Annotated in this window: 50 protein-coding genes (1 of these 50 cut by a window edge); 31 read left to right on the forward strand and 19 right to left on the reverse strand. The window is 66.1% G+C overall.

Annotated elements, in window-relative coordinates; genetic code table 11:
• A partial coding sequence (locus tag QTI33_RS27670; RefSeq protein WP_286509616.1) for a M35 family metallo-endopeptidase occupies nucleotides 1-509 on the forward strand: 509 nt, incomplete at its 5' end.
• Nucleotides 510-911, forward strand: a complete 402-nt coding sequence (locus QTI33_RS27675) for a hypothetical protein (RefSeq protein ID WP_286509617.1) — start codon at nucleotides 510-512, stop codon at nucleotides 909-911.
• Between the two features lie 76 nt (nucleotides 912-987).
• Here QTI33_RS27675 and argC read toward each other — a convergent pair whose 3' ends face one another.
• A complete protein-coding gene (gene argC, locus QTI33_RS27680) occupies nucleotides 988-1,911 on the reverse strand; it encodes an N-acetyl-gamma-glutamyl-phosphate reductase (protein WP_286509618.1) in 924 nt (307 codons plus the stop codon).
• 179 nt (nucleotides 1,912-2,090) lie between these two features.
• Here argC and sucC point away from each other — a divergent pair, with 179 nt between their 5' ends.
• The 16 genes from sucC (at nucleotide 2,091) to QTI33_RS27760 (ending at nucleotide 19,580) form a co-directional block, all read left to right on the forward strand.
• Nucleotides 2,091-3,254 carry an ADP-forming succinate--CoA ligase subunit beta gene (gene sucC / locus QTI33_RS27685; RefSeq protein WP_286509619.1) on the forward strand — a complete coding sequence of 388 codons (1,164 nt, stop codon included), beginning with the start codon at nucleotides 2,091-2,093 and terminating at the stop codon, nucleotides 3,252-3,254.
• 10 nt (nucleotides 3,255-3,264) lie between these two features.
• Nucleotides 3,265-4,158 (forward strand): succinate--CoA ligase subunit alpha, encoded by an 894-nt coding sequence (sucD, locus tag QTI33_RS27690; protein ID WP_286509620.1) that lies wholly within the window; start codon nucleotides 3,265-3,267, stop codon nucleotides 4,156-4,158.
• Between the two features lie 95 nt (nucleotides 4,159-4,253).
• The gene (locus QTI33_RS27695; RefSeq protein WP_286509622.1) at nucleotides 4,254-4,934 is read left to right on the forward strand and encodes a TerC family protein; all 681 of its coding nucleotides are present in this window, start codon (nucleotides 4,254-4,256) and stop codon (nucleotides 4,932-4,934) included.
• A gap of 29 nt (nucleotides 4,935-4,963) precedes the next feature.
• Nucleotides 4,964-5,773 carry a Stp1/IreP family PP2C-type Ser/Thr phosphatase gene (locus QTI33_RS27700; protein WP_286509623.1) on the forward strand — a complete coding sequence of 270 codons (810 nt, stop codon included), beginning with the start codon at nucleotides 4,964-4,966 and terminating at the stop codon, nucleotides 5,771-5,773.
• Between the two features lie 68 nt (nucleotides 5,774-5,841).
• Entirely contained in the window at nucleotides 5,842-6,498 is a 657-nt protein-coding gene (locus QTI33_RS27705; RefSeq protein WP_286509624.1) for an FHA domain-containing protein, read from the forward strand.
• A 45-nt stretch (nucleotides 6,499-6,543) separates the two neighbouring features.
• A complete protein-coding gene (locus QTI33_RS27710; RefSeq protein ID WP_286509625.1) occupies nucleotides 6,544-8,811 on the forward strand; it encodes a CHASE2 domain-containing protein in 2,268 nt (755 codons plus the stop codon).
• A gap of 36 nt (nucleotides 8,812-8,847) precedes the next feature.
• Complete coding sequence (locus tag QTI33_RS27715) at nucleotides 8,848-9,660, forward strand: MBL fold metallo-hydrolase (RefSeq protein WP_286509626.1); 813 nt, start codon at nucleotides 8,848-8,850, stop codon at nucleotides 9,658-9,660.
• 50 nt (nucleotides 9,661-9,710) lie between these two features.
• Complete coding sequence (locus QTI33_RS27720; RefSeq protein WP_286509628.1) at nucleotides 9,711-10,004, forward strand: helix-turn-helix domain-containing protein; 294 nt, start codon at nucleotides 9,711-9,713, stop codon at nucleotides 10,002-10,004.
• Between the two features lies 1 nt (nucleotide 10,005).
• A complete protein-coding gene (locus tag QTI33_RS27725) occupies nucleotides 10,006-11,250 on the forward strand; it encodes a type II toxin-antitoxin system HipA family toxin (protein WP_286509629.1) in 1,245 nt (414 codons plus the stop codon).
• 233 nt (nucleotides 11,251-11,483) lie between these two features.
• Nucleotides 11,484-11,924 carry a pilin gene (locus QTI33_RS27730; RefSeq protein ID WP_353506363.1) on the forward strand — a complete coding sequence of 147 codons (441 nt, stop codon included), beginning with the start codon at nucleotides 11,484-11,486 and terminating at the stop codon, nucleotides 11,922-11,924.
• 117 nt (nucleotides 11,925-12,041) lie between these two features.
• Nucleotides 12,042-14,006 (forward strand): tetratricopeptide repeat protein, encoded by a 1,965-nt coding sequence (locus tag QTI33_RS27735; protein ID WP_286509631.1) that lies wholly within the window; start codon nucleotides 12,042-12,044, stop codon nucleotides 14,004-14,006.
• 23 nt (nucleotides 14,007-14,029) lie between these two features.
• Nucleotides 14,030-15,007 carry a glycosyltransferase family 2 protein gene (locus tag QTI33_RS27740; protein ID WP_286509632.1) on the forward strand — a complete coding sequence of 326 codons (978 nt, stop codon included), beginning with the start codon at nucleotides 14,030-14,032 and terminating at the stop codon, nucleotides 15,005-15,007.
• A 62-nt stretch (nucleotides 15,008-15,069) separates the two neighbouring features.
• The gene (locus QTI33_RS27745; RefSeq protein ID WP_286509633.1) at nucleotides 15,070-16,392 is read left to right on the forward strand and encodes a lipopolysaccharide biosynthesis protein; all 1,323 of its coding nucleotides are present in this window, start codon (nucleotides 15,070-15,072) and stop codon (nucleotides 16,390-16,392) included.
• 126 nt (nucleotides 16,393-16,518) lie between these two features.
• A complete protein-coding gene (locus QTI33_RS27750) occupies nucleotides 16,519-17,517 on the forward strand; it encodes a glycosyltransferase family 4 protein (protein WP_286509634.1) in 999 nt (332 codons plus the stop codon).
• A 16-nt stretch (nucleotides 17,518-17,533) separates the two neighbouring features.
• On the forward strand, nucleotides 17,534-18,442 hold the full coding sequence (locus QTI33_RS27755) for a glycosyltransferase family 2 protein (RefSeq protein ID WP_286509636.1): 909 nt from the start codon (nucleotides 17,534-17,536) through the stop codon (nucleotides 18,440-18,442).
• Nucleotides 18,443-18,446: 4 nt separating this feature from the next.
• The gene (locus QTI33_RS27760) at nucleotides 18,447-19,580 is read left to right on the forward strand and encodes a glycosyltransferase family 4 protein (protein WP_286509637.1); all 1,134 of its coding nucleotides are present in this window, start codon (nucleotides 18,447-18,449) and stop codon (nucleotides 19,578-19,580) included.
• Between the two features lie 3 nt (nucleotides 19,581-19,583).
• Here QTI33_RS27760 and QTI33_RS27765 read toward each other — a convergent pair whose 3' ends face one another.
• The gene (locus QTI33_RS27765; RefSeq protein ID WP_286509638.1) at nucleotides 19,584-21,491 is read right to left on the reverse strand and encodes an ArnT family glycosyltransferase; all 1,908 of its coding nucleotides are present in this window, start codon (nucleotides 21,489-21,491) and stop codon (nucleotides 19,584-19,586) included.
• A 65-nt stretch (nucleotides 21,492-21,556) separates the two neighbouring features.
• Here QTI33_RS27765 and QTI33_RS27770 point away from each other — a divergent pair, with 65 nt between their 5' ends.
• Nucleotides 21,557-22,417 (forward strand): class I SAM-dependent methyltransferase, encoded by an 861-nt coding sequence (locus QTI33_RS27770; RefSeq protein ID WP_286509639.1) that lies wholly within the window; start codon nucleotides 21,557-21,559, stop codon nucleotides 22,415-22,417.
• A 1-nt stretch (nucleotide 22,418) separates the two neighbouring features.
• Here QTI33_RS27770 and QTI33_RS27775 read toward each other — a convergent pair whose 3' ends face one another.
• On the reverse strand, nucleotides 22,419-23,510 hold the full coding sequence (locus QTI33_RS27775; RefSeq protein ID WP_286509640.1) for a glycosyltransferase family 4 protein: 1,092 nt from the start codon (nucleotides 23,508-23,510) through the stop codon (nucleotides 22,419-22,421).
• Nucleotides 23,511-23,632: 122 nt separating this feature from the next.
• Between QTI33_RS27775 and QTI33_RS27780 the strand changes: the two genes are divergently transcribed.
• A complete protein-coding gene (locus tag QTI33_RS27780; RefSeq protein WP_286509641.1) occupies nucleotides 23,633-24,916 on the forward strand; it encodes a nucleotide sugar dehydrogenase in 1,284 nt (427 codons plus the stop codon).
• A 292-nt stretch (nucleotides 24,917-25,208) separates the two neighbouring features.
• Nucleotides 25,209-25,529 (forward strand): hypothetical protein, encoded by a 321-nt coding sequence (locus QTI33_RS27785; RefSeq protein ID WP_286509642.1) that lies wholly within the window; start codon nucleotides 25,209-25,211, stop codon nucleotides 25,527-25,529.
• Nucleotides 25,530-25,729: 200 nt separating this feature from the next.
• Here QTI33_RS27785 and QTI33_RS27790 read toward each other — a convergent pair whose 3' ends face one another.
• From QTI33_RS27790 to QTI33_RS27820, 7 genes are read right to left on the reverse strand one after another with little or no spacing between them, the layout of a single operon-like run.
• Nucleotides 25,730-26,509 (reverse strand): energy transducer TonB, encoded by a 780-nt coding sequence (locus QTI33_RS27790; protein ID WP_286509643.1) that lies wholly within the window; start codon nucleotides 26,507-26,509, stop codon nucleotides 25,730-25,732.
• 7 nt (nucleotides 26,510-26,516) lie between these two features.
• Nucleotides 26,517-30,485, reverse strand: a complete 3,969-nt coding sequence (locus tag QTI33_RS27795) for a pilus assembly protein (protein ID WP_286509644.1) — start codon at nucleotides 30,483-30,485, stop codon at nucleotides 26,517-26,519.
• Between the two features lie 45 nt (nucleotides 30,486-30,530).
• Nucleotides 30,531-31,241: a pilus assembly protein PilX gene (locus tag QTI33_RS27800; RefSeq protein ID WP_286509645.1), complete on the reverse strand. Its 711-nt coding sequence runs from the start codon at nucleotides 31,239-31,241 to the stop codon at nucleotides 30,531-30,533.
• Nucleotides 31,242-31,256: 15 nt separating this feature from the next.
• Nucleotides 31,257-32,393 (reverse strand): PilW family protein, encoded by a 1,137-nt coding sequence (locus QTI33_RS27805; RefSeq protein ID WP_286509646.1) that lies wholly within the window; start codon nucleotides 32,391-32,393, stop codon nucleotides 31,257-31,259.
• A 1-nt stretch (nucleotide 32,394) separates the two neighbouring features.
• On the reverse strand, nucleotides 32,395-32,838 hold the full coding sequence (locus QTI33_RS27810; protein WP_286509647.1) for a type IV pilus modification PilV family protein: 444 nt from the start codon (nucleotides 32,836-32,838) through the stop codon (nucleotides 32,395-32,397).
• 14 nt (nucleotides 32,839-32,852) lie between these two features.
• Entirely contained in the window at nucleotides 32,853-33,440 is a 588-nt protein-coding gene (locus tag QTI33_RS27815; protein ID WP_286509648.1) for a GspH/FimT family pseudopilin, read from the reverse strand.
• A 20-nt stretch (nucleotides 33,441-33,460) separates the two neighbouring features.
• A complete protein-coding gene (locus QTI33_RS27820) occupies nucleotides 33,461-33,964 on the reverse strand; it encodes a type IV pilin protein (RefSeq protein ID WP_286509649.1) in 504 nt (167 codons plus the stop codon).
• A 162-nt stretch (nucleotides 33,965-34,126) separates the two neighbouring features.
• On the opposite strand from QTI33_RS27820, the gene QTI33_RS27825 reads away from it, so the two are divergent.
• On the forward strand, nucleotides 34,127-35,785 hold the full coding sequence (locus QTI33_RS27825) for a PglL family O-oligosaccharyltransferase (RefSeq protein ID WP_286509651.1): 1,659 nt from the start codon (nucleotides 34,127-34,129) through the stop codon (nucleotides 35,783-35,785).
• Nucleotides 35,786-35,787: 2 nt separating this feature from the next.
• On the opposite strand, the gene moaC is transcribed toward QTI33_RS27825, so the two are convergent.
• The gene (moaC, locus tag QTI33_RS27830) at nucleotides 35,788-36,267 is read right to left on the reverse strand and encodes a cyclic pyranopterin monophosphate synthase MoaC (RefSeq protein ID WP_286509652.1); all 480 of its coding nucleotides are present in this window, start codon (nucleotides 36,265-36,267) and stop codon (nucleotides 35,788-35,790) included.
• 55 nt (nucleotides 36,268-36,322) lie between these two features.
• On the opposite strand from moaC, the gene QTI33_RS27835 reads away from it, so the two are divergent.
• Entirely contained in the window at nucleotides 36,323-37,903 is a 1,581-nt protein-coding gene (locus QTI33_RS27835) for a M48 family metalloprotease (RefSeq protein WP_286509653.1), read from the forward strand.
• A 21-nt stretch (nucleotides 37,904-37,924) separates the two neighbouring features.
• Here QTI33_RS27835 and QTI33_RS27840 read toward each other — a convergent pair whose 3' ends face one another.
• The 3 genes from QTI33_RS27840 to QTI33_RS27850 are packed head-to-tail and all read right to left on the reverse strand — an operon-like array spanning nucleotide 37,925 to nucleotide 39,558.
• Nucleotides 37,925-38,281, reverse strand: a complete 357-nt coding sequence (locus QTI33_RS27840; protein ID WP_286509654.1) for a phage holin family protein — start codon at nucleotides 38,279-38,281, stop codon at nucleotides 37,925-37,927.
• A gap of 18 nt (nucleotides 38,282-38,299) precedes the next feature.
• On the reverse strand, nucleotides 38,300-38,764 hold the full coding sequence (locus QTI33_RS27845) for a hypothetical protein (RefSeq protein ID WP_286509655.1): 465 nt from the start codon (nucleotides 38,762-38,764) through the stop codon (nucleotides 38,300-38,302).
• 56 nt (nucleotides 38,765-38,820) lie between these two features.
• Nucleotides 38,821-39,558 (reverse strand): TerC family protein, encoded by a 738-nt coding sequence (locus QTI33_RS27850; RefSeq protein ID WP_286509656.1) that lies wholly within the window; start codon nucleotides 39,556-39,558, stop codon nucleotides 38,821-38,823.
• Nucleotides 39,559-39,974: 416 nt separating this feature from the next.
• On the opposite strand from QTI33_RS27850, the gene QTI33_RS27855 reads away from it, so the two are divergent.
• Together QTI33_RS27855 and QTI33_RS27860 are read left to right on the forward strand one after the other, a co-directional pair.
• On the forward strand, nucleotides 39,975-40,433 hold the full coding sequence (locus QTI33_RS27855) for a DUF3717 domain-containing protein (RefSeq protein WP_286509657.1): 459 nt from the start codon (nucleotides 39,975-39,977) through the stop codon (nucleotides 40,431-40,433).
• Nucleotides 40,434-40,443: 10 nt separating this feature from the next.
• Nucleotides 40,444-40,743, forward strand: coding sequence for a DUF2007 domain-containing protein (locus QTI33_RS27860; protein ID WP_286509658.1), 300 nt, complete (start codon nucleotides 40,444-40,446; stop codon nucleotides 40,741-40,743).
• Here the strand turns inward: QTI33_RS27860 and QTI33_RS27865 are convergent.
• Together QTI33_RS27865 and purB are read right to left on the reverse strand one after the other, a co-directional pair.
• Nucleotides 40,740-41,300, reverse strand: coding sequence for a YaeQ family protein (locus QTI33_RS27865; protein ID WP_286509659.1), 561 nt, complete (start codon nucleotides 41,298-41,300; stop codon nucleotides 40,740-40,742). The two genes, QTI33_RS27860 and QTI33_RS27865, sit on opposite strands and share 4 nt — an antisense overlap.
• A complete protein-coding gene (gene purB / locus QTI33_RS27870) occupies nucleotides 41,300-42,679 on the reverse strand; it encodes an adenylosuccinate lyase (RefSeq protein WP_286509660.1) in 1,380 nt (459 codons plus the stop codon). Before purB ends, QTI33_RS27865 begins: the two co-directional genes overlap by 1 nt.
• 122 nt (nucleotides 42,680-42,801) lie before the next feature.
• On the opposite strand from purB, the gene QTI33_RS27875 reads away from it, so the two are divergent.
• A complete protein-coding gene (locus QTI33_RS27875) occupies nucleotides 42,802-43,413 on the forward strand; it encodes a glutathione S-transferase N-terminal domain-containing protein (RefSeq protein ID WP_286509661.1) in 612 nt (203 codons plus the stop codon).
• 367 nt (nucleotides 43,414-43,780) lie between these two features.
• Here QTI33_RS27875 and QTI33_RS27880 read toward each other — a convergent pair whose 3' ends face one another.
• Nucleotides 43,781-44,404: a glutathione peroxidase gene (locus QTI33_RS27880; protein WP_286509806.1), complete on the reverse strand. Its 624-nt coding sequence runs from the start codon at nucleotides 44,402-44,404 to the stop codon at nucleotides 43,781-43,783.
• Nucleotides 44,405-44,532: 128 nt separating this feature from the next.
• Between QTI33_RS27880 and QTI33_RS27885 the strand changes: the two genes are divergently transcribed.
• A complete protein-coding gene (locus tag QTI33_RS27885; protein WP_286509662.1) occupies nucleotides 44,533-45,390 on the forward strand; it encodes a ferritin family protein in 858 nt (285 codons plus the stop codon).
• A gap of 2 nt (nucleotides 45,391-45,392) precedes the next feature.
• Here the strand turns inward: QTI33_RS27885 and QTI33_RS27890 are convergent, their stop codons facing one another.
• Nucleotides 45,393-46,385 (reverse strand): septal ring lytic transglycosylase RlpA family protein, encoded by a 993-nt coding sequence (locus tag QTI33_RS27890; protein WP_286509664.1) that lies wholly within the window; start codon nucleotides 46,383-46,385, stop codon nucleotides 45,393-45,395.
• The gene (gene glnE / locus QTI33_RS27895) at nucleotides 46,378-49,161 is read right to left on the reverse strand and encodes a bifunctional [glutamate--ammonia ligase]-adenylyl-L-tyrosine phosphorylase/[glutamate--ammonia-ligase] adenylyltransferase (protein ID WP_286509665.1); all 2,784 of its coding nucleotides are present in this window, start codon (nucleotides 49,159-49,161) and stop codon (nucleotides 46,378-46,380) included. Before glnE ends, QTI33_RS27890 begins: the two co-directional genes overlap by 8 nt.
• 25 nt (nucleotides 49,162-49,186) lie before the next feature.
• Here glnE and QTI33_RS27900 point away from each other — a divergent pair, with 25 nt between their 5' ends.
• The 4 genes from QTI33_RS27900 to QTI33_RS27915 form a co-directional block, all read left to right on the forward strand.
• Nucleotides 49,187-53,251 (forward strand): YhdP family protein, encoded by a 4,065-nt coding sequence (locus tag QTI33_RS27900; RefSeq protein ID WP_286509666.1) that lies wholly within the window; start codon nucleotides 49,187-49,189, stop codon nucleotides 53,249-53,251.
• Between the two features lie 21 nt (nucleotides 53,252-53,272).
• Nucleotides 53,273-54,088, forward strand: a complete 816-nt coding sequence (locus QTI33_RS27905) for a carbon-nitrogen hydrolase family protein (protein WP_286509667.1) — start codon at nucleotides 53,273-53,275, stop codon at nucleotides 54,086-54,088.
• 115 nt (nucleotides 54,089-54,203) lie between these two features.
• Entirely contained in the window at nucleotides 54,204-56,144 is a 1,941-nt protein-coding gene (locus QTI33_RS27910) for a two-component system sensor histidine kinase NtrB (protein ID WP_286509807.1), read from the forward strand.
• An 11-nt stretch (nucleotides 56,145-56,155) separates the two neighbouring features.
• Nucleotides 56,156-56,413 carry the 5' end (the start) of a response regulator transcription factor gene (locus tag QTI33_RS27915; protein ID WP_286509668.1) on the forward strand. The gene runs 369 nt beyond the window's last position, so only the first 258 of its 627 coding nucleotides appear in the window; it begins with the start codon at nucleotides 56,156-56,158; its stop codon lies off the right edge, out of view.

Below are 56,413 nucleotides of genomic sequence, written 5' to 3' on the forward strand. Positions count from 1 at the left end.
CCTGCGTTTGCGCTATGAGACCACTGGATGAATCCGTGGCGCCTGATGACGACCACACGGCCGCGTGTTCTGCATACCAGCGATCAAAGCCGTTTACACACGGCCTCGGCCCATTCCGGATCGAGCAAGGGCTGTGGAGGATGAAGGGCGTCTTGAGCGTGCTCAAGTGCGGCGACTTTCTGCCGAGAACAGCGTCCGTTGCAGAGACATTGGGTTGTGTTGTGGATGAGAGTGATTCAGGCGTGGTAGCTGCGGTCTGTCAGGTTCCGGGCCTTCACAAGATCATGATTTCGCGTGCTTTTCTCGGCTTGAGGAAGAGTTCGTCGTCCATGGATTCAAGGGTGTCCACACTGATCCATGAGCTTGCCCATATGCCCGATGTCCTCCATACGAAGGGGCCCGGAGAGGTTTACTTCTTTCATCGCGCGCTCATGCTGGCTCGTGTGTCGCCACAGGATGCCTTGCGAAACAGCGACAACGTCGCGGGCTATGTCATGGACGCCGAATAGATGAAAGCCCTGATACTTCTTCTGGCTGTCCTGGGAATCAGCCATGCCCACGCCTGTTCACCTGGACAGAACATCGACGTTCACTTCGATCGGGATTCCTGGGAGCTCAAGTCATCGCAAGTCTTGCGTCTCGCCGAGTGGGATATCCAGAACCGGCTCAGGTATCCGAATCACGATTTCCTGCAAATTGCGGGTATCGCCCAGGCAGAAGAGACAAATCCGAAGAAACTCGCCGCGCAGCGCGCCGAGATCGTGGCCGACTTCTTTCGGCGAACGAATTACGCCAAGGCGGAGATCATCGTCGGCAGCCACGTCTATGTAGACAAGCCAACTCTCGGCGAGAGCTTCCAGCGTACCGAGCTGATGATGGCGCCCTTGCCTCCTCACGCATGTTCGAAATGATGGAAACGCGCAAAGAGCATGGCCGCTTCGCTTGCGCGTCGACTGCCCTGGGAGCCAACAGGCAAAGCCAGCCGATTCACATTCCCAGCATCAGCTTGAGGTTCTGCACCGCCGCGCCGCTCGCGCCCTTGCCCAGGTTATCGAGCCGGGCGATGACCACCGCATGCCGGTGGTCTTCGTTCGGGTACACGCGCAGCTCCAACTGGTTGGTGTCGTTGAGCGCCAGCGGGTCGATCTTGCCGTCGGCCGTCGGCGGCAGCACCTTCACGAACTGCTCCGGCGTGTTGCTCTTCGCGTAGTGGGCCGCCAGCGCGTCGTGCAGATGGGCGGCGCTCGGGCGGTCGGGCAGGTCGTCCAGGTGCAGCGGCAGCTGCACCAGCATGCCCTGCTTGAAGTTGCCCACCGAGGGGATGAAGACCGGGCGGCGGGTCAGGCCGGTGTACTTCATGATCTCGGGAATGTGCTTGTGCTTGAGCCCCAGCGCGTAGGTCTCGAACAGCGGCGCCTCGCCCTTTTCGTAGGCCTCGATCATGGTTCGGCCGCCACCCGAATAGCCGCTGACCGAGGGCAGGGCAATCGGGAAGTCAGGCGGCAGCAGTCCGGCGTCGACCAGCGGGCGCACGATCGCGATCGCGCCGGTGGCGTAGCAGCCGGGGTTGGCCACGCGCTCGGCCTGGGCGACCGCGTCCGCGTGGCCTGCCACCAGCTCCGGGAAGCCGAACACCCAGCCGGGCGCCGTGCGATGCGCGGTCGAGGCGTCGATGATCTTCGGGCGGCGGCCGTCGAGCTGATCGATCAGCGCCACCGATTCGCGCGCCGCGTCGTCATGCAGGCACAGCACCACCAGGTCGACGCCGGCCATCAGTTCGCGCTTGGCGGCCACGTCCTTTCGCAGCTCGGGCGCGATGCTCACGAGCTCGATTTGCGGCATCGTCTGGAGCCGCTCGCGGATCTGGAGGCCGGTGGTTCCGGCTTCGCCATCGATGAAGACCTTGGGCATAGGGGGCCTCGTGTGCCTTGGGAGTAAATACGTATTGACCACAAAGTGGGGTCAATTGTTGGTGCGGCGCACCATGATACAGTCCCCTGCTGTCCGCCGCCCCCGCCGCCAGGCGCCGTGGCCCGTGGACAGCAACCACATTCTCCCGATCTCAACCCCTCGTTCCGAGAGACACCCTCATGAAGATTCACGAGTACCAAGGCAAGGAAATTCTTGCCAAGTTCGGCGTGCCCGTGCCCCGCGGCATCCCGGCGTACACAGTTCAGGAGGCGGTCGAGGCCGCCCAGAAGCTCGGCGGCCCGGTCTGGGTCGTCAAGGCCCAGATCCACGCGGGTGGTCGCGGCAAGGGCGGCGGCGTCAAGGTCGCCAAGTCGATCGAGGACGTCAAGAAGCTGGCCGGCGACATCCTGGGCATGCAGCTCAAGACGCACCAGACCGGCCCCGAAGGCCAGAAGGTCCGTCGCCTCTACATCGAGGACGGCGCCGACATCCAGAAGGAATACTACGTCTCGGCCGTGACCGACCGCGCCACCCAGAAGGTGGCCTTCATCGCCTCGAGCGAAGGCGGCATGGACATCGAGGAAGTGGCCCACTCCACGCCCGAGAAGATCGTCACCGAGTTCATCGACCCGCTGACCGGCCTCGGCGACGCCCAGGCCAAGAAGATCGCGGACGCGATCGGCATCCCGGCCGACTCCACCGCCCAGGCCGTGGACGTCTTCAAGAAGCTCTACACCTGCTACATGGAAACGGACGCCTCGCTGGTCGAGATCAACCCGCTCAACCGTGACAGCAAGGGCAACATCATGGCGCTCGACGCCAAGTTCAACTTCGACAGCAACGCGCTGTTCCGCCACCCCGAGATCGTCGCCCTGCGCGACCTCGACGAGGAAGACGCGGCCGAAGTCGAAGCCAGCAAGTTCGACCTCGCCTACATCAGCCTGGACGGCAACATCGGCTGCCTGGTGAACGGCGCCGGCCTGGCCATGGCGACCATGGACACCATCAAGCTGTTCGGCGGCGAGCCGGCCAACTTCCTCGACGTGGGCGGCGGCGCCACCCCCGAGAAGGTGACCGAGGCCTTCAAGATCATGCTGAAGAACAAGAACGTCGAGGCCATCCTGGTCAACATCTTCGGCGGCATCATGAAGTGCGACACCATCGCCACCGGCGTGATCGCAGCCTGCAAGGCCGTGAACCTGCAAGTGCCGCTGGTGGTGCGCATGAAGGGCACCAACGAAGTCGAAGGCAAGAAGCTGCTGGCCGATTCGGGCCTGCCGATCATCAGCGCCGACACGATGGCGGAAGCCGCTCAGAAGGTCGTTGCGGCCGTCGCCAAGTAAGGAACAAGTCATGTCGATCTACATCAACAAAGACACCAAGGTCATCACGCAAGGCATCACCGGCAAGACCGGCCAGTTCCACACGGAAAAGTGCCAGGAATACGCGAACGGCAAGAACTGCTTCGTGGCCGGCGTGAACCCGAAGAAGGCCGGCGAGTCGATCTTCAACATCCCGATCTACGCCTCGGTCAAGGAAGCGGCTTCGCAGACCGGCGCCACCGTGTCGGTGATCTACGTGCCGCCGGCCGGCGCCGCCGCCGCCATCTGGGAAGCCGTCGAGGCCGACCTCGACATGGCGATCTGCATCACCGAAGGCATTCCGGTGCGCGACATGCTCGAAGTGCGCAACAAGATGCGCGCCAAGGAAGCCGCCGGCGGCAAGAAGACGCTGCTGCTGGGCCCCAACTGCCCCGGCCTGATCACGCCCGACGAGATCAAGATCGGCATCATGCCCGGCCACATCCACCGCAAGGGCCGCATCGGCGTGGTCAGCCGCTCCGGCACGCTGACCTATGAAGCCGTGGCCCAGCTCACCGAGATCGGCCTCGGCCAGTCGAGCGCAGTCGGCATCGGCGGCGACCCGATCAACGGCCTGAAGCACATCGACGTCATGAAGGCCTTCAACGAAGACCCCGACACCGACGCCGTCATCATGATCGGCGAGATCGGCGGCCCCGACGAAGCCGAGGCGGCCCGCTGGTGCAAGGACAACATGAAGAAGCCGATCGTCGGTTTCATCGCCGGCGTCACGGCACCCCCCGGCAAGCGCATGGGCCACGCCGGTGCGCTGATCTCCGGCGGCGCCGACACGGCCGATGCCAAGCTGGCGATCATGGAAGAGAGCGGCTTCACGGTCACGCGCAATTTCTCGGAGCTCGCGAAGCGCCTCAAGGCGCTGCTGTAAGAAGCCTCGCTTTCTCGCAGACCACACAAGAGAAAAAGCGCCCGCAACCAGGTTGCGGGCGCTTTTTCAATCAAATAACAGTGGAATAAAGAGACATGGAATTCCTTCAAACCACAGACTTCTGGATCGGTCTGCTCAAGATCGTCTGGATCAACATCATCCTCTCGGGCGACAACGCGGTCGTGATCGCGATGGCCGCCCGCTCGCTGCCGCCGCAGCAGCAGCGCACCGCCGTCCTGTTCGGCTCCGGCGCCGCGGTGGTGCTGCGGATCATCCTGACGGTGGTCGCGGCCAAGCTGCTGGCCTTGCCTTACCTGCAGATCATCGGCGGCCTGCTGCTGCTGTGGATCGGCACCCAGCTGCTCAGCGGCGAAGAGGAGGGCGATGGCGAAGGCAAGGAATACGGCAGCATGATGGCCGCGGTCCGCACCATTTTGCTGGCCGACCTGGTGATGAGCCTGGACAACGTGATCGCGGTCGCCGCAGCCGCGCAGGGCAGCATGGTGCTGCTGGTGCTCGGCCTGGCGATCAGCATCCCGCTGGTGATCTTCGGCAGCACCCTGATGATCAAGCTGATGGAGCGCTTCCCGATCATCGTCATGCTCGGTGCCGCCCTGATCGGCTGGGTGGCCGGCGAAACCATCGTCAGCGACACCATCCTGCGCGATATGCTTACGGCCAATCCGTGGCTGCATTACGCGGCAGCCGCGGCCGGCGCGATCTTTGTCGTCGCTGTCGGAAAATGGCTGCAGAAGCGATCCCACGCCGCAGCCTGAGAAGCCGCAGTCCATCCACCTCCTGATCCATGGCGAATCCCGGTACTTCAGTTTCCAACGACCCCGGCGTCCTGAGGTGGGATTTCGCCGCGCTGACCGATCCGGGCCGGGTGCGCGCCAACAACGAGGACACCATCGCCTTCGAACCTTCGCTGGGGCTGGTGCTGCTGGCCGACGGCATGGGCGGCTACAACGGCGGCGAAGTGGCCAGCGGCATGGCGATCGCGCTGCTGCAGGCCAGTTTCGGCCGCTGGCTCGCGCATGCCGGGCCGCAGGCGCATCCGAAGGCGATCAAGCGCGCCCTGCAGGCCGGCACCGACGAGGCCAACGCGGCCATCCTCGAGGCCGGCATCGCCAACGTGCAACTCCAGGGCATGGGGACCACGCTGGTGCTGGCGGCCTTCGGTTCGCACCGCGCCATCGTCGGCCACATCGGCGATTCGCGCTGCTACCGCCTGCGCGGCGACCAGCTCGAACTGCTGACGCGCGACCATTCGCTGCTCCAGGAGCAGCTCGACGCCGGCGCCATCACGCCCGAGCAGGCCGTCCAGTCGCCGCACCGCAACCTCGTCACCCGGGCGCTGGGCATCGAGCGCCACGTCGACCTCGAGATGCACGAGCACGGCGTGCTGCCGGGCGACCTGTTCCTGCTGTGTTCCGACGGACTGTCCGAGATGGTGTCCAGCGCGCAGCTTTTCACGATTTTGTTACAAGATATCGGCTTGCCGGAGAAAGCAACACTTTTGGTTGCAACTGCGAACGACAATGGTGGCCGGGATAACATTTCCGTTGTCCTGGCCCGGGCGGGTGGGACCCAGGCCCCTGGCGCCGCTGGATAGAGAAGGTATTTGGAACTGTGCTGCCAGGGCCCTGCTGTGAACAAAATAACGAGATCCAGGAGTCGGCCATGCCGAAATTGATCGTGTCGATCGACGGTGTCGTGATCAAGGATGTCACGCTCGCCAAGGACCGGACCACGCTGGGGCGCAGGCCCTACAACGACATCGTGGTCGACAATCTCGCGATCAGCGGCGAGCACGCCGTGCTGCACATGATCGGCGGCGATGTCTACCTGGAAGACCTCAACAGCACCAACGGCACCTACGTCAACGGCCGCGCCATCAAGAAGCAGGCGCTCGAGCAGAACGACGTCATCGAGGTGGGCAAGTACAAGATCCGCTTCCTGGCCGGCACCACCGCGGCGACCGAAAGCCTGCTGCCGGTCCGGCCGGCCCCCCCGCCGCCCTCGGGCCCGATTCCGCTCTCGTCCGCGCCCACGGTGCAGTCGCCGCTGGGCGGCGGCACGGCCGGCGCGGCCGTCATGCGGGTGCTTTCGGGCTCGGCGGCGGGGCGCGAGCTGTCGCTGCAGAAAGTCGTCACCACCATCGGCAAGCCCGGCCTGGCCGTCGCCGCCGTCACCCGTCGCCTGCACGGCTACGTGGTGGCGCCGATCGACGGCGAGACCCTGCTCAACGGCGAGCCGCTCGGCAGCGAAGCCGTGGCGCTGCAGGACGGCGACGTGCTCGAGCTCGGCGGCACGCGGATGCAGTTCGTCGTCAGCTGACCGCGCCCTGAAGCAGCCGCGCCGTCTTCGCCCGCGGGTGGCCGGATGAACCTGCTGCGCCGGCACGGCGCGCGCATCGCCATCACCTTGCTGCCCGTGGCGCTCGCCCTGGCGCATGTGCTGGGCGCCTGGCAGCTTCCCTTCGTCGACCGGCTCGACCGCTTCATCTACGACGTGCGGCTGCGGGCCACCCTGCCGGACACGCTCGACCCGCGGATCGTCATCGTCGACATCGACGACCCGAGCCTGCAAGCCCTCGGCCAATGGCCCTGGGGCCGCGACCAGCTCGCCCGCCTGACGACCGAGATCATGGAGCGGCAGCAGGCGCGGGTGCTGGGCTTCGACGTGCTGTTCGTCGAGCCCGATGCGAGCTCGGGCCTCGAGGCCTTGCGCCAGCTCGCCCAGGGGCCGCTGCGGGAACGGGCCGGGCTGGCCCGGGAGATCGAGCAGCTCGCGCCCTCGCTCGACCGCGACGCCGCCTTCGCGAAGACGCTCGCCGGCCGCCGCGTGGCGCTCGGCTTCTACTTCACCCAGACCCAGGTGCCGCGCACCAAGGGCGGCCTGCCGGCGCCGGTCCTGCCGGCCGGCACCTTTCCCGAGGGCCGCGACTACACGACGCGCTGGAACGGCTTCGTCGGCAGCATCCCGCAGCTGGCCGCGGCGGCGCCGGCCGGCGGCTTCCTGAACGTGGTGCTCGACGGCAGCGTGGACGGCGTGATCCGCGCGGTGCCGCTGATCGCGCGCTACGACGGCGAAAACGCTCGGCCCGGGTACTACGAATCGCTGGCCCTGGTGGTGTACCGGCTGGCCGCGGGCGACACCGCCCTGGCGCCGGTGTTCGCGCCGGCCGGACCGGGAAGCGCGCCGCCGCCGCTGGAAGCGCTGCTGCTGTCGAGCGGGGAGCGGCGGCTGCGTGTTCCGGTCGACGCCAGCGCCAGCGTGCTGGTGCCGTTTCGCGGCGCGGGGGGGCCGCGCGGCGGGTCGTTCCGCCATGTGTCGGCGTCCGAAGTCCTCCGCGGCGGGCTGGCCGCGGGGGAGCTGAAGGACAAGATCGTGCTGGTGGGATCGACTGCGCCGGGCTTGCAGGACCTGCGCTCGACGCCGGTCGGCGCCGATTTCCCCGGTGTTGAAGTGCACGCCAACATCGTCTCGGGGCTCCTGGATTCGCGGCTGCCGGCGGTTCCCGACTATGCGCTGGGCTACGAGCTCGTGATGCTGCTCGCGGCCGGGCTGGCGCTGGCCTTCGGCCTCTCGCTGAGCGCCGCGGCGCGGGCGGTCGGGGTGGCGCTGGCGATCTGCGCGGTGCTGATCGGCGTCAACTCGTGGCTCTTCCTGCGCGCCGGCCTGGTGCTGCCGCTGGCGGTGTCGCTGCTGACGGTCGCGCTGTCCTTCGTGCTCAACATGAGCTGGGGCTATTTCGTCGAGGGCCGCTCCAGCCGCGGCCTGGCCCGCCTGTTCGGCACCTACGTGCCGCCGGAACTGGTGGACGAGATGCGCGCCGACCCGGGCCGCTACAGCATGCGGGCCGAAAACCGCGAGCTCAGCGTGATGTTCTGCGACATGCGCGGCTTCACCCGGATGGCCGAGCAGATGGCGCCGGCCGACCTGCAGGCCTTCCTGAACGTCTTCTTCAGCCGCTTGAGCGAGATCATCAGCCGCCGCCGCGGCACCGTCGACAAGTACATGGGCGACTGCGTGATGGCCTTCTGGGGGGCGCCGGTCGAGAGTGCCGACCACGCCGAACTGGCGGTGCAGGCGGCCCTCGAGATGGTGGCCGCGGTGCGGGAACTGAACGCCCGCCGCCGCCTGTCCGGCCTGCCGGAGGTCCAGGTCGGCATCGGCATCAACACCGGCGTGATGAGCGTCGGCGACATGGGCTCGGCCGTGCGCCGCAGCTACACGGTGGTCGGCGACGCGGTCAACCTGGCATCACGGATCGAGGGGCTGGGCGTGCACTATGGCGTCGAGATCATCGCCACCGAGGCCACCCGGCGCGCGGCGCCGGGCTTTGCGTGGCAGGAGCTCGACACGGTCCGGGTCCAGGGCAAGGCCAGGACGGTGCGCATCTTCACCCCCATCGCGCGGGCGGACAGCGTCAGCCCCGAGGTCCGAAAAGAGCTGCAACAGTGGGATGGCGTGCTTTCCGCCTATCGCCTACAAGATTGGTTACAAGGACAGGCTATGCTGTCGGCCCTCGTCGGTGCGGATGCCAAAAAAGTCCTTTACCAGCTGTACGCGCAGCGTTTAGCCTCGATGTCGTTGCAGCCCGTGGACCGTGAGTGGGACGGCGCAACCCGGTTCGATTCGAAGTAGCGGCCTGCGGGCTGGAAAGTCAAAAGGTCTCGCGAAATGCAGGTGCGTGTGTTGGGGTGCTCCGGCGCCATCGCCAAGGACTGCCGCACGACCTCCTTCCTGGTCGATTGCGACCTGCTGGTCGACGCCGGGACGGGCGTGGGCGACCTCACGCTCGACGAGATGTCGGCCATCGACGATGTGGTGCTGACGCATTCGCACCTGGACCACGTGGCCGCGCTGCCCCTGATGATCGACGCCGTCGCCAGCCGCCGCACCCGGCCGCTGCGGGTCCATGCGCTGCGGGCGACCATCGAGGCGCTGCGGGCGCATGTGTTCAACAACGTCATCTGGCCCGATTTCGCCAGCATCCCGAGCCGCGAGGCGCCGTTCGTGACTTTTCATGATCTGGTGATCGGCCAGGAGCTGGAACTGGGCACCCGGGCCCTGAAGCACATCGAGGTGCTGCCGGCGGTCCACACCGTGCCGGCCTGCGGTTTCGCCGTGCGCTGCGCGCAGGGCGGCCCGCACTGGGTTTTCAGCGGCGACACCGAGCGCAACGCGCCCTTCTGGACCCGCGTGAACCAGCTCGACGTCGCGATGCTGGTGATCGAGACCGCCTTCAGCAACCGGGAACAGGCACTGGCGCGGCGCAGCCTGCACCTGTCGCCGGCCACGCTGGCCGACGAACTGGCCCAGATCGCGCCGGGGCGCAACTACCCGATCTACATCACGCACACCAAGCCGGCCGAGACGGAAGAAATCATGAGCCAGATCGACGGCATCGCGCATGGCTCGCGCCTGCGCGCCGGCGGCGAGGCGGGGTGGGACATTCGTTGGCTGCAGGCGGATGGAGTTCTGCAGGTCTGAATTGCTACTTATGCGTTGCGTTTTCTTTCTTATCAGGAATAATGCAACGTATGGATAGCAAGTCCGCTGCGCCCATTGCATCTCTGTCCGAGGTCGGCGCGACCATTCGCAGTGCGCGCCGCCGCAAGAAGCTGTCCCAGGCCGCATTGGGCGAGCGGGCCGGCCTGTCGCGCATGCCGGTCTACCGGCTCGAGGCCGGCAAAGACATCTCCCTGGCCTCGCTGCTCGCCATGCTCGCGCCGCTCGGCCTGGCGCTGAGCCTGGATCCGCGCGAGCCCGGCCCGTTGCGCGCGGCCGACCTGGCGCGGGCCTTCGCTCACCTGCAGGAGCCCGACGAGACCTGACATGGCGGCGCTGCCCGAAAAACTGCGGGACCTGCAGCTCGCCGTCCATGGGCGGTCGCAGGCCCTGCTCACCAAGCAATCGATCTACTCGCTGGTCTATGACGCCCAGGCGCAGCACCAGGTCGGCCTGGGCCTGCCGATCGCCGACCGCGTGTTCCAGGACGGCGACCTGTTTGCCGCCCTCGACATGAACCTTCCCGAGGGCTATTTGTTCGAGCGCATCCTGGCGCGTTTCGGCAAGTTCCAGGTCACCAAGATGCACCTGCTGGCCCTGATGGGCGCCGGCGCCATCGGCCGCGTGGCGTACCAGCTGCCCGGCGAAGCGCCGCTGGGCGTGGGGGCGGCCGGCCTGGTCTCGCGCGACGACCTGCTCGCCGGCGGGCGCAGCGAAGCGTTGTTCGAGGAGCTGGTCGATGCCTTCATGGGTCCGGGCACCGGCTTGGCCGGGGTCCAGCCCAAGATCATGGTGCCGGTGGCCGACAAGGCCGTGGTGCCCGGCCCCAACGTCATCGTCAAGGCCGAGGGGCCACGCTACCCCGGCTTGAGCGCCAACGAGTGGCTCTGCCTGGAAGCCGCGCGCCACGCCGGCCTGCCGGTGCCGCGCGCTGACCTCTCGGCCGACGGCAAGCTGCTGGTGCTCGACCGCTTCGACATCCGGCCCGACGGCAGCCGGCTCGGCTTCGAGGACATCGCGGCCGTGATGCAGCTGCGTGTGCGCGAGCGACTTTCAAGCCGCAAGTACATCGGCAGCTACGAGGACGTGGCGACGGCGCTGCGGCTGGTGTGCAGCGAACCGGCGCCGGCCTTGCACCAGTTCTTCAAGCTGCTGGTGCTGACGGTGCTGCTGCGCAACGGCGACGCCCACCTCAAGAACTTCGCCGTGCTGTACGACGACGACCGGGTCTGGCCCAGCCCGGTGTACGACCAGGTGACCACGGTGCTCTATCCCTATGAGCGGCCGGGCGGCATCGAGACCGTCGACCACACCCTGGCGCTCAAGTGGCGGCGAGGGGGGCGCAGCGGCGACAAGTCCCCGGCCCGCAGCTATCCGAACCGGGCCGAACTCGAGGCCTTCGGCCGCGATGTCTGTGGGGTGCATCATCCGGGCGTGGTGATTGAGCACAGTTGCGAGGCGATGGGCGCCGCCTTGGCGGCCCCCCATCCGGCGGTGCCGGCGGAATTGCTGGAGCGCATGACGCAGGTGTGGGATGGGGCGCGGGCGTGGATGCGGGTGGAGCGGCGCTGAGTTCGGCGGGGCGGCACCCGCGGGCATGACGAGGGTTGGCAGGCGCGTGACAAAAATGTCATCCGACTTCGGCGGCGCGCAACAGTTTTTGTCACACGTTGTAACTAGAACGTGAACAACTACACGAGAAAAGGGGCCCGGAGGAGGGACATCTGGGGTGGCACGGTTGCTGCGGTTAGTTGAGCGCACCGGGGGCCCGCCTCGGGCCTTCTAAACCAACCTGGAGTGAGTAAATGAACCGTCGGAACATCGCACGCAACGTGCAAAAGGGTTTCACCCTGATCGAACTGATGATCGTTGTGGCGATCATCGGTATCTTGGCTGCTGTGGCGCTGCCGGCTTACCAGGACTACACGAAGCGCGCTCGCGTTTCGGAAGGTCTGGGTCTGGCTTCGGGTGCGAAGACCGCCGTGGCTGAGTACTACGCAACGAAAGGCACCTACCCCGACGACAATACCAAGGCAGGCATCGCGCAGGCAGCGTCCATCACCGGCAATGCTGTCACCAGTGTCACGGTGAGCGGCAGCGGTCTGATCACCGTTGTCTTCACGTCGCTCGTGTCGGGCGGTAAGACGCTGGTTCTGACGCCTTCCGCTGCTTCCGGCGGCAGCGTGGCCTGGAACTGCAAGGGCGGTGACGTGGAAGCCAAGTACCGGCCTTCCGAGTGCCGCTGATCGCATAGCCTGCTTGGCATCTCGCTGCCACAGTTTGGTGGGGCACCCTCGGGTGCCCTTTTTCATTGGCATCCCGCGTTGAGCGCATGCTCGCTTCATCATTAGCGATCCATTGATATGAATACAGCGCGTCCATCAGGCCGGGGGCGACTCGCCATTGCCTGGGCGCTCTTGGTTGTCCTGGTGGTCTTGGTCTATTTTCCCGGGCTGCGGGGCGACTATGTTTTTGACGATCTGACCAACATCGTCACCAATACCCACTTGCGCCTCGACTCCCTCGATTGGCAATCTCTGCGCGGCGTCGTGGGGTCAGGCGAGGCTGGCCCGTTGGGGCGCCCGCTGAGCGTATTGAGTTTTGCACTCAACTATTACTTCACAGGCTTCGAGCCCTATTATTTCAAGGTCGTCAATCTGCTGATTCACCTTGCGAACATCCTGTTGGTGGGTCGGCTCGCAACGGTCCTGCTCACGCGCTCGATGAACTTAAACGCCGGCACGCAGATGGAAAGCGCGGCTTGGGGCGGGTGGTTGGTGGCTGCGTTGTGGGGGCTCCATCCGCTCAATCTGACAGGGGTTTTGTACGTCGTGCAGCGCATGACCAGCCTGTCCGCGCTGTTTGGGTTTGCAGCCCTGCTCATTTATGCGAGCGGGCGCGCCGCCGGGCGCTTCGAGACCAAGGCAGGCCAGCGAACACTCGGGCGCACAAGATGGATCCTGCTGATCGCTATTCTGATTGCCGCCTCGGTATTCAGCAAAGAGTCGGGACTCCTTTTTGTGCCGCTGCTGTTGTGGATCGAATGCATGGTCTTCGGCTTCAAGAATGCCGAAGGTAGACCGCTGATGCTTGGGCGCCTGAGATGGAGCGCGATCGTCGCCGGCGTCGTCGCCGCCTTCATTTCGGTCTCGTGCCTCTTCGTGCTGCCGGGGATGCTCGGCCCGGGCGCATTTGCGAACCGCGATTTCACGTTGGGCGAGCGAGCTTTGACCGAAAGCAGGGTCTTGTTCTTCTATTTGCGCTTGCTCTTGCTTCCTCGAAATTCGGACCTTTCGCTTTACCACGACGATTTTCCCATTTCGCATGGCCTTTTAGACCCACCGGAGACCTTGCTTGCTGTCGTCGGTTTGATGTCGGTGACGGTCGTGGCGTTCATCTTCCGAAGGAGCTTTCCTGCGCTGTTGTTCGGCTGGGGCTGGTTTCTCGTCGCGCACGCCCTGGAGTCGTCCATCTTTCCACTCGACCTGGTGTACGAGCATCGAAATTATTTCGCGACGATCGGAATCTTCATGATCGTGCCGGTTTCCTTGCAGCGCTGGACCGCGGATCGACGCCGCCTTGGATGGAGCGTTGTGCTGGCGTACGTGGTCGTGCTTGGGGGCATCACGTGGAACCGGTCGGAACAGTGGTCCAACAATGTCGATCTGGCGCTGATCGAAGCCGCAGATCGACCGCGATCAGCGCGAGCGAACTACAACCTCGGTCGGACCTATCTTCGGTTGTACGAAACATCGGGCGAAGAGCGATTTCGGCCGCTCGCGGACGAGGCGCTGCAGCGATCGGCCAGTTCTTACAATCCGGGAGTCGGCGCTTATTTCGGCCTGCTTCACTCGGCGTATTCAGCCGGCCAAACGCCCGATCCAGCACTGATTCTGCACCTCAAGGAGGGGCTGCGGACATTGCCGTTTTACAACGCCAACACCGGCTTCATTCGTGCGTTCATCGAATGCCAACTGAAAACGCTTTGCCACATGCCAGACATGGAGGCGATCTCGATTCTGGCCGCCGCACTCGAGAATCCGCGAATTTCGAATCGAGACAAGAGCGAAGTGAACAAGCTCCTCGCCCAGTATTTCATCAATCGGTTCAACGACATCGACAAGGGCCTGGAATTTATCGGTGACGCCATCGCTGCCGAAGACACCGCATCCGCGCGCATCATGTACGCTCAAGCCCATCGACTGAAAGGAAACCGGGCCGATGCGGCGCGGCAGTTGGAGCGTGCAGCCGTGCTCGACAGAAGCGGCGCCAGTGCGGCTCTGATCGAGCGCGAGCGAGCAGCGCAGCGCGATGCAATATGGCCCTGAGCAAGAGAGCAAGGAATACGGATATGTCAATTCAACCGGCGTTGCTGGACATCGTGGGTGACTCTCGCGCAGAGAAGGCATCCGCGTCCGATGCTACCGAGGGCTCGCCGGTCGGCCGGTTCAATGCAGGCGACCTCAGCATCGTGATCCCAGCGAAGAATGAAGCGGTCGGACTCGCCGAATTGCTGCCGGCGCTCAAGGCCTTCATGCCGGACGCGGAGATCATTGTGTCGGATGATGGGTCCACCGACGGTACTGCGGCCACCGCTCGTGCCTGCGACGTCCGTGTGATCAGCCGCCCCTACGGGGCTGGAAACGGGGCCGCAATCAAGGCCGGCGCGCGCGCTGCAAGCAGAGAATGGATCGTTTTCATGGATGGGGATGGCCAGCATCGGGCGCAAGACGTCGCGCGTTTGGTCGCCCGCCTGGATGAGGGCTATGAAATGGTGGTTGGAGCGCGAGGCGCTGGTGGGCAGGCGAGTCGCCATCGAGGCTGGGCCAACGCCTTCTACAACCGACTTGCCTCCTGGATGGTCGGGCACACAGTCAAGGACTTGACGTCTGGCTTCCGCGTCGTGCGCCGCAAGAAATTCGAGGAATTCCTTCATCTTTTGCCCAATGGCTTTTCCTATCCAACCACCAGCACGATGGCCTTTTTCCGTGCTGGCTACCCAGTCGCCTATGAGCCCATCGAAGTCCAGCAACGAATCAAAGGCACCAGCAGCCACGTGAAGATCTGGCGCGACGGCTTGCGCTTCCTGCTCATCATCTTCAAGATCGGAACGTTGTTCTCGCCGGTCAAGCTGTTCGCCCCGATCGCCGGCGGTTTCTTCTGCACCGGAGTCGCCTACTACCTCTATACCTTTCTCACGCAGCATCGATTCACCAATATGAGCGTTTTGCTGTTCAGCGCCTCCGTCATCATCTTTCTTATCGGGCTCATTTCAGAGCAGATTACAGCATTGATGTACGGAAGCACCGGGGCTGGTGAGAAAGAATAGCAGGCGTTCTCGTTGATGCCGACCCAGCGAAGCAGACGCGTCTCCAAATAAAGAAACGCACTATGGCGCTGAGCGGTCGTGGGCGGACGTTCTATGGAACAGCAGTTTGGTCGTTCATAGCAAAAGCTGCCGCGGGCTTCTGCCTGCTTCTTTCCATGCCGATGGTCATCGCCGCATTCGGCATAGAACAGTTCGGCGCATGGGCAACATTGAGCTCGTTCGTGGCGATCGCGCCGCTTCTCGACTTTGGCTTTGGAAATTCGGCACTGAACCTGATTTCAGATGCCAGAGGACGCCAAGCTGAGCGCGAATGCTCTCTTCTGCTCAGAATGGCCGCGATCACAGCGGCGAAAATTGCCCTGCTGGTGTCGGTCCCGGCGGTGGTGGCTGTCTTCTTGTCGCCATGGTGGTCGATTCTCGGCTTGCTGCGAGACATGGATCAGCCTGCCCGGCAGGCCGCAGCCATCGTCGGGCTCGCTTTCATCGCCAACATTCCATTGGCAGTGGGGGCCAGGGTACAGCTCGCGCTGGATCAGGCGGCGTCGGCATTTAGGTGGCAGACTGCGGGACAATTGATCGCTCTGGCCGCGATCTATCTGGTGTGTCAAAGCAAATCGGCAACCTTCCCCATGCTCTGCGCAGCCGGAATCCTGCCGCCAACGTTGTGCGCCGCCACGAACTGCTTTCTGATGCTGCGACGCCGGGCGTGGCATTCCGTCGATCAAGAGGATGGCGCCCTCGTCACCGAGCTGGCTCGAAAGTTGCGCCGTCAGAGTCGCTCGTTCCTCATGCTCCAGATGTCTGCCGTCCTGGCCTATTCGAGCGATCTGGCCATCATCTCTTCGAGACTCGGAGCCACCGATGCAGCCACATACGCAGCCTCGCAAAGAGTCTTCTCGATCATTCCCACGGCGGCGTCGCTTCTGTGGGCACCGCTCTGGCCACAATATCGGCGTGCGCTGGCTGCGGGAGAGTTCGGCTGGACCCGGCGAACCTTCAGACGGTCGTTGCTTTTGGCCGCCGGCGGCGCTTCGGCGCTGGCCGCCTGCACCTTCATCGCACTGCCATGGATCGTCGCGGTGCTGGGACACGGGAAAATCAGTCCGGCAGTTTTCTTGAATGCCGGATTTGCCGTCTGGGTGGTGCTTGATTGCGTAGGTGGGGCAGTTGCCGCGCTGCTGAACGCCGGAAACATACTCAGACTTCAATTGATTCTGGCGCTTGTGTTTGCACTGGTGAGTTGTTCTGCGAAAATCGCGCTTGCTCCCGCACTCGGGGTGTCTGGAATTCCCTGGATCACATGCTTTGCCTACGCAGGGTTGATGCTTTTACCAATTTTCATGGTGCGCCGGCGGATCGCTCGTGCCCTTTTCGCCTCGCATTGAATGACGAATTCAGGATCAAGACGGCCAGCGGTGATGTTCGACGGGACTGTCTTTGCCGATCAAGCGTACGGCGGCGTAAGCCGATACTTGGTAGAGCTGGCTCGAAACATCGTTTTGGACGGGCGCATGACCGCGCAAGTCCACGCTCCGTTCTATGTCTCCAAGTATCTCGATGATCTCCGCACAAAGGGGGTTCAAGTTCAAGGTCGAAGACTCCCTGTGTTCCGAGGTACCAGTCTGGTCGCCCGCAATCTGAATCGATTTCAAAGAGCAGACCAGCACTTCGACGTTTTTCATTCGAGCTGGTACCCGCAACGTCGGCCGTGTGAACGAGAAAAAACTCTCGCCATCACTGTGCACGACATGATTGCCGAGCTCTTTCCTAACGAAGTTTCCAATGCAAAATCGCAGTCATTCGAAAAAAAGGAAGCGTTGAAGATCGCGGACGTAATTTTTGCCAACTCGGAAACAACAAAAAAAGATCTGATCGAAATTTCCAGAGTCGAGCCCAAAAAAATCGTCGTGACTCCGCTTGCGACATCGATTTTCGAGATTCCTGTCGACCGCAAGTCGAATGAGGAGGGCGTGCCGTACATTCTCTATGTAGGGCGGCGTGCCGGTTACAAGAATTTCTCGTCCCTGCTCGAGGCCTTCACATCCAGCACGGTGATCAGTTCGGAATTTCAGTTGGTGTGTTTTGGCGGCGAAAAATTTTCGCGAGAGGAAACGGAGCGTTTGCGTAAGCTGCCTGCGAAGGGCCCTGGCAGCGTGAATCGGGTCTCGGGGAACGATGCATGGCTTGCTCAGCGATACGCGGAAGCGGCATTGTTCGTCTGCCCATCGAAATACGAAGGCTTTGGCATTCCGCTCCTCGAAGCGATGGCTTGCGGTTGCCCGGTCGTTTCCACCAGAGCAGGCTCCCTGCAAGAAGTCGGGGGAATTGCGCCTTTCTATGCCCTGGACCCGACACCGGAAGCTTTGAAATTTGCCATGGAGTCCATCCTCTTCGATCGAAGCGCTCTGGATCGAGGCATCGAGGCTGGTCTCAGGCGAGCCAGGCAATTTTCGTGGCGCACGACCGCCGAAAAGACCGTAGATACATATCTGCGCCACATCCGAATCTAGATGGATCGGAATTCTTGTGCATGACATTCCGGAGCCAACGGCGATCGAAAATCTCTACGTCATCCTGACGGATTTCAACGGCTTTGCACAGACGCGGCAGTGCCTCGCAGCGCTGTCTCGGGGATTCGGCGGCTTGCCCCGGATCATCGTGGTGGACCATGGTACGACTCCGGAAGCCAAGCAGGGACTGGCCCGAGAATTTCCCGAAGTCACGCGCGTTGAAGCGTCGAGTGCACTTTGGTGGGCCGGTGCGATCAACGTGGGAATCGAATTCGCCATGGCGGCAGGGGCGACTTGCATCATGTTGCTCAACAATGACTGCTATGTCCGACGCGACACCCTGTTTCATCTTTTGGAGCTGTCGAAAAAGAATCCCGGCGTGGTCATTGCGCCGATTCAATGCGATTTGCAGTCCGGATCGATCGAATCGCTGACCATCGAAAGCAATTTTTTCCTTGGTTTCCCAAGCAAGCCAGGCGCGACTTCGGCAAAGAAGGCCGAGTTCGAGAAAGGTTTGATTCCGGCCGAATTGATGGGCGGAGGGCGCGGCGTCATGATTCCGGTCGGGTTATTCAGGCAAATCGGGGTGTTTGACGAAGCTGCCTTTCCCCACTACTGGGCGGATCATGATTTTTATCTGCGAGCACGCGCCGCGGGGATCGAACTCCGGGTCGCGTTGCATGCGCTGGTGGATGTCGACACCGCCCGTACCTCCATGGCTTCAGCCGTGGCACGGATGAGTTTTTCACAATTCAGGGAAAGCCTGCATTCAATTCGCTCGCATCGCAGCATTCCGCATGTCGCGCCGCTCTTCAAGAAATACTATCCGTTGCGAAGCGCGTACATGCTGGGCGTTTGTCTGTATACGCTTCGCTATCTGCTGAAGTATCTGGCCGGACGCATTCTTCTGGCAGTGAAAAAATGATCCTATGAACATACTGGTCGCGACGAAACGCCGCTATACCGGAAAGGACCTGCTGGATCACCAATATGGCCGCTTGTTCGAAATTCCGGAGGCCTTGGCCGACCAGGGACATCGGGTCACCGGCCTGGCTTTGAGCTACAGGGGGCAGAGCGAGGGCCTGCATCAACCCCGAAAGGTCGCCTGGCACGCCGTGTCTGCCTTTCCTTTTGAGCCCTTGGGGGTTCTTCGCTACTTGAGAAAATTCGAACACCTGATCGATGCAGTGCGGCCGGACGTGGTCTGGGCCAGCTCGGATGCATGGCATGCCATTGCTGCGGAGATCGTGTGCCGCCGTCGAGGTGTTCCCCTGGTGATCGACTTGTACGACAACTACGAGAGCTTCGATCTGACTCGGGTGCCTGGCATTGCTTCGCGATTCAGGGCCTCCTGCAGGGCCGCAGCGGGATTGACGGTCGTGGGTGATGCCCTGAGGGAGAAGGTGGTCGACGAATATCGTTTGGGGGCCAAGCCCGTCGAGGTTGTTGGCAACGCTGTAGACAGATCCGTCTTCTTCCCCCGGAGCAAGGATGAGGCGCGGCGATCTTTGCGCCTTCCTCCGGATGTCCGCATCATCGGAACGGCCGGGGCACTGGACAGCAGCCGGGGCATCGACGACCTGTTCGGGGCGTTCAGCGCACTGGCCGGTCGGCATGGCGACCTTCACTTGGCGGTGGCCGGTCGGAGGGACGCTTCGGCCACGCTCCACGCGCACGACCGGATATGGGATCTGGGGGTTCTCTCGTCTTCGGAGATGCCCTCGTTCTGGAGTGCCCTCGATGTTGCGGTGATCTGCAACAAGGACAGCGCGTTTGGTCGCTATTGCTATCCCCAGAAGTTCCAGGAGATCGTGGCCTGCGAGACTCCCTTCGTTGCAGCCGACGTCGGCGAGATGTCCCGCATTTGCCGAAACGACCGGTCTTTCCTGTATCGCCTCGGATCTGGGGATTCGCTCGCCGATCGAGTGGACGAGGTGCTGTCGGGGCGGATGCGGCCTGCCAGCCTGCGTGCCTCCGATTGGCGCGAGCGGGCGACCGTCGTGGAAGTGCTCATGGATCGCGTCTGTTCTTCACGGCGGCCGGGGTCGCCAATGTCGCACTGACCGTCACCGCTGTAGCGCATAGAGATTGACAGGTTCCGATGCCCACGTGAGGCGATAGATCGCCGCTGCCCTGGCGATCTCTTCCGGTTGCCGCGAGCCCATGCGAACGATGGCGCAGGGAGCCGTCCCATCGGCGCTCGTCCGGTCATGGTATCGCTGCGACACGTTCGTGACCTCGATGTGCTCGATCCGGATGTCCGAAGGCCTGACCCCGGTGACGAGCACCCACAACGGATACTCCCAGTCATCTCCTTGGAGCATCAATCCGATCTTCCTGCAGCCTTGATCTCGAAGGCGCTGCGCTGCCTCGGCATACTTCAGGTACAAGTCGGGCCGCTTGGCAAAGTACTGCTGGTTCCGAGGAACGGCGAGCACGCTCCTCTCGCCCAGAAGCGGCTTCTGCGAGGAGAGAAGAAGGGCTGGGGCAGAAGCCAGGGCAAGGATCGCAGCGATGGCGATGATCGATTTCGTGCTCCCGATGCGATGCGCCATCCAGCCAATGACCGGCGTCCACAGCACGAACAATGGGAGATGCAGCCGGCTGTTCCAGGGCTGCCACCGCAGGTAGGCGCAAAAAAGGAGATAGCCGCCGATGAGGGCCAGGGCATAGGCGCAGACGACGGGGGACCGGTATTTGCGGCCCCGGGAGAGACAGAGTGCGCAAGCCGCCGCGATCAGAAGCAATTGAACCGGATTCCCCGCCGTGTCTTCGTTGACGGACATGCCGGCGACACGGAATTCGGTGGTCAGGTAGGTGGTCCTGGGATCGTTCGGCGAAATGCCGATGACTTCGTGAATGCTGGCGACCAACGCGGCCACCGCACCATCGACCGGCGTCGACGTGCCGAGGTGCAGCGCTGCGTTTCGGACCGCGTTCGAGACCATGACGGCCGTCGAGAAAGTGTCGTTGCTGTAGCGATAGCCGCCGGCCTCCGCACCGGGGCCCAGGGGGCTTGCATAGAGGGACAGGTTGCGCGACCAATGACCCAGGTTCAACACGAACGCCAGCGCGCACGCCAGCGCGACAGCCTTGATGTGCCGACCTTCCTTGCGGAGCAGCCAGGCACCGAGCGCGAGAACGAACGGAAAAGCGAAGACGTACGCCGTTCCTTTCGACAACACTGCAAGTCCAAGGGACAGGCCGAGACCGATGAAGTGCGCTTGCTGCCTCGATCCCTGCACGATTCGGACCCCAAAGTAGGCGAAGCAGACCAGCCAGAACGCGACGGCGTAGTCGGTCTGAGTGGACGTGGCTTGGAGAATCCCCATGGGAATCGAAGCACACACCACCATCGTGAAGATCTGGGCGCGGCGATCGGCGCCGAACTGTCGGGAGATCGCGGAAACGCCAACCACCGCCCCAGCCATGCACAGCCACTGGACGAAGTTCGCGAATCGATCTCCCCCGCTGAGCAATTGGGCTTGCAGGATCGCGAACTCGGCCCAGGGGTTCGAGTGCAACTGGCGAAGGATCGCCGTCGGGTAGAAGTCCACGCTGCCGTTCTGCACCCAGTGGGCGACCCGACTCATGTGATAGGTCATCGAGTCCCAGGTATTGGGCGGCGCGCAGGCCGCCAGCACCGCGGTCAGGATCAAAACGCCAATCACATAGGCCCACATGACTCGTTCCGCCGCGTCGACGCCGCCGACGATCCCGGGACGCCGGAATGCATCGATCGCAGCGCTTGCCCGCACCTTCGAACCGAGGGCCACGGCAAGAATCGCCCAAACGGCGGCGACGGACGTGAAATCGAGCAGGCGGAGAGCCCCGAGGACTTCGGTGACGGCAACCGTCGCGGCACCGATGCAGGTCACAGAGAGCAGCAAGGCCTCGCGTCGGTCTTTGGCGTCCTGCCTTTGCCAGACCAGGACATAGGAGAGCGCAAGGCACAGGGGTAGGAGAAGAATCATCGGTCCCGATCAATCGACTGCGGGTCGAGCCACCTTCGCACTCCCGGCGGACTGCATTCTGACCGATGACGCCTGTCTTCATCCAGGGCGCGTGGACGATCGTCGGCCAGATCGCGCATTCGGTTCTTCACCGGGTAAAGTCCAAACACATGACATCGGTTCATTCATGTCGTCTTTGTGGCGGCCCGCTCTCCAAAGTGTTCAATACCCGTTTGCTGAACAAGCACGATGTTGCCTTTTTCAAATGCGACAGCTGCGACTCGCTGCAATCAGAAGAACCCTATTGGCTCGACGCCGCCTACGCGGTGAGCCTGTCGAGGCTGGACACCGGAGCCGGCCAGCGAAACATGATCAGCCTGGCCGGAGCCCTCTCAGTTGCCAAGTTGTTCGGCGCACGGGACCTGATCGACATGGGTGGCGGCGATGGTCTTCTCTGCCGGCTCCTGCGTGACTACGGTCTGAACTGCTATGTGACTGACAAATTCGCCGCGCCCACGTATGCCCAAGGCTTCACCGAACCGGACTTCGCCAAGCCGGAAATGATCGTCGCTTTCGAGGTGATCGAGCACTTCGCGCAACCCGCTTCTGAGCTGGCGGCGATTTTCGGCGCTGGCGCCGCCGTCATCATGCTGACGACGGAGATCTATGAGGGGCAAAACGAAGACTGGTGGTACCTGGCACCGGAAACGGGGCAGCACATCTTCTTCTATAGCGCCAAGGCCCTGCAACTCATCGGTGAGCGATATGGCTATCACTTCGCGAGGATCGGCCGTTTTACCTTGTTTACCCGGGACAAGGCGAAGCTGCGCTGTATCGCGGCATCGCTAATGCTCCGAGGCTACGGCCTTGCCTGGGTTCGCGCGCTGGTGCAGTTGATGCCGGCGCCCGGAGTGGCCAGGGACATGGGGTTGCAGAAATCGAAGTAGCCTATTCTTGAGCGTCCGCTCCCAGCGCCTCAGCCAACTGCTTGCCGACGCGATCCCAGGAGAAGCGCTGGGCAAAGGCTGCGATGGCGTCGGCGTCCAGCGGACGTTCAAGCAGCGCGATCGCCGCTGACGCAAAGCCCGAGGAGTCTCCGGGGTTGATCAGGCGGCCAGATTGATTCTCGGCGACCGCATCCGGCACGCCGCCCACCCGGTAGGCGACGGTGGCGACGCCGCGTGCAGCCGCCTCGATGGCGACCATGCCGAAACCCTCCGGGTCGTTGGGCCGCAGTTGGACCGGGAATACGTGCAGGTTCGCGATTCCGTAGACCATCGACAGTTCATCGTCGGTGATCTTGCCCAGGAAGCGGATGTTCGCCGCCACGCTCGCCTGGCGCGCGACGGCCTGGATGCTTTCGACGCTCTGGCTTGCCGCAGCCAGGGCGTGAACCGGTGCGTCGCCTACGATGACGAGGGTGCAGTGGGGCACTCGCGCGACGATGCCCGGCAGGACGTCCCGCACGAATTCCAGGATGCCTTTTCGCGGCGTCAGTCGGCCCACGGAGATCAGCAGCTTCCCAGGGCCGAGATCGTGCTTGCGCCTGAACTCCGCAAGATCCTGGAGATCGCCCGGTTCCGAGTTGGCGGGCAACTCCACGCCGGGATGGACGATCCGGAGCCGGTCGCTCCGAACACCCGCGCGGAGCGCCAGTTCGCGCGTGGCCGAGCTGTTGACGATGACTGTGTCCGCCCGCGCGACCAGCGGCAGCCACACGCGCCTGTAGACCGCATGGTCGACCGTCAGGTCAAGCCCGTGCGCATACACAACCGCCCTGGCGCCGATGAACCTGGCCACGATCACGGCGATGGGGGCTGTCAGGCCACTACCGGCCATGATGATGTCGGGGCGCCAGCGCCGCGCGATCCGTAAACACCTGAGGAAGGCCTGGAGCAGGAAAGGCCCCATCTTCTCGCTGGTGGCCTCGTCAATCGCGACCTCTTCCGGCGCCAGCGACGCACTACCTTTTGGTCCGAGTACACGCACTTGCGCGTATCGCGAGAGCTCTTGCGCGATGTGCCAATTGAGCCGCTCCATGCCGCCGACCAGCGGCGGGAGATTGCGTGTAACAAGGAGAATCCGCGGTGTACGATTCGCCACTGTCAAAGGTTGATTGCCAGGGTGTTTCATCAAACCGGTAATTCCCAAGGAGTGTTGATTTGAATCAGGCCAATGTGCGCGCTGTGGGCGTGATCGGGTTGGGCTATGTCGGGCTGCCGCTCGCACTGCGCTTTGCCGAAACCGGCATCCGCGTCTTGGGCTTTGACGTCGACGAGTCGAAGATTCGTGCCATCGGCGAAGGCCGAAGCTACATCAAGCACATTGGCGACGCGGCGGTGCAGCATGGGTGCAGTCTGGGGTTCTCAGCGACTTCCGACTTCTCTCGCGCGAGCGAAGTCGATGCGGTGATCATATGTGTCCCGACGCCGCTCAACGCGCATCGCGAGCCGGACATGCGCTTCGTGATCGGCACCACGGAAGCGCTGGTGCCCCATCTTCGGGCCGGCCAATTGATCTCGCTCGAAAGCACGACGTATCCCGGCACCACGGAAGAAGAGCTACGGCCACGCATCGAATCGCGCGGCTTCAAGGTCGGGGAGGACATATTTCTCGTCTTCTCGCCCGAGCGCGAAGACCCGGGCAATCCCCACTTCCGGACCCAGACCATCCCCAAGGTCATTGGCGGCTCCACGCCGGCCTGCCTTGCTGCCGGCGTCGCGCTCTACAGCCGCGTGATCGACGAGGTCGTCCCCGTGAGCTCCACGCGCGCCGCGGAAATGACCAAGCTGCTCGAGAACATCCACCGTGCGGTGAATATCGGACTCGTCAACGAGATGAAAATCATCGCCGATCGCATGGGCATCGACATCTACGAGGTCATCCGCGCCGCTGCAACCAAGCCCTTCGGTTTCGTTCCCTACTACCCCGGCCCGGGCCTCGGCGGCCATTGCATCCCGATCGACCCTTTCTACCTGAGCTGGAAGGCGCGAGAGTACGGCGTCAATACCCGCTTCATCGAGCTCGCCGGCCAGGTCAACAGCGACATGCCGCAGTGGGTGGTCCAGAAGGTGAGCGACGCGCTGAACGAGCGCGAACGCGCCGTGAAGGGCAGCCGCATCCTGATCCTCGGCATCGCCTACAAGAAGAATGTCGACGACATGCGTGAGTCGCCTGCCGTCGTGCTCATGGAACTGCTCGAAGCACGCGGTGCCATCGTGGCCTACGCGGACCCCTGGGTGCCGGTGTTCCCGACCATGCGCGAGCATCACTTCGACCTTTCGAGCGTCGACCTCACGCCCGAGTCCGTGGCTTCGTACGACGTGGTGCTGGTGGCGACGAATCACGATGTGTTCGACTATCCGATGATCCAGGCGAACGCCAAGCTGATCGTCGATACGCGCGGCGTCTATCTTGAGCGGTCGCCCAACGTCGTGCGCGCCTGAGCCCGCTGCGTCCGCCAAGTCCCGTCGCCATACTGCGGCCGTCACGTCAACAAAGGCGTGATCGGGATTGGTGTCCCGAGTAACCCGCTGCGACGCAAGCCGCAGCCTCTGTATCGCAGATGAGTCTGCGGCTTCGTTGTTCGTGCCTCCATTTTTTGGCGGCTCGGACGGGGAGCCGCAAGGCTCGCCGGTTCGCGCACGCGGTGCCCGGTACGCCAACCTGTTCGAGTCGCCGCCACCAATGGGCTTTAGGGGCGGGGGTTGTAGCAAACCGCACTGCTTGGAGGCCAACTTGGCTAACCCCCCTCGCGCAGCCGCGCACTCCCCCGCAACCCCCGCCCAGAGCCGCGCCCTCGACGTCGCCGACCGATTGGGCGACCTGAAAGACGTGTACCGCGCCAGCGTCCGCATCGAGCGTTTCATCCGCCCCTTTCACGTGCGCGAGCACGACGAGTTCAGCGCCACGCCGGCCGAACTGGGCGCCCTCGTGACAACGGTCAATGCGGAGTTCGAGCGCCGCATGGAAGCCATCGATGCCGCCTGCGAGGCGCTGCAGAAGGTGCTGCGCAAGGCGGCGCGCAAGGCCCTGAAAGTCAAGTCGAAAGCGCGATAGACGCGCTGCAGAATTGCGCCGGTTCCCGCGGTTGATCCCCAGTCGCTGTTCGACGGATTCAAGTCGCCCGGCTGCGCAGGAGGTTGATGGAGGGCTGAATGGCTCGGCCAATGCGCGCACCCGGTGGGCAGCGGTTGCTGATGTCGCTTGGCCGTCGCAGAGATCCGGCTCATTCGGTGCCTGTCATTGGCGGCCGGCTCTCATTCGACCGATGGGCTTGTAAGTGGCGCCGCCGGCAGCAATGGAATGCTGTCAAACACGACTTCCACCCGCACCCTCGATTTCACCAACCGCCCATCGATCTGCCCGGGCGAAAACCGAGCCGCCATGAACGCCTCCCGCGCGGCCTGCTCGAAGGCCGGCGGCAGCGCTGCCTCGTCGGCGGACACGTGATGTACGCGGCCATCCTCGTCGATGAACAGCGACAGGATGCCCACGTGGCGATCCAGGTCCGCGAGGCCCTCGGGCGCAGCGATGATCACGAGCGACTGCGCAACCGGCGGGACCGACAGCAAGGGACGCGGCACGTATTCGTCGTCGCCTCTCGTTGCCGCGGGTGTGGCGACCGTCGGAACATCCGCCTCCGACGAAGGCTTCGCCGCGTTGCCGGGCAGCGCCGCCATGTCCGCTTTGTCTGGAGGCCCAGGCTTCTGCTCCGGAGGCCGCGCCGCGTGCGAGCCAACCGAAGAAGATCGATTTGATGGCGTCCGCGCACCAAGGGTCATGGTTCGTTCGTCGGCGGTAGTTCCCGAACGTGCGACCGCTTCGTCCTGCAGCACCCGCACTTGCAACCCCGCGGATGACCGGGCCGGCGAATGAGCCGCTTGCCGTGGTGGCTTTGAAGTCGCGGGCGCTTCGAGCAGCAGCAGGTGAGCCGTCAGCGAGACAGCGATGCACAGTGGCAGCGTATGTCGTTTGTCGAACAGCTGCCACTGCGCATGATCAGACCACATCCCTCCGAACCCGGCGAGCGCCCGCATCCCGGCTTCAATCCGTCAGTTCGCGCCACGAAGTCCGGTGCGCGCTGCCAGTGCCCGAGGTCTTGATGATCGGCGGAATTTCGGTCCTCAGATCACCATTGCTCCCCTGGGAGATGATGCGCACATTGCCGTTGGTGTCCTTGACCCAGCTCAGGCCGACGATCAGCGAGTTGCTGCTCCACAGTTCACCGGTGGGGTTGGTTGTGATCACCCCGCCAGTCGTTACGTTCAGGAAGTAGCGCCAGGACGATCCGCCCGACGCGCACGCGTCGCCATTCGGAATCGCGGTGGCGATCGCCAGGGTGCTGAATTGCAGGCCCGGGGCGATCGCCATGCGTTCACCCGTGTGCGGCAGGTCGATCCACCAGCCAGCCTTGGTGGCCCAGTCGACCGCGAGGTTCGAAACGGACGCGGTCTTGGCCGTTGCATCCACCGTGAAAGTCTGCTGCACGAAATCAGTGGTATCGGCGCGCACATCGCCCCAGCCGGTTGCGGTCAAGTCGTCCTTGAAGGCATAGATGCTCTGTTGCTGCGAGTCGGTGATATCGGAAGAGCCCAGGTAGCGCCCCGTTCCGACGATCACCACGGGCTTGCCGGAAACCAGCGCCAGTTCCGGTTTGGTCGTCACCGGCTGTGGCGCGGTGGCGCTGGTCTGCAACTTGGCGATCTGCATGGCGGCCTGGTGAGGCAGCACCAGGTTGTCGATGTCGAATCGCCAGATGTTGCCCTTCAGGTCGCCGCCGTAGAAGCGCTTGCCGGTGTTGTCGGTCGAGTTGTCGATCCAGACGTTGATCTTCGCCAGGCCGCTCGGATCGGAACTGCTGCCGACACCGGTCGAGATGTCCAGGAGCTTCGCGCCGCTGTTGGCATTCAAGATATACAGATGCCCCTGGCCGTCGCCGCTGGTGTTGTTGTAGCCCGATGACAGTGCCACCACCCAGGTGCCGTCGGCACGCTTGGTGATGAGCGGGTTGCCAAAGCTCAAGCCCATGTTCGCATCGTTCGCATCGGAGAACTCCCACAGCACTTTCGGGCTGGCGGGATCGGTGATGTCCAGGGCGTAGAAGCCCTGGCCGCCGGCGTTCAGTCCGCCAACCAGGATGGTCTTCCAGACACCACCGACCTGGATGTCGGCCATGACGGGCGCGCCATCGACGAAATACTGGTGCTTGATGCCGTAGTTCGAATCCGCCAGCTTGTAGAGGTTGGGCAGCACCGCGGTAGGCACGAAGGCCCAGAGTTCCGTGCCGCCGTCCGAGGGGTCCGCCGAGAAGGCGTGCAGCATGCCGTCGTTCGCCGCCACGTAGACGACGTTTTTCCGAGATGCCTGTTGCGTCACGAAGTCGGCGTATCCCGCGTCTCCGTACTTGAAGGGCGGCACCCCGACGTGGACTGGCGCACCATTGATGATGTCGCCGAGGAGATGGTCCCGCTTGCGGTAGAGCGCCGCACTGGTGACACTGACCCCGGTGGAAGCTGTTGCCACGGTCGATTCGTAGCTCCGACTTCCCTTCAGGTAGTCGACAAGGTTGGTTCCATTGTTCGCGAGCGCCTTGTCGCCAGGCGTGAGATTGGCGCACTGGGCCGGCACCACAGCCTTCGAGCACAGATTGTTGAAGAACGCCTGTTGTCCAGAGCTCAAATTGCCATAGCTGAAGCTCTGCAATCCGCTCGTGCCGTTGAAGTAGATCGTGCGGTTGGCGGGCAGCATCGTGTCGAGCTTCTCCTGCGCGGACCAGGTCGGCGTGGTCGCAATCGTGGCATCCGAACCGCTGAGCGCATAGGCTTGCAGATCGCCGGTCCACGATTGCGTGGTGTAGCTTGCCCGATAGACCTGATTGTTGTTCCCCGTCACCAATTCGAGCGAACTGGTCGATGCCGCAGAGGCCGAGCCCGAAACCTGCTGAACCGAAGTGATGACTCCGTTGATGGCCTCGGCCAGCAAGCCTGCATTGAGGGCGGAATAGTACTGACCGCGGCCATTGACGGCGGCGTGCCAGAGGTCGTCGACGTTGGTCGCATTGCCGCCGCTGCTCGTCTCCGCAGGCGTTGGCCACTTCTGGGCGCCGGTTTTGAGATCCGCGAAGTCACCCGTTGTCTGGGTCAGGTAGTTCCGGTCGTACGCCAGCGTACCGCTCACCCCCAGACCGATGGTGAAGGTATTCATATGCTGGCTGGTCAGCGTGTCGCTGCCGGCCGGCCGCACGATGTTGGCGCAGATGTCCTGGCTGCTGCCGGAACTGGTCGAGGTGCAGTTGCTCAGAGTCTGGTCTCGCAAGTCGGTCTTGTAGTAGTACTGCGCGACGTCGGCCAGCGTGTTGGGCGACTCGCTCGCCGGGGTCGTCGTCGTGACCGTCGGGGTGCCCGCAGTGTAGGGTTGCGTGGTCACCGCACTGTTTGAGTACGTGACGTTGGTCGGCGTGAAGGACTTGGTCGCGGCATCGTTCGTCGTCGTGACACTGCTGCTGGGCGGGTTCTGGGTGCAGTCCAGGCTCGTGGATCCGGTCCCATAGCTGGGCGGCTCGATCGGCGTCGTGGTGCTGGGATTCGAACTGGTGCTGGTGTCGGTGATGACGACCGTGGTGTTGCCATTGATCCAACTCGAGACGTTGGGAAGGGTCGTTGGATTTTGCGTCGTGGAGGTCACGACGCCATCCGTGCGAACCTCGGTCACCGTGTAGGTCGAGGTGCCGGTTTGAGGCGTCGTGAATTGCTGCGTCTGCTTTTCCGTGGCGGTCTGGGTCCGGGTCGTGACGAGGTAGTAACCCGTTTTCTTGCAATTGCCTGTGCTTGTTCCGCTGCCCGCGGTTCCGGGGCCTGTCGACGACACGGTCACCTTCTTCCAGGTGATCGTGCGCGACTGGAGGACCGAAGTTTGAACGCGGCTGGCGTCAGCGCTGTAGGGCGTCACCGTCGACGTGATCTCTTTGGTGTCGTCCTTCATGGGACGAAGTTCGGCGCCGTCCTGGTTCCCGACCAAGGTCGCATTGTCGAGCTGGTAGGGCCCGAACCTGGGTGAATTCGTGCTCTCCAGGCCGGTGTTCCAGTAGCCATCGGTCGACAGCAGCGCATAGTTGCGCTGGCAGGAATACTGCATCGGGTCATAGGTCTGTCCTGAGACCTTCTTCGCGAAATAGCGCCCGGCCTTGGACAGCGCGCCGCGCAGCGGCGTGTTGCCGCTCGGCGCGGCGGTGTACAGGCTGTTGTAGAAGTTGGTCTTCTGTGTGCTGTCGAAGTCCTTGGTGTCCCGGAACTTGTTGGTACCGTCCACCGCGCTTTTGTCGCTGATCGTGCTGAAGCCCACGCGATAGCTGGAGTCCAGCGCCGAAATGGCCCGGCCCATGGCCGTGCGCATCAAAAGGTAGCGCTTGCGGTAGTACGAATACCAGTTGGCATAGTTCTGCGCCTCGGACGAGGCGCTGGTCACCGTGACCGGGGTGAACACGGTGCTGGCCGAACTTGCGCCCGTCTTGCACTCTTTCAAGAAGGTGTTGTTGACGGGGCCGCTGCTGGTGTAGACCCAGCCCATCTTTGGTTGGGAGCCGCTGTAGGTGTAGTAGACGCTGCTGTCGAGGTTCGTCTTCGAGCCCGACGTTGCATAGCCGTCATCCCAGGCGTCGCCGAACGTCGAATTCGGCATGGACGTGCCGTCTGCATTGAGAGGGGGCGCATAGGTCAGCGTCGGGTCATAGGCAACGCCGTTGCATTGCGCCGACTTGTAGCCATACGTGCTGCTGCCGCTCATGTCATCGGGCATGTAGGCTGAATCCATACTGCCCGAGTTGTCGAGGATGAACAGCAGGTTGGGCTTGGCCTGGACCGTGGGAGTCGTGGCCAACGGCTGGTTCGACAGATCGGTCACGCCGGCGCGAGCCGATGGCCCGAACGCGGCGATCGTCAGTACCCCCGCCATCGCCAGCGCGGTGCAGCAGGTTCGCCCGCGTGGCTCGAAGGCGGACGTTGCGGTGTTCTTCATGGCGTTGATTTCCTCTCTCTGGTCGCGCCGGATGGCGCGCCCTCTTCAGAAGTGCACGATGGTTTCGGTGTAGCTGGCGGTGTTTCGCGCGCCGAGCACCCGCACCACGACGCGGTAGTAAGCGCTCGCGGTTGAGCAGGCGAATCCGGCGCCCCCGCTGTAGTCTTTGCCACCCTTGGATCCACAAGAGTCGGTGCTGGTCGAGCGTTGCGCGCAAGTGATCGTCGTGTCGGTGGTGAAGTCGCCCGGCTTGGAGCACAGCCTGAACACGACGTAGCGCGTCGCGTTGCCGTTGATGCTGCCAGCGTCCGCCGTCAGCACGGTGCAGCCGGTGTAGGAGCCGCTGACAGAACTCTTGCAGCCGTTGCCGTCCCAGTCGATCAGTTGACGATTGGCACTGCCAGCCGATTGCTGGCCGGTCGCATCGATCGGTGGCTTGACCGTCACGCCGTCCGCGGCGAGTTCCTGCGTGCTGGCGTAGTAGCCGTTCGCGGGAATATCCGTGTTCAGGGTGGCGTTGTTGAGGGTCAGCCAGTTGATGGCCTGGCGCGCGGCCTGGTCGGCCGCGGCGGTGGCGTCCTGCTTGAAGCCGATGTTGCCCAGCAGAAGGGTGCCGGTGTCCACCGAGCGCACCAGCGCCAGGGTCGCCAGCGACAGCGCGACCAGGGCGAGCAGGGCGAACACCAGGGAGACACCGCGCTGAAGGCGCAGGCGCGAGGACGGGAGCGAAGCGATCTTGTGCATGGACAGGGTCATGGACTTGGAGCTCAATCAGGAATTCCAGAGCACGTTGCGCAGGGGCACGATCGCGTCGTAGACCTTGTAGCGGTAGTGCTTCCAGTCGGCCAACTGGCTCACGTCGAGGGCAATGCATTTGCTGGTGCCGCAGGGCGCCGTGGTGGGACCGTTGATGGTTGCGGTGGCGCCCACGTCCCACTGCGGCGCGTTCCGCGTCACGATCTCCTTCTCGAACTCGTTGCTGCGGGCCACGATGGCAATACGGATGGCGACCACCCGGCGCCAGTCGGCGTTGGTGATGGGCGTGATGTTGTCGTAGGTATCGACCACGACGTTTCCGCTGGGATCCAGCGTGCCTTTGCCGTACATCGCCTGCATGTTGACGATCTGCGGGTAGAGGTCCTGCGACGCCGTCACGCCGTTGACGGGCGAGCGGTCGGTGACTTGCAGGTTGTGGGCGTTGATCGCATAGTCGCGCGACACCAGCGAGCCCACGTTCAGCAGGTAGTCGTCCTTGACGTAGCCACCGGCCGGAAAGATGGTGTTCTGGTTCCACTTGCTGGTGGCGGTTGCCACATGCGGCACCACTGTCGGCCCCAGGGTGGTGGTGGGCGACGCAATGTCGTTGGTCACGCTGAACAGCGAGCACCAGGTGGCGGGGCCCTGCAGTCTCGGCACCGCAATCATCAGGTTGCCTACCACGGCGCCAAATGAGGATTGCACCGTGAAATGGTCGTCGGTCTTGAGGGCTGCGCCCGACAACACGACGGGCGCCGAGAAACCCGTGGTTCGGCCGCGCAGCACGGTGATCGTGTCTGGCGCGTCGCCGCCGCCGTCGTTGATGACGACCGGCGCCAGCGTCAGGGAGAATGCCTTGGCGGCGTCCGTGTCGTATTGCCCCTTCACCTGGCAGCCGAGTGCATCGAGGTTGGATGTCGCACCATACCCCGCCATCTGGATCTCGCGCTGCAGGGTATAGAGCGCCATGGCACCGTTGACCTGGGCGTCGCTGCCCATGGAGGCCGAGCGCTTTTTTCCTTCGGCAAACACCAGCACCTGGGCGATGACCAGCACGGTCAGCATGCCCAGCACCAAACCGACCATGAGTTCCACGAGGGTGAAGCCACGCTGCCTCGGAGGCACGCCACCGGTTGACTTGAGAGTGCGCATTTCAGTTTCCCGCCTTCGCCACGGTGGTGTGCGTGACGTACTGGTGTGATTCGCCGCCCGGCATGGTCCAGGTGATGGTCACTGCGACATCACCGGTGGTGGCATCGACCGTCACAGCGCCATTGCCGCTGGGCAGGCTGCTGCGCACCTTGGTCTGCCATTCCTTGCAGTTGGCATTCGAGGCGCAGCCGCTGCCGTTGTAGGTGGCCATGCTGGTCAGGTCCGACCACATGCGGCCCACGACGTCGCTGGCGAGCAGTGCCGCGTCGGCGCGGACCTTGGATTCGGTCTGTGCGCGCGTCATTGCACTTTGCAGGCCGACCAGGCCGATCACGCCGAGCAGAAAGATCAGCATGGCGACCAACACTTCGATCAAGACGACGCCCCGGACGCGATGCGAGGCGACGGGTCGTTGCCGTCTGCGGTTCAGGTCTCGAAGGTGCATGGCTGTGCCTCGCTTCAGCATTTGCGCGGATCGTTGGCGTCGGTGACGCGGGGGTCGCACATCCGCACCAGCCCCGCGGGAGAGACGGCGAGGCGCAGGTTGACGCTGGAGCCTGGACCGGTCACGTCGATCTGGCCAATGGAATCCGTGTTCGTGACTCTCCCGAAGCCGTCGAAGGTCACGAAGGTGCCGGCCGTGGATTTGTCGGACTGCACGGAGGCGACCGTGACCCTGCCGCCCGCGTCGCCCATCGCCCGGCCCGTGACGAGCATCGGCGACGAGACCGTGGAAGGCTTGTCGGCGCAATGGCCCACCGGCGAGTTCACGCTCACCACCCACGAGCCGCTGATGTCCGAGAGCGTGCAGTCGTTGCTCAGCACCGACGGGTCATTGACGGCGACCAACCAGAACGACACATTCTGATTGCGCCGCACGGCTTCGGCGCGCGCGATCTGGAGGCCGTTTTGTAGCGAGTCCGCGACGTTGCGGATGCGCGCGTTGCCGAGCCACGATGCGACGCTCGGCATCGCCATCATCAGGATCAGCGCCAGCGCCGCCACGGTGACGACGAGTTCGACGAGCGTGAAGCCGCGCTGGCGCATGGTTCTGTTCCGTTCAGGCATCAGCAGGTCGTGGCTTTGGTGAGCCAGCAGGTCGCCGTGACGGCGCTGCCCTTGAACGTGGTCGTCGCGCGGTCGCCATTCTGGTTGATGGTGTAGACGAAGCCGACGGCCGCTCCCGCGTTCCCGGTCGCGGTCACCGTGTAGCTTTGCTGGGTGGTGTCGCCGGCATCGGTGTTGGTTGCGCAGCCGAAGGAGAAATACTTGGCGCTGCTTGGGGCAAACGTGTTCCAGGTGTTCGCGGTCGGGTCTGCTGCGCAGGCGGCCGAGGTGCCGTAGTTGCGGTTGTCCTGGTAATACTGTTCGAGCTTGGTCCGGTAGTCGGAGAGAAAGCTGAATGCCTCCTGGACCTGCCCGCGCCGGATGTAGTCGTTGTACGCAGGCACCGCCACGGCGGCCAGGATCCCGATGATCGCCACCACAATCATGACTTCGATGAGCGTGAAGCCTGCCGACCGGCGATGGGATTGGGAAACGTTTTGCACTGTGATGACCTTTGTCGACATTGCTTGATTTAGGTCACAAATTGTCACTGAACCGCCTATTTCATTCTTTGCCGCCCGTCAGGGCCGCGCTTCCTTTCGTCGCTCGCGCGCGGCCGATTTGTGAACTTTCGCATTGATTCAAGGGGTCTTTGGTTGGCGTTTTCAATTAGGTGCGCACGGGAAATGGCTTTGAAAGAACTCGGAAAATGGGCGTTTGCCGCGCTGATTGCTCTGCCTTTTCTATTTCCATTTGCCGAGGGGCCCGCGGTCAACGCCCAGCAGTTGCTGGCGACGTGGGGTTGCGTGGCGCTGCTGCCGGGCCTCGCGCCGACCCATTCACCCTCCCGCCCCCTCCTTGCCTGGCTGGCCGTGACCACCCTCGCCGTCCTCCTGGGCCATGGTCAAGACGTCCCCCTGGCCGCGGCAACCGCCTTCGCGCTGGCGGTGGTGGGCGCGGCCGCCTGCGTCGGCGCCGGCCTGGCGCGCGCCCGCTCGCCTGCCCCCTGGGCCTGGGCGCTCCTCGCCGCCGGCCTCCTCAGCGCCCCCCTCGGCCTGCTCCAGTACTACGGCCTGGCCGACGCCCTGGTCCCCTGGACCACTGCCCCGGAAGCCGGCCAGGCCTACGGCAACCTGCGCCAGCGCAACCAGTTCGCCTCGCTGATCAGCATGGCGCTGATCGCGGCCTTGTGGCTGCACGCGGTCCATGGTCGCCGGGTCCGCGCGGCGCTGGCGCCCGGCGTGCTGCTGCTGGTCGTCGCCGCCGCCGCCGCGACCTCCCGCACCGGCCTGCTTCAACTGCTGCTGATCGCCGGCGGCTCGGCCTTCTTCGCCTGGCGCGAACGTCGGCGCGATCCTGCCCGGCCTGCCCGTCTCCCGCATCCCTTAATCCTGGTCTCGCTGGTGCTGGCGTATTTCGCAGCCGCCTGGCTGCTGCCCCACCTCGCCAGTTCCGAGGTCGAAGGCATGCTGGTACGCCTGCGAGACGGCGCCCCGGAGGCCGACAGCCGGCTGGTGCTCTGGCGCAACGTCATCGACCTGATCGCCCAGCACCCCTGGGCCGGCTGGGGCTGGGGCGAGCTGAAGTTCGCCCACTACAGCACGCTCTACGCCGGCCCGCGCTTCGTCGAGATCCTCGACAACGCCCACAACCTGCCGCTGCACCTGGCGGTCGAACTCGGCATTCCGGCCGCGCTGCTGGTCTGCGGCGGCTTCGGCTGGCTGGTGGTCGCCGCCCGCCCGTGGCGCGAGGCCGACCCGGCCCGATTGATGGCCTGGGGCCTGCTGGCGGTGGTCGTGCTGCACAGCCTGCTCGAATACCCGCTGTGGTTCGGCCCGTTCCAGCTCGTCTTCGGGTTGTGCCTGGGTTTCCTCTGGCCGGGACCCGCGGCGGGTCTGCGATCGCCCCGCGTCCTGCCGCTGGCGGCGCGCGCGGCCCCGATGGCCTGCGCGCTGGCCCTGCTGGCCGTGGTCGGCTACGCCACCTGGGACTACACCCGCGTCAGCCAGGTCTACCTGGCGCGCGAGCAGCGATTGCCGGCCTACCGCGACCATCCGCTCGACCAGGCGCAGCGCTCATGGCTCTTCGCGGCACCCGTCGCCTTCGCCCGGCTGACGCTGACGCCGATCGACCGCGCCAACGCGGCCGAGATGCATGCGCTGGCGCAGGGCGTGCTTCACTTTTCGCCCGAGCCGTCGGTGATCGGCAAACTGATCGACAGCGCCGTGCTGCTGGGCGAGGAGGGCGAGGCCGTCGCGCAGGCCGCGCGTTTCAAGGCCGCCTTCCCGCACGAATACGGCCGCTGGATCGCCGGCCTGCCGCTGGCCGACGACGCGGCCGAATAGCCTCAGCCCGCCACCCAGCTCCCCGATTTGCCCCCGTGCTTCTCCAGCACGTGGACGTCGTTGATGCGCATCCCGCGGTCGACCGCCTTGCACATGTCGTAGATGGTCAAGAGCGCCACCTGCACGGCGGTCAGGGCCTCCATCTCGACCCCGGTCGGCCCCACGGTCTCGACGGTCGCGGTGCAGGCCACCTGCGGCGTGCCGCCGTCGGCCACCGCGAAGGCCACCGCCACCCGGGTCAGCGCCAGCGGGTGGCACAGCGGGATCAGGTCGCTGGTCTTCTTGGCCGCCTGGATGCCGGCGATGCGCGCGATGCCGAGCACGTCGCCCTTCTTGGCGGTGCCCGATTCGATCAGCGCCAGGGTCGAGGGCATCATCTCGATGCGCCCGGTCGCCACGGCCACGCGGTGGGTCGCGGGCTTGGCCGCCACGTCGACCATGTGCGCCTGGCCCTGGGCATCGAAATGGGTGAGAGAACTCATTGTGTGAACGTTCCGAGGAGTGCAGCATCATACGAGCCCGAGCCATGGACGAGGAATGCCGCGCTTGACTCCCACCGACCGATCCCTTCCCCCCGCAGCGCCGCGCGCCAGGCGCCTGCTGCGCGGCCTGTGCGCCGGCCTGCTGATGGCCGCCCAGGTCGCGCTGCCGCTGCGCGCCCAGGCCCAGCTGCTGCCCGGCATGGGCGATGGCGGCGAGATGACCGCCGCCGCCGAACGGCACCTGGGCGACCAGATCGCCCGCGAGCTCTACCGCGACCCGGACTACCTCGACGACCCGGTGCTGGTCGAGTACGTGCAGGACGTCTGGCAGCGCCTGCTGGCGGCGGCGCGCGTGCGCGGCGAGCTCACGCCCGAACTCGACGAGCGCTTCGCCTGGACCATCCTGCTGGGCCGCGATCGCACCATCAACGCCTTCGCGTTGCCGGGCGGCTACCTCGGGCTCAACCTGGGGCTGCTGGCGGTGGTCGGCAGCCGGGACGAGCTGGCCACCGTGCTCGGCCACGAGCTGTCGCACGTCACGCAGCGCCATATCGCGCGCATCATGGCCAAGCAGAGCCAGCAGCTGCCGCTGATGCTGGCGGCCCTGGTCCTGGGGGTGATCGCGGCCAGCAAGAGCCGCAACGGCGATGCCGGCCAGGCGATGATCATGGGCAGCCAGGCGGCCTTCATGCAGAACCAGCTGAGCTTCTCGCGCGACATGGAGCGCGAGGCCGATCGCGTCGGCTTCGGCGTCATGACCCAGGCCGGCTACGCGCCGCAGGGCGCGGCAGCGATGTTCGAGAAGCTGCAATACGCCGCCCGGCTCAACGACAACGGCTCCTACCCGTACCTGCGCAGCCACCCGCTCAACAGCGAGCGGATCGCCGACATGCAGGGCCGGTTCCAGTTCAGGCCCGGCAACGCGGCCGCGCTGCCGCTGCTCATGGACCACGCGATGATCACGGCCCGCGCCCGGGTCTTCACGCGCCCCGGCGTCGACGTGCTGCGGCAATGGGTCGATGCGGCCGGGGCCGGCGAGTTCGCGCGCAGTTCGCCGGCGCAGCAGGCCGGCACGCTCTACGCGGCCGCGCTCTCGGCCAATGAGCTGCGCGATTTCAAGGCGGCCCGCGCCTTGGTCCAGCGGCTGATCGCGCGCACGGCCGGCGATGCGCCTTCGGCGCGGCTGGCGCGCCTGCTCTCGGCCGAGATCGAACTCGCCGCGGGCGCGCCGCAGGCCGCTGCGGCGCTGCTCGATCCGAAAGCCAAGGATCGCCCCGAAATGCTGCTCGCGGCGCAGGCCGCGGTCGCCACCCACAGCCCGGCGCCGATGATTCCGCCGTTGCGCGACTGGGTCGCGACCCATCCGCGCGACGCCACGGTCTGGCGCATGCTGGCCAACCTGTATGGCGCCAACAACGAACCGGTCAGCGCGATCCGCGCCGACGCCGAGTCCAACGTCGCCACGCTCGACCTCGCGGCCGCGCGCGACCGCTTCAAGGCGGCGCAGGACCTTGTCCGCAAGCCGGGCTCGGTGCCGATCGACCACTACGAGGCGTCGATCATCGACACCCGCGCCCGCGCAGTCGACGCGCTCCTGCGGGAGCAGGCCGCCGAGGAAAAGCGGCCGCCGAGGTAGCGGCCGCACAGTGCGCGGGTTTCAGGCCTGCTTCGCGAACAGTCCGCCGAGCGCGGATTCGATCACCACGCCGAGCAACGAATAGATCAGCGAGCCGACCAGCGCCGCGAAGAAGCTGTTGACGTGGAAGCCCGACAGCAGGCCCGACGCCGCCCAGAAGAGCAGGGCGTTGATGACGAACAGGAACAGGCCCAGCGTGACGATCGTGACCGGCAAGGTCAGCACCACCAGCACCGGCCGCACGAACATGTTGAGCAGCCCGATCACGGCCGCCGCCAGCAGGGCCGAGGTGAAGGTGCTGACCTGGACCCCGCTGTAGAGATAGGCCACCGCCAGCAGCGCCAGCGCGCTGAGCAGCCACTTGATGAGAAGCCGCATCCGGACGAGGCGGTCCGGCTATTCGGAGAGCTCGTTGGCCAGCACCAGCAGCGCGCCCATGCCCACCATCGCGCCGGGCAGCGCCCAGCCCGAGTGGCCGGCCGGCGCGACGTCGGGTGCCACGGGTTCGAGGTCGACCCCGAGCTTCGGCCGGCGGGCATCGACCACCCGCGCGGCGCCGTGCTCGAGCTTCAGGCGTTGCGTCAGCTCGGTCAGTGGCCCCTTGGCCAGCACGGGTATCACCGCATGGCCGCCCACCGTCAGCACGGGCAGCAGCTGCTCCTGCACCTTGGCGAACCATTTCGCGCGCCAGTTTTCGCGGGCGCTGTGGCTGACCCACTTGCTGATGCGGTGGGTCATGCGCGGCGCGCACGCCACGAGCACCCATTCGCTCACCTCGGCGCTGCCGGCCTCGGCGCGGGGCCGGGCGAGGAATTCGCGCGCGTAGGCCGCGTCGTCCACGTACAGAATGACCTTTTCCATGGTTGCTCCTTCTTGGCTTGGTTGGAGTGGGAGAGACATCGACGGAAGAAATCGCTTCAGGCGGCGACGGTGTCGGCCGGCTTCGGGCGGCGCGCGGCCACCCACTTGCCGATCATCAGCACCAGCAGCGCACCGATGACGCCGGCCGCGTAGCGCACCACGTCGCTCTGCGGCAGCTTGGGCACCCAGGTCCAGGCGGCCGGATTGGCCACCGACGGATCGGACACCGCCATGGTGCCGGCGATCCAGCCGAGCAGCATGCCGCCCAAGGTGATGATCAGCGGGAAGCGGTCCATCAGCTTGATGACCAGTTGGCTGCCCCAGACGATGATCGGGATGCTCACGAGCAGGCCGAAGATGACGAGCGGCATCTGGTGGCCTTCGCCGGCGCCCTGCGCGGCGCCTGCGATCGCGATCACGTTGTCGACGCTCATCACGAGGTCGGCCACGATCACGGTCTTGACCGCGGCCCAGAGCTTGTCGCTGGCGGCGATGTTGCCGTGCGCGTCGTCATGCTCGGGCGCCAGCAGTTTGACACCGATCCATAGCAGCAGGATGGCACCGGCCAGCTTCAGGAATGGAATCGCCAGCAGCGTGAGCGCGAAGAAGATCAGGACCACGCGCAGCACGATGGCGCCCGCGGTGCCCCACAGGATGCCCTTGGTGCGCTGGGCCGGCGGCAGCTTGCGGCAGGCCAGTGCGATCACGACCGCGTTGTCGCCACCCAGCAGGATGTCGATCATGATGATCTGGCCGACGGCGACCCAGAACTCGGGGGTTAGAAATTGCTCCATGAAGTCCTCTCTGTTTTCGTTTCACTGCCGCTCGCGTGGATCGGTGGAGGCGTTGACTGGAGAGAACGGAGTCCCGGGAATCTGCAACGCTTCGATCAAACCCGCGAGGGCTCACATCGAAGGTCTTGCATAGCAGCACGCGGCTGCCCGACAGGCCGGAAGTGTTTTGCTTCGTATTGACGACCTGGCGAACCCACTCCCTCGGGAGCAAGTGGGAGCTACTCCCCTTCGTGAGCGGAATTAGAGCATCGAGGGCGGGGTGTTGCAACCGGACTAGTCCGAGTTTTCAAAAAGAAAGAGCCCGGATGCCCCGTGAATCGAGCAAGTGATGCTATTGATTTGATAGCATTCAATTCCTTCAACGAGTGCGGGCCATTGCCCGGACTATGATTCGCGCTCGCTTTTTTCGTCTGTCCATGGCCGCCATTCACATCACCGACATCGAGGCCGCCATCAACTACTGGCGCGAGAGAAAACCCTCGCCCGACGGCATCACGCTGGCGCCCGAGCTGCGTGCGCTGGCCGAGGTCTATGCGCTGATGGTGTTCCACCACGAGGACGAGGTCGACGAGGTCGGCTTTCCCGCCAAGGCCTGGGCGGCCTGGCTGGCCTGGTACCAGACCACGCCCGACACCCCCTGCATCGCGATCTGCTCCACCAGCCAGGGCGACGACCAGTGCAAGGGCTGCGGGCGCAGCTTCGACGAGGTCCAGCACTGGCCCGCGATGACGCCGGCCGAGAAGCGCTCGACCTGGCGCCGCATCACGATGCAGGACACCGCCTGGCGCTTCAACAAGTACGCCGAGCGCGCCCGCGAGGCCAGCCAGGTCCGGGCCGATGCGGCGGCGGTGCCGCCGCCCGATCCCGTGGGCTGAAGAGACGCCGATGCGCCGCCTCGCCCAAGCCCCCAACCTGGCGCTCGCCACGCTGTGGGTGCAGATGCTGCGCGACGACGGCGTCGACGCCTCGGTGCAGCGCGAGTACCTGGGCGCTGCCGCCGGGCAATTGCCGCCCGACCAGTGCCTGCCGGAAATTTGGATCGAGGACGAGGCCCAGTTCGAGCTCGCCGAGCGGCTGCTGCATGCGCTCAGGCACCGTCCGCAGCGCCGCTGGGAATGCCGCTGCGGCGAACTGGTCGAGGGCGGCTTCGACCAATGCTGGCGCTGCGGCGCCCCGATGCCCTAGCGCAGCCGCACCGGTTCGATGTCGATGCTGCGGCTGCCGTCGCCCAGCATCAGCGTGCCTTCCTGGATCGTGGCCTGCAGCTGCATCGAGCGCTGGGCCAGCGCCGCCAGCGACTGCGAGGCTGCCGTCGGCACCCGGAACACCTGCAGGTTCTGCGGCCGGGTCAGCTTGTTCTCGATGCCGCGCCACCAGATCTCGGCCGCGTGGTTGAAGCAGTAGACGATCACGGCATCGGCCTTGCCGCAGGCCTTGATGACCGGCTTGTCCTCGGGCTGGCCGACTTCGATCCAGAGCTTCACCTGGCCGGTGAAATCCCGCAGCCAGACATCGGGTTCGTCCGGGTTCGACAGGCCGGCGCCGAAGGCCAGCGTGCCGTCGCCGTTGCAGGCGTCCTGCAGCTGGTGGGCGTTGAGCGCCAGCGCGACCAGCCGGATCATCATCCGCTCGTCGGTCTCGCTGGGGTGGCGCGCCAGGGTCAGCGCGTGGTCGGCGTAGTAGTTGTGGTCGATGTCGGCGACCGCGAGACTGGCCTTGAAGATGGTGGATTTGAGCGCCATCAGGCCCGCCGGGCCAGTTCGGCTGCTTTTCCGATGTAGCTGGCTGGCGTCATGGCAAGCAGCCGGTCCTTTTCCTCTTGCGGGATTTCCAGCGAGCGGATCAGCCCGTGCAGCGCCTCGGCCGTCACCGTCTTGCCGCGCGTGACTTCCTTCAGCTGCTCGTAGGCGCCCTGCACGCCGAAGCGGCGCATCACGGTCTGGATCGGCTCGGCCAGCACTTCCCAGGAACTGTCGAGGTCCTGGGCCAGCGCCTCCTCGTTGAGCTCGAGCTTGCCCAGCCCCGTCGCCAGGCTGGCGTAGGCCAGGGCGGCGTAGCCGAAGGCGACGCCGATGTTGCGCAGGACCGTGCTGTCGGTCAGGTCACGCTGCCAGCGGCTGATCGGCAGCTTCTCGCTCAGGTGGCGCAGCAGCGCGTTGGCCAGGCCCAGGTTGCCCTCGGCGTTCTCGAAATCGATCGGGTTGACCTTGTGCGGCATCGTCGACGAGCCGATCTCGCCCGGCTTCAGCCGCTGCTTGAAATAGCCCAGGCTCACGTAGCCCCAGATGTCGCGCGAGAAGTCGACCAGGATGGTGTTGGCGCGCGCTACGGCATCGAACAGCTCCGCCATGTAGTCATGCGGCTCGATCTGGATGCTGTAGGGCTGGAAGCTCAGGCCCAGGCCGAGCGGGGCGGGCGTCTCGACCACCTTGCGGCTGAAGCCTTCCCAGTCGAAATCGGGCCAGGCGGCCATGTGGGCGTTGTAGTTGCCGACCGCGCCGTTCATCTTGCCCAGCAGCTGCACGCCGGCGATCTGCGCCCGCGCCTTGGCCAGGCGCACCGCGACGTTCGCGAGTTCCTTGCCGACCGTGGTCGGACTCGCGGTCTGGCCATGGGTGCGCGACAGCATCGACACGCCGGCGAACTTGCCGGCCATCTCGCGCAAGGTGGCGATCAGGCCGTCGATGGCCGGCAGCATGACCTTTTCGCGTGCGGCCTGGATCTGCAGCGCGTGGCTGGTGTTGTTGATGTCCTCGCTGGTGCAGGCGAAGTGGACGAACTCCGAGGCGGCCAGCAACTCCGGCCGGGCCTCGAACTTGGACTTGATCCAGTACTCGACCGCCTTCACGTCGTGGTTGGTGGTCTTTTCGATCTGCTTGATCGCGACTGCGTCGGCTTCGGAGAAGTTGGACACCAGGCCGAGCAGGTACTTGCGGGCGCCGCCCGTGAGGGGCTTGAATTCGGCGAAGCCGCAGTCCGAGAGGGCGATGAACCAGGCCACCTCGACCTGCACGCGCCGGTGCATGTAGCCCTGTTCGCTCATCAGCGGACGCAGCGCCGAGAGCTTGGCCGCATAACGGCCGTCGAGGGGGGAAAGGGCGGAGACGGTGGAGAAACTCATGGGCCAATTTTAGGTTGCGGCACGGCCGAAGCAATTTCGCCGGGCTTCGCGCGCCGATCCGTGGCGCGCATTCCCCTAGAATCAAAGCGCTACAACGATGACCCAGATGGGGGAGTGCCTGCATGAAACTGATCGGATCCGCTGCCAGCCCGTACGTGCGCAAGGTGCGCGTGGTCATGGCCGAGAAGCGGCTCGATTACCAGTTCGTGATCGAAGACGTCTGGTCCGCCGACACCACGATCTCGAGTTCCAACCCGCTCGGCAAGGTGCCCTGCCTGATCATGGACGGCAGCGAGGCGATGTTCGACTCGCGGGTGATCGTCGAATACCTCGACACCCTGTCGCCGGTCGGCAAGCTGATCCCGCAGCAGAGCCGCGAGCGCGCCGAGGTCAAGACCTGGGAGGCGCTCGCCGACGGCGTGATGGACGCCGGCCTGCTGCTGCGCATGGAAGCCACCTGGGTCCATCGCGCCGACAGCGAACGCAGCCAGGCCTGGATGGACCGCCAGCGCGGCAAGATCAACAATGGCATCGCCGCCATGGCCAAGGGCCTGGCCGACAAGCCCTTTTGCAGCGGCATCCACCTCAGCCTGTCCGACATCGCCGTCGGCTGCGTCCTGGGCTGGCTCGACTACCGCTTCCCCGAGATCGACTGGCGCGCCGACCACGCCAACCTGGCCAAGCTGTTCGACAAGCTCATGCTGCGCCCCAGCTTCGCTGAAACAAAGCCCTGAACCCCAGCGGCCCAATGAAAAAGCCCCGCAAGCGGGGCTTTTTCATTTCCGAGGCCGGCGCAGCCAGGCCCGTTCGTGAAACACCGTGGAACCGGCTTTGCCGGGCCACTGGTGTTGCCCCCGGCAGGGGGTGGGCGTCCGGACACGAAGTGCCGGACAACCTGGGGGCGAGATAAAGATGTTACGAGGCGCCCCGACGCGAAGGAGGGAGGGAGGGAGGAGGAGAAGAATCGCCTCGGGATTTCAACCTGGCGGCAAGCGCCCGGAAGACCTCGCAACATGAAAACCGACCGGACCTTTCGTGCCCGGAAACGGTATGAGCGCGGACCGGCGAGCCGGTTCCCTGGCGACACGTAAGCGTTTGTGACTAGTTCCAATTTGTAGCAGATTGCTGGGGCGCGGCCGCCAGCGGCGCGGCGCCCAACTGCTTCTCGATCTCCCGCACGAAGGCGCGGTCGTCCGGTGCCGTCATGCTGGAGTAGGCGTCCACCACCTTGCCGTCGCGGCCGATCAGGTACTTGTAGAAATTCCATTTCGGCGTCGTGCCGGAGCGCTGCGCCAGCTGCTTGAAAAGCGGGCTGGCATCGGGCCCGCGCACCGCCGATTTGGCGAACATCGGAAATTTGACGCCGAAGGTGCTTTCGCAGAAGTCGGCGATTTCCTTGTTCGAGCCGGCTTCCTGGGCGAAATCGTTCGACGGGAAACCCAGCACCACCAGCCCTCGCGACCGGTATTTGCTGTCCAGGGCCTCCAGCCCCTTGTATTGGGGCGTGAAGCCGCAGAAGCTCGCGGTGTTGACCACCAGCACGACCTTGCCCGCGTACTGGCACAGGGACTGCGGCTTTTCGTCCTGGAGCCGCGGGAACGTGTGTTGGAGGATGGCCGGGCAGCCGGGCGCGGCGGTCTGGGCGCTGGCTCCGGTTGGCAGCAGGCCGGCCGCCAGCACGACGGCCGGGAAAAATGGCACTAACGAGCCGAGGGGTATTCGCATGGCGGTTTTCCCGAGTGAAAAGCAGCGCGAATTGGCAAAGTTGCGGCGCGCCAACCGACATCATCGCGCGCTTGTCACAGGCACGATAAGCCCGCCGACTAAAATCCGTCGGCTTAAGAAAGACATTGATGCTTTATCCGGAACTCTTCAGACAACTCGAATCTGTCCGCTGGGACATGGACAAGGATATTCCTTGGCAGTCTTTCGACGCAAGCCGGCTCACCGAGGAGCAGGCCCAGACCATCAAGATGAACGCGATCACCGAGTGGGCGGCGCTGCCGGCCACCGAGATGTTCCTGCGCGACAACCGGCATGACAGCGACTTTTCCGCCTTCATGTCGATCTGGTTCTTCGAGGAGCAGAAGCACTCGCTGGTGCTGATGGAATACCTCAAGCGCTTCAGCCCCCAGCATGCGCCGACCGAGCAGGAACTGCACGACGTGCGCTTCGATTTCGATCCGGCGCCGCCGCTCGAGACCCTGATGCTGCATTTCTGCGGCGAGATCCGGCTGAACCACTGGTATCGCCGTGCCGCCGAGTGGCACACCGAGCCGGTCATCAAGCACATCTACACCACGCTGAGTCAGGACGAGGCGCGCCACGGCGGCGCCTACCTGCGCTACATGAAGCGCGCGATGGAAAAATTCGGCGACGAGGCCCGTTCGGCCTTCACCAAGGTCGGCGTGCTGATGGCCAGCGCCCGCCGCACGGCGCAGGCGCTGCATCCCACCAACCTGCACGTCAACAAGGCGCTGTTCCCGAACGACACCATCCAGAGCCGCGTGCCCGATCCCGACTGGCTCGAGCACTGGCTCGACAAGCAGATCAAGTTCGATGCCGTCTGGGAGAACAAGGTCGGCGAGCGCATCCTGCACAACCTGAGCCTGCTGATGAACCGCAGCTTCAAGACGGTCCAGGAACTGAACCGCTATCGCAAGGAGCTGTCGGCTTCCCTCGGCCCCAAGCCCGAATACCAGGGCGCCTGACGTCAGCGGCGCTCGACGATCACCGGCGCCAGCTGCAGGCCGTTGCGCACCTGCTCGGCCGTGTCGCGGGCGATGTCCCGCGAGGCATAGGGGCCTGACTGCAGGCGGTGGGTGCCGTTCTCGCTGAACACATTGAGGGTGCCGGCCAGCGGCGGCATCTCGCGCGCCACCTGCTGCTGAAAACGCTGGGCGCCTTCGCGCTGGCTGAAGGCGCCGAGCTGGACCCAGAAGCCCGGCCCGGCGGCCGCGGCCGCACGCGGCGCTGGCGTGGCCGGCTGGACCGGGGCTGCCGCCAGCGGCGTCATCGGCGGCAGCGCTGCCACTTCCATGGCGTCGTAGCGCGAGGTGGCGACCACCGGCGCCGTGAGCGCCGCGGGCACCGCGACACCGTCTGGAGCGGCCGCCGGCGGGGCCTGCTGCGCCAGCACCGGGGCGTCGCCGCGGCGCCAGGCCCCGGTGCGGATGTCTTCATTGGTGAGGCGCTCGATCTCCACCGGCGCCACCCCGCGCAGCAGGTCGAGCTTGAGGGCCGCGGTGTAGCTCAGGTCGATGACCCGGTCGTCGTGGAAGGGGCCGCGGTCGTTCACGCGGACGATCACCTCGCGGCCGTTCGCCGGGTTGCGCACCCGCGCATAGCTCGGCAGCGGCAAGGTCTTGTGGGCCGCCGTCATCGCATACATGTCGTACGGCTCGCCGCTGGCGGTCGACTGGGCGTGGAACTTGCGCCCGTACCAGGAGGCCAGGCCGGTTTCGCGGAACGCCCGGTCGTCGGTGATCGGCACGTAGGAGCGGCCGAGCACCGTGTAGGGCTTGCTGGTGCCGCCGCTGCCGCGGATCGGCTCGACCCGGGGCTCGGCATCGGGCACCTGGCCCAGGCCCGAAGGCGGATTGGCATCGGCGCCGTCGCGGCCGCCGCGCGGGCCGCTGGCGCAGCCCGCGAGCAGCACCAGCGTCGCCGCCGCGAGCCACCCGACGACCGACCGCTGGCTAGCCAAAGACCGCCTTCCAGAGCGCCAGCATGGCCTCGCGTTCGGCCGCCAGGGTGCCCGCCGGCACCTGGGTCGGCTCCTCGTTGAGGCGGGCCCGGTGCTGCACGCGGCGCAGTTCGCGGTAGGCCGCCGCGGCGGCCTCGCCCACCCCTGCGGGCAGCAGGCCGGCCGCTTCGGCGCGCTGGAGCAGCGCGATGTTGCCGACGTTGGGCACCAGCTCGGGATGCGCCTTGGCCTCGGACAGCACCAGGAACTGCACCGCGAACTCGGCGTCGACCATGCCGCCCGTGCTGTGCTTGACGTCGAACAGCTCGGCCCTGACCGGCCGTGCGCTGCGCACCTTCTCGCGCATCGCGACGATTTCGGCCTTGAGGGCCTCGCGGTCGCGCGGCGCCGTGATCACGGCCTCGCGGATTCGGTCGAAACGCTCGCCCAGCGCCGGCTCGCCCAGCACGCAGCGCGCCCGCGTCATGGCCTGGTGCTCCCAGGTCCAGGCGGTGTTGCTGCCGCGGCCCAGCTGGTACTTCTCGTAGGCGTCGAAGCTGGTGGTCAGCAGGCCCGAGTTGCCGTTCGGGCGCAGCGCGGTGTCGATCTCGAACAGGTCGCCTTCGCGGGTCTTGACGGTGAGCCAGTTGATCAGCTTGCGCACGTAGGCGGCATACACCTCGCCGGCGCGTTCGTCCTCGTCGTCGTAGACGAAGACGATGTCGAGGTCGCTGCCGTAGCCGAGCTCCTTGCCGCCGAGCTTGCCGTAGCCGATGATCGCGAAGTGCGGCTGGTCGCGGTGCGGATTGCGCACCTGGGGCCAGCACCAGCGCGCGGTCACGCGCAGCACCGCGTCGGCCAGGGCGCTCAGGTCGTCGGCCACCTGCTCGACCGTGATGCGGCCGTCGACGTCGCGCGCCAGCGTGCGGAACAGCTCCGCATGGTGGGCGTGGCGCAGGAGGTTCAGCAGCCGCTCCTCGTCGGCCTCGCCGGTCTGCGTCAGCGAGCGATGGCGGTCTTCGAGCTCGCGTTCGAAGTCGGCGGCGACGAAGCGCCCCGACAGCATGGCGCTGCTGGCCAGTTCGTCGATCACGCCGGGGTGCTTCATCAGGTAGCTGGCGGGCCATTTGGCCGAGCCGAGCAGGCGCAGCAGCCGTTCCTGCACCGCGGGCCGCTCGACCAGCAGCGCGATGTAGCTGTCGCGGCGCAGCAGCGGCTCGATCCAGTCGGCCCAGCGCAGCGCGGCATCGACATGGCGGCTGATCTGGCCCTGGGCACCGCTGTCGGGCTCGCGCAGCCACAGGGCGGTGCGCTGCACCAGCTGACGCAGGCGGGCGCGGGTGTCGTCGCGCAGCGCCAGCACCCGCGGGTTCTCGTTCCAGGCCTGGATGCGGGCGGCGAACGCTGCCGGCAGCGATTCGAGCAGGTCGCTCATGTCGAGCGGCGCGGGGGCCGAGCTGCCGCCCTTGCAGCCGCTGCAGGGCTTCTTGCCGCCCAGCAGCTTGTCGAACTCCTGGGCCACGAACTCGCGGTGGGTGTCGAGCTGGGCCAGGAAGGCACAGCAATCGGGGAAGCCGAGCGTGAGCGCGATCCAGTGCAGGTCGTCGTCGTTGACCGGCAGCACATGGGTCTGCTGGTCGTCCAGGTACTGGATGCGATGCTCGACCCGGCGCAGGAACTCGTAGGCCGAGGCCAGCGCGTCGGCCGCTTCCTGCGGCATCAGCCCGGCGCGCGCCAGCCGCTGCAGCGCATCGAGCGTCGGCCGGGTCCGCAGCTCGGGGAACTGGCCGCCGCGCACCACCTGCAGCAGCTGCACCGTGAACTCGATCTCGCGGATGCCGCCGCGCGACAGTTTGACGTCGTTGGCGCGCTCGGGCCGCCCGGCGCTGCGGCGCGCCGCCTGTTCGCGGATCTGCCGGTGCAGCGTGCGCAGCGAATCGAAGACGCTGTAGTCGAGGTAGCGGCGGAAGACGAAGGGCAGCACCACGCTGCGCAGCGCCTGGGCCGAGCCGTCGGCCACCACCGCGGCCGGCGCGACCACCCGGCTCTTGAGCCAGGCGAAACGCTCCCATTCGCGGCCCTGGACCTGGAAATACTCCTCCAGCGCGTCGAGCGAGACCACGCTCGGCCCCGAATTGCCGTTCGGCCGCAGGGCCAGGTCGACCCGGAACACGAAGCCGTGTTCGGTGGTGTCGCCGACCAGCGCGTAGATCCGCTTGACCGCCCGGGCGAAGTATTCCTGGTTGGCCAGCCGCGAGCGGCCCTCGGCGTTGCCGGCGGTCTCGCCGTCGTGGTCGTAGAGGTAGATCAGGTCGATGTCGCTCGACACGTTGAGCTCGCGGGCGCCGAGCTTGCCCATGCCGACCACCCAGAGCTGGGCCCGCCGGCCGTCGGCCGCCAGGGGTGCGCCATGGGCTTCGTCGAGTTCGGCGCAGGCCTCGCGGCAGGCGACGTCGAGCGCGAATTCGGCCAGCTGGGTGACCGCGGTGGTGACCACGGCCAGCGGCGCCTGCAGGTCGCAGTCGAGCGTGATCAGCCGTTCCATCACCAGCTGGCGAACGATGCGCAGGGCGTCGGCGACGCTGTCGCCGCGCGCGCGCAGGGCCCGGTACGCGTCGGCCATCTGCGCCCGCAGGGGCTCGCCCGGCGGCAGCAGCGACAGCTCGGCCACGTAGCGCCGGCGCAGGCGCTGGATGAAGCGCGACGATGCCGACAAGGGCGGCGAATCGGATGATGGTGGCGGCCGAAGCGTGGCGCTGTCGGCGGCGGTGGAACCCGGCTGGGAGCTGGCGGTCATAATTCCTGACACAGCGCGATCCTCAATGAACGACACGACGTCTTCCCCTTCACGTCTGCTCAAGATCACCGCTGCGACGGCGCGCTGGTTGTTGGGTTTGCTGATCGGTGCATGGCTCCTGCTTGCGCTGTCAGTCGTTGTCCTACATCTCTGGATTGTGCCGCGAATCGGAAACTACCGTGGCGCGCTGGAGGCGCAGGCCACACGGGCCATCGGTGTACCGGTGCGCATCGGCGCGATCAGCGCCCGGTCGGGCGGCCTGTTCCCGGCCGTCGAGCTGCGCGACGTGGTCCTGATGGACGATCGCAGCCAGGAGGCGCTGCGGCTCGAGCGGGTGGTGGCCAGCGTGTCGCCGCGCTCGCTCTGGAACCTCAGCTTCGAGCAGCTCTACATCGAGCGGCCGCAGGTCGACGTCCGGCGCGATGCGCTCGGCAAGATCCACGTCGCCGGGCTCGACATGTCGAACGACACCAGCGGCGGCGGCGATGGCGCCGACTGGTTCTTCGCCCAGCGCGAGCTCGTGGTCCAGGGCGGCACCGTGCGCTGGACCGACGAGCGGCGCCAGACCGCTCCGCTGCTGCTGTCCGATGTGCAGTTCGTGGCCCGCAACGGGACCCGCAGCCACGCCATGCGGCTGGACGCCACCCCGCCCGCCGGCTGGGGCGATCGCTTCACGCTGCGCGGCCAGTTCCGCCAGCCGCTGCTGTCGGTGCGCAGCGGCAACTGGCGCACCTGGGACGGCCAGGTCTATGCCGACCTGCCCTACATCGACGTCACCCGGCTCGACGGCTATGTCGACCTCGATGCCCGGATCCACCAGGGTTCCGGCGGCCTGCGCCTCTGGGCCGACGTCGACGACGGCGAGATCACGGGTGGCGTGGCCGATCTGGGGCTGCGCCGCATCGACGTGTCGCTCGGCAAGGCGCCCGAGCCGCTGGTGCTGCGCGACGTCACGGGCCGCCTGACCGGCAAGCGCGGCGCCGGCACGCTGGAGTTCGCGACCACCCGGCTGCAGTTCGACACCGCCGAGCACATGCGCTGGCCCGGCGGCAACCTGTGGTTCCAGCACGCGGACGCCAAGGGGCGCACGGCGGAGCGCACCGCGCTGCGGGCCGACCGGCTCGACCTCGCGGCGCTGGCGCTGATCGTCGACCGGCTGCCCTTGGGCGAGGCGTTCCGCAAGCAGCTCGAGGCCTACCAGCCGCGCGGCATGGTCGAGCACATCGAAGCCAGCTGGCAGGGTCCCACGGGCGATCCCTCCGGCTACCAGCTGAAGGGCCGCCTGAGCGGCTTCAGCGTGGCGTCGCAGCCCGGCGTGCCGGCACCGGCGCCCGCGCCGGCGCACGAGCCGGTCGGCCGGCCCGGCGTCAGCGGTGCCACGGTCGATTTCGACGCCAGCCAGGCCGGCGGCAGCGCCACGCTGTCGATCGCCCGCGGCGCGCTCGACCTGCCGGGCGTTTTCGAGGAGCCGGTGGTGCCGATCGAACGGCTGTCGAGCCAGCTGCAGTGGAAGCTCGATCGTGGCGCGGTGCAGCTGCAGCTGTCGAACCTGCGCTTCGCCAACGCCGACGCCGAGGGCGAGGCCCAGGCCAGCTGGCGCACCAGCGATCCGGCCGTCTCGCGCAGCGCCGATCGCTTTCCCGGCGTGCTCGACCTGCAGGGCAAGCTCAGCCGTGCCGACGGCACCCGTGTCTGGCGTTACCTGCCGCTGCACATCCCGAAGGCCACGCGCGACTACGTGCGCGATGCGATCACCAAGGGCAGCGCCAGCGCGGTCGACTTCAAGGTCCGGGGCGACCTCTGGGACATGCCCTTCATGGACCCGAAGCAGGGCGATTTCCGCATCGCCGCGAAGGTCGCGGATGTCAGCTACGCCTACGTGCCGCCGGCGCCGGGCGCGACCGTGGTCTGGCCCGGGCTGACCGGCCTGTCGGGCGAGCTGGTGTTCGAGCGGGCCGGCATGCTGGTGCGCAACGCGCGCGGGCGCCTGGCGGGGGCCCAGGCCGTCGAGGTCACGAAGGCCGAGGCGCAGATTGCCGACATGTCGCACCATGCGCCGGTGCTCAAGCTCGACGTGCAGGCCAAGGGGCCGCTGGGCGAGGTGCTGCGGGTCGGCGGCCCGCTCGCCGGCGATGCCGCCCCGACCCTGGCGGAGATGCGCGCGACCGGCCATGCCGACTACAAGCTGCGGCTCGAACTGCCGCTCGAGGCGATGGACAAGACCAAGGTGCAGGCCGGCATCGTGCTGGCCGACAACGAGCTGCAGCTGGCTTCCGGCGCGCCGGCGCTGACGCAGGCGCGCGGCACGCTGAACTTCACCGAAAGCGGCTTCTCGCTCGCCGGCGTGCAGGCGCGCGGCCTCGGCGGGGCCATGCGCATCGACGGCAGCGGTCGCTTCGGCGGCAAGCAGGAGCTGGAGCTGCGCGTCCAGGGCACGGCCAGCGCCGAAGGCCTGCGGGCGGCGCGCGAGGTCGACTGGCTGGCGCGGCTGGCCAAGAATGCGACCGGCAGCGCGCCCTATGCGGCCACTTTCGCGGTGCGCGAAGGCACGCCCGAGTTCCTGCTCACCAGCAGCCTGCAGGGCCTGGGGCTGCAGTTGCCGGCGCCGATGGCCAAGGAGGCCCAGGACGCCATGCCGCTGCGGGTCGAGAAGAAGATCGTGCTGCGCGAAGCCCGTGGCGCCGGCGCCGCGCCGCAGCTGCACGACCAGATCTCGCTCGAGCTGGGCAAGGTCGGCTCGGCCAGCTACGTGCGCGACGTCTCGGGCCGCGAGGCGCGGGTGCTGCGCGGCGCCATCGGCGTCGGCCTCGCGGCCGGCGAATCGGCGCCGCCGCCGGAGCGCGGCGTGGCCGCCAACATGCGTTTCGACCGGCTCGACCTCGGCGCCTGGCAGGCGCTGTTCAGCGACGCCACCGGCAAGGCGCCCGAGGCCGTGGCCAACGTCGACAGCGGCGACGACGCGCTGGCCTACCTGCCGACGACGATCGCGCTGCGGGCGCAGCAGCTGGTGTTCGGCGGACGCACGCTGCACGACGTGGTGCTGGGCGGCACGCGCGACGGCCAGCTCTGGCGCGCCAACGTCGACGCGGTCGAGCTCAGCGGCTATGCCGAGTACCGCCATGCCCAGGCCGGGCGCCTGTATGCGCGGCTGGCCCGGCTCAAGATCGCACGCAGCGAAGCCACGGCGGTCGAGTCCCTGCTCGACGAGCAGCCGAGCACCCTGCCGGCGCTCGACATCGTGGTCGACGACTTCGAGCTCTTCGGCCGCCGGCTCGGCCGGGCCGAGATCGATGCCGTGAACCGCGGCGGTGCCGGGCGCGAATGGATGCTCAACAAGCTGACCCTCAGCAATCCGGACGCCACCTTCAACGCCCAGGGCAGCTGGGCCGCGCCGCCCGGCGCCAGCGCCGGGCGCGACCAGCGCCGCACCGCGATGGATTTCAAGCTCGACATCGTGGACGCCGGTGCGCTCTTGAACCGCTTCGGCATGAAGGACGTGGTGCGGCGCGGCCGCGGCCGGCTCGAAGGCCAGGTCAACTGGACCGGCTCGCCGTTTTCGATCGACTACCCCAGCCTCGGCGGGCAGCTGCAGATCGACGTCGAATCGGGCCAGTTCCTGAAGGCCGACCCGGGCATCGCCAAGCTGCTCGGCGTGCTGAGCCTGCAGGCCTTGCCGCGGCGCCTCACGCTCGATTTCCGCGACATCTTCAGCGCCGGCTTCGCCTTCGACTTCCTGCGCGGCGATGCCAAGATCGCCAACGGCGTGGCCTCCACCAACAACCTGCAGATGAAGGGCGTCAACGCCGCCGTGCTGATGGACGGCTCGGCCGACATCGCACGCGAGACGCAGAGCATCCGGGTCGTGGTGGTGCCCGAGATCAGTGCCGGCACCGCGGCGCTGGTGGCGACCGCCATCAATCCCGCGATCGGGCTCGGCACCTTCCTGGCGCAGATGGTGCTGAGCCGGCCGCTCATCGCGGCGGCCACGCAGGAGTTCCAGATCGACGGCACCTGGACCGACCCCAAGATCACCCGCGTGCCGCGGCGCGCGCCGCCCGAAGCGCTGGCCGAGCCGCCGGCGCCGCGCTAGAAAGAAGGAGAGACCACCGCCATGAAAGTCGCAGCCATCCAGATGGTGTCGGCCATCGCCCGCGAGGCCAACCTGGCCCGCGCCCACGACCTGCTGGCCGAAGCCGCCGCCGGCGGCGCCGAACTGGCCGTGCTGCCCGAGTATTTCTGCATGATGGGGCGCCGCGACACCGACAAGCTGGCGCTGCGCGAGACCGCCGGTGCCGGCACGGTGCAGAGCTTCCTGGCCGACGCGGCGCGCGAGTTCGGCCTCTGGATCGTCGGCGGCACCTTGCCGATCGAGACCGACGACGACCAGCATGTCTTCAACAGCTCGCTGGTCTACGCGCCGGACGGCGCGCGCGTCGCGCGCTACGACAAGATCCACCTGTTCTTTTTCGACAATGGCCGAGAGCGCTACGACGAACGGCGCGTGATCGCACCGGGCACCCAGCCGGTGTGCTTCGACCTGCCCTCGCGCGACGGCCACAGCTGGCGCATCGGCATGAGCGTCTGCTACGACCTGCGGTTTCCGGAGCTCTACCGGGCGCTGGCGCGCCAGGGCGCCGAGCTGCTGCTGGTGCCCAGCGCCTTCACGCGCACCACCGGCGCCGCCCACTGGGAGGTGCTGCTGCGGGCCCGGGCGATCGAGAACCTGGCCTGGGTGGTGGCGCCGGCGCAAGGCGGCAGCCACGAGAACGGCCGCCAGACCTGGGGCCAGTCGATGGTGGTCGACCCCTGGGGCACGGTGGCGGCGCAGCACGCCGAGGGCGAGGCGGTGGTGCTGTTCGAGCTCGATGCCGCGCAACTCGAGGCCGCGCGCGCCCAGCTCCCGGCGCTGGCCCACAGCGTGATCTGAAGCCGCAGTGTCCGCGCCGCCCCTGCCCGCCGCCCGCGTCCTGCGTCCCGCCTTCGCGCGGCTGCGCTTCCTGCGCTCGTTCTGGCGCCGCTGGTTCCTCTGGGTGCTGCTGGCGATGCTGGTGCTGGCGCTGCTGGTCACGGTGGTGTGGCTGGCCGGCCGGCACGAGGTCGAGCAGACCCAGACCGTGCTGGACCGCGACACCGCCGATGCGGTGGCCGACCTGCGCGACGGCTTGCAGCGCAACGTCCAGACCCTGCGCGCCTCGCTGGCCGGCGGCGTCGACCGCGAACAGTGGGAGAGCCGCGCCGCCGCCCTGCTGCGCGACCATCGCGAGTGGCTGCGCCTCGAATGGCGCGATGCGGGGCTGCGGCCGCTCGGCGCGGTCGATTCGCCCTATCGCCGCAAGGTGTTCGGCGACAACGAGCGCGGCCCCGAGCAGATCGACGTCGAGCAGGCCTGCTCGACCGCGCGCAAGCTGGGGTCGGCGGCCTATTCGCCGAGCCACTACGTGGCGGCCGTGCAGGGCAGTGGCGGCCTCGAGGTGCTGGAGCTGTGCGTCCCGGTCGAGGGCGGCGGCTACCTGGTGGCCGCCTACTCGCTGCGCGACACGCTCACCGAGCTGCTGGCGCCGATGCTCAGCCGCGGCCAGGAAGTCGCCTTCACCGAGTCCGATGGCACCCGGCTGGTGGCGATCGGCGCGCCGCGGCGCATCGGCACCCGGGTCTTCACCTCGCAGCAGCTGATCGACCTGCCGGGCGTCACCCTGATGCTGCGCGTCGACGGCTGGCGCGCCGTGCCGGACCTGTTCCCCAACATGCTGACCGCGCTGGTCACGGCGATCTCGATCGCGCTGGTGTCGGTGCTGGTGCTGCTGGCGCGCGACACCCGGCGGCGCCTGCGGGCCGAGCGCGATCTCGGCGACGCGCTGGCCTTCCGCAAGGCGATGGAGGATTCGGTCATCACCGGCCTGCGCGCGCGCGACCTGCAGGGGCGCATCACCTACGTCAACCCGGCCTTCTGCGAGATGGTGGGCTTCAGCGCCGAGGAACTGATGGACAGCGACGTCGAGGTGCCCTACTGGCCGACCGAGCTGGCACACGAGTACCAGCGCCGGCAGGCGGTGCGGCTGGCGGGCGCGACGCCGCCGCGCGAGGGCTTCGAGTCGGTTTTCATGCGCAAGGACGGCAGCCGCTTCCCGGTGCTGATCTTCGAGGCCCCGCTGATCAACGCCCAAGGCTCGCAGTCGGGCTGGATGAGCGCCTTCATCGACGTCAGCGAACAACGCCGCGTCGAGGAGCTCTCGCGCGCCAGCCAGGAGCGGCTGCAGGCCAGCGCCCGGCTGGCCACCGTGGGCGAGATGGCTTCGCTGCTGAGCCACGAGCTGACCCAGCCGCTGGCCGCGATCGCCAGCTACGCCAGCGGCTCGCTCAACCTGCTGGGCGCCGACGGGCCGCCGCACGCCGGCGACCGGCAAGAGGTCGCGATGGCGGTGCGCCGGATCGCCGAGCAGGCCGACCGCGCCGGCCAGGTGATCCGCAGCGTGCACGACTTCGTGCGCCGGCGCGACCGCACGCGCGAGTCGGTGACGCCCCAGGCGCTGGTCGACGCGGTGCTGCCGCTGGTGCGGCTGCAGGCGCGCAAGCTCGGCGTGCGGGTGGAGCTGGCCTTCGAGGACCACCTGCCGGCCGTGGTCTGCGACCGCACGCTGGTCGAGCAGGTGCTGCTGAACCTGGCGCGCAACGGCATGCAGGCGATGGACATGCCCGAGCTGAGCGAGCGCGTGCTGCGCCTGCGGGTGGTGCGCGCCAGCGGCAGCCCGGGCCCGGACGCGCGCCGCTGGCTCGAATTCTCGGTCGCCGACCTGGGCTGCGGCATCAGCGACGAGGTGGCGTCGCGCCTGTTCACGCCCTTCTTCACGACCCGCTCCGATGGCATGGGCCTGGGCCTGAGCCTGTGCCGCACGGTGGTCGAGCAGCACGGCGGCGTGCTGATGCACGAACCGCAGCGCCCGCGCGGCACCATCTTCCGATTCACCCTGGCCACCGCCAGTTGACACTTCAAGCCATGCAACCCCTGATCGATGCCCTGATCTTCATCGTCGACGACGACGCCAGCGTGCGCGAGGCCCTGGCCTGGCTGCTGCGATCACGGCGCCTGGTGAGCGAGCAATTCGCCAGTGCCGAAGCCTTCGAGGCCCGCCTGGCCGAGGAGCCGCTGACGGACCATCCGCATTGCCTGCTGCTCGATGTCCGCATGCCGGGCACCAGCGGGCTGGTGCTGTTCGACCGCCTGGCCGAACGCGGCCTGCTCGACGCCATGCCG

The organism is Variovorax davisae, assembly GCF_030316845.1.
In the GTDB taxonomy this organism is placed as follows: Bacteria; Pseudomonadota; Gammaproteobacteria; order Burkholderiales; family Burkholderiaceae_C; genus Variovorax; species Variovorax davisae.

Excerpts from the sequence above, each read along its gene's own strand:
- QTI33_RS27675 (WP_286509617.1), top strand. The coding sequence starts at position 510 with ATGAAAGCCCTGATACTTCTTCTGGCTGTCCTGGGAATCAGCCATGCC.
- argC (WP_286509618.1), bottom strand. The coding sequence starts at position 1,911 with ATGCCCAAGGTCTTCATCGATGGCGAAGCCGGAACCACCGGCCTCCAG.
- sucC (WP_286509619.1), top strand. The coding sequence starts at position 2,091 with ATGAAGATTCACGAGTACCAAGGCAAGGAAATTCTTGCCAAGTTCGGC.
- sucD (WP_286509620.1), top strand. The coding sequence starts at position 3,265 with ATGTCGATCTACATCAACAAAGACACCAAGGTCATCACGCAAGGCATC.
- QTI33_RS27695 (WP_286509622.1), top strand. The coding sequence starts at position 4,254 with ATGGAATTCCTTCAAACCACAGACTTCTGGATCGGTCTGCTCAAGATC.
- QTI33_RS27700 (WP_286509623.1), top strand. The coding sequence starts at position 4,964 with ATGGCGAATCCCGGTACTTCAGTTTCCAACGACCCCGGCGTCCTGAGG.
- QTI33_RS27705 (WP_286509624.1), top strand. The coding sequence starts at position 5,842 with ATGCCGAAATTGATCGTGTCGATCGACGGTGTCGTGATCAAGGATGTC.
- QTI33_RS27710 (WP_286509625.1), top strand. The coding sequence starts at position 6,544 with ATGAACCTGCTGCGCCGGCACGGCGCGCGCATCGCCATCACCTTGCTG.
- QTI33_RS27715 (WP_286509626.1), top strand. The coding sequence starts at position 8,848 with ATGCAGGTGCGTGTGTTGGGGTGCTCCGGCGCCATCGCCAAGGACTGC.
- QTI33_RS27720 (WP_286509628.1), top strand. The coding sequence starts at position 9,711 with ATGGATAGCAAGTCCGCTGCGCCCATTGCATCTCTGTCCGAGGTCGGC.
- QTI33_RS27725 (WP_286509629.1), top strand. The coding sequence starts at position 10,006 with ATGGCGGCGCTGCCCGAAAAACTGCGGGACCTGCAGCTCGCCGTCCAT.
- QTI33_RS27730 (WP_353506363.1), top strand. The coding sequence starts at position 11,484 with ATGAACCGTCGGAACATCGCACGCAACGTGCAAAAGGGTTTCACCCTG.
- QTI33_RS27735 (WP_286509631.1), top strand. The coding sequence starts at position 12,042 with ATGAATACAGCGCGTCCATCAGGCCGGGGGCGACTCGCCATTGCCTGG.
- QTI33_RS27740 (WP_286509632.1), top strand. The coding sequence starts at position 14,030 with ATGTCAATTCAACCGGCGTTGCTGGACATCGTGGGTGACTCTCGCGCA.
- QTI33_RS27745 (WP_286509633.1), top strand. The coding sequence starts at position 15,070 with ATGGCGCTGAGCGGTCGTGGGCGGACGTTCTATGGAACAGCAGTTTGG.
- QTI33_RS27750 (WP_286509634.1), top strand. The coding sequence starts at position 16,519 with ATGACCGCGCAAGTCCACGCTCCGTTCTATGTCTCCAAGTATCTCGAT.
- QTI33_RS27760 (WP_286509637.1), top strand. The coding sequence starts at position 18,447 with ATGAACATACTGGTCGCGACGAAACGCCGCTATACCGGAAAGGACCTG.
- QTI33_RS27765 (WP_286509638.1), bottom strand. The coding sequence starts at position 21,491 with ATGATTCTTCTCCTACCCCTGTGCCTTGCGCTCTCCTATGTCCTGGTC.
- QTI33_RS27770 (WP_286509639.1), top strand. The coding sequence starts at position 21,557 with ATGACGCCTGTCTTCATCCAGGGCGCGTGGACGATCGTCGGCCAGATC.
- QTI33_RS27775 (WP_286509640.1), bottom strand. The coding sequence starts at position 23,510 with ATGGAGCGGCTCAATTGGCACATCGCGCAAGAGCTCTCGCGATACGCG.
- QTI33_RS27790 (WP_286509643.1), bottom strand. The coding sequence starts at position 26,509 with ATGCGGGCGCTCGCCGGGTTCGGAGGGATGTGGTCTGATCATGCGCAG.
- QTI33_RS27795 (WP_286509644.1), bottom strand. The coding sequence starts at position 30,485 with ATGAAGAACACCGCAACGTCCGCCTTCGAGCCACGCGGGCGAACCTGC.
- QTI33_RS27800 (WP_286509645.1), bottom strand. The coding sequence starts at position 31,241 with ATGACCCTGTCCATGCACAAGATCGCTTCGCTCCCGTCCTCGCGCCTG.
- QTI33_RS27805 (WP_286509646.1), bottom strand. The coding sequence starts at position 32,393 with ATGCGCACTCTCAAGTCAACCGGTGGCGTGCCTCCGAGGCAGCGTGGC.
- QTI33_RS27810 (WP_286509647.1), bottom strand. The coding sequence starts at position 32,838 with ATGCACCTTCGAGACCTGAACCGCAGACGGCAACGACCCGTCGCCTCG.
- QTI33_RS27815 (WP_286509648.1), bottom strand. The coding sequence starts at position 33,440 with ATGCGCCAGCGCGGCTTCACGCTCGTCGAACTCGTCGTCACCGTGGCG.
- QTI33_RS27820 (WP_286509649.1), bottom strand. The coding sequence starts at position 33,964 with ATGTCGACAAAGGTCATCACAGTGCAAAACGTTTCCCAATCCCATCGC.
- QTI33_RS27825 (WP_286509651.1), top strand. The coding sequence starts at position 34,127 with ATGGCTTTGAAAGAACTCGGAAAATGGGCGTTTGCCGCGCTGATTGCT.
- moaC (WP_286509652.1), bottom strand. The coding sequence starts at position 36,267 with ATGAGTTCTCTCACCCATTTCGATGCCCAGGGCCAGGCGCACATGGTC.
- QTI33_RS27835 (WP_286509653.1), top strand. The coding sequence starts at position 36,323 with ATGCCGCGCTTGACTCCCACCGACCGATCCCTTCCCCCCGCAGCGCCG.
- QTI33_RS27840 (WP_286509654.1), bottom strand. The coding sequence starts at position 38,281 with ATGCGGCTTCTCATCAAGTGGCTGCTCAGCGCGCTGGCGCTGCTGGCG.
- QTI33_RS27845 (WP_286509655.1), bottom strand. The coding sequence starts at position 38,764 with ATGGAAAAGGTCATTCTGTACGTGGACGACGCGGCCTACGCGCGCGAA.
- QTI33_RS27850 (WP_286509656.1), bottom strand. The coding sequence starts at position 39,558 with ATGGAGCAATTTCTAACCCCCGAGTTCTGGGTCGCCGTCGGCCAGATC.
- QTI33_RS27855 (WP_286509657.1), top strand. The coding sequence starts at position 39,975 with ATGGCCGCCATTCACATCACCGACATCGAGGCCGCCATCAACTACTGG.
- QTI33_RS27860 (WP_286509658.1), top strand. The coding sequence starts at position 40,444 with ATGCGCCGCCTCGCCCAAGCCCCCAACCTGGCGCTCGCCACGCTGTGG.
- QTI33_RS27865 (WP_286509659.1), bottom strand. The coding sequence starts at position 41,300 with ATGGCGCTCAAATCCACCATCTTCAAGGCCAGTCTCGCGGTCGCCGAC.
- purB (WP_286509660.1), bottom strand. The coding sequence starts at position 42,679 with ATGAGTTTCTCCACCGTCTCCGCCCTTTCCCCCCTCGACGGCCGTTAT.
- QTI33_RS27875 (WP_286509661.1), top strand. The coding sequence starts at position 42,802 with ATGAAACTGATCGGATCCGCTGCCAGCCCGTACGTGCGCAAGGTGCGC.
- QTI33_RS27880 (WP_286509806.1), bottom strand. The coding sequence starts at position 44,404 with ATGCGAATACCCCTCGGCTCGTTAGTGCCATTTTTCCCGGCCGTCGTG.
- QTI33_RS27885 (WP_286509662.1), top strand. The coding sequence starts at position 44,533 with ATGCTTTATCCGGAACTCTTCAGACAACTCGAATCTGTCCGCTGGGAC.
- glnE (WP_286509665.1), bottom strand. The coding sequence starts at position 49,161 with ATGACCGCCAGCTCCCAGCCGGGTTCCACCGCCGCCGACAGCGCCACG.
- QTI33_RS27900 (WP_286509666.1), top strand. The coding sequence starts at position 49,187 with ATGAACGACACGACGTCTTCCCCTTCACGTCTGCTCAAGATCACCGCT.
- QTI33_RS27905 (WP_286509667.1), top strand. The coding sequence starts at position 53,273 with ATGAAAGTCGCAGCCATCCAGATGGTGTCGGCCATCGCCCGCGAGGCC.
- QTI33_RS27910 (WP_286509807.1), top strand. The coding sequence starts at position 54,204 with ATGCTGGTGCTGGCGCTGCTGGTCACGGTGGTGTGGCTGGCCGGCCGG.